The sequence below is a fragment of the Vibrio gazogenes genome, from assembly GCF_023920225.1.
GTDB lineage: Bacteria > Pseudomonadota > Gammaproteobacteria > Enterobacterales > Vibrionaceae > Vibrio > Vibrio gazogenes.
Genome location: NZ_CP092587.1, coordinates 2,191,518 through 2,249,188 on the forward strand (window position 1 = coordinate 2,191,518; position 57,671 = coordinate 2,249,188).

Below are 57,671 nucleotides of genomic sequence, written 5' to 3' on the forward strand. Positions count from 1 at the left end.
TCGGATCCCCCATCGCTTCAAATGGAGTCAAAATCGTATCTTCACCGATTAATGCCAAATTCGGACGTCCCATAATCCGAATATTGATTGAAAATGCGGCAATCATCGTGAGGATCGAAGCCAGTAAGTTTAAGATACCGAATCGAACCGTTAGAAAAGCAGTTACCCAGCCGGTCATCGCACCGGCAATGATGGCTAATCCGGTTGCGACCCACGGATTGATCCCCGCGACAATCGCTGTTGCAGCAACCGCTGCCCCCATCGGGAAACTGCCATCCACACTTAAATCCGGAAAATCAAGCACTCGAAACGTCAAATAAACGCCAAGTGCCACCAATCCATAAATTAGCCCTATCTCCAGAGCTCCAAAAAAGGCAAAAGCAGACATCCCATACTCCCTTTCTGCTTATTGATTTCGGGCTGGTCCACAGCCCGTTTATTGTTGTGACTATTTGATGCTGGTTGCACGATCCAGAACAGATTGAGGAATCTTGAAGCCCAGCTTATCCGCAACGGTTTTATTCACAACTAAGTCAGAACCTTTTGCGACAGTGACATCAATCGATCCCGGAGCTTTGCCATTCAGAATCTCGGCGACATAATTCGCAGTCTGCATACCAATCTGATAGTAATCAAAACCAAGACTCGCGATCGCCCCACGATCAACATAGGAAGTCGCCGCCCCAAAAACGGGCGTTTTCGCCTGATTGGCCGTCACTATCATCCCTTCGATAGCGCTGGCAACCGTATTATCGATTAAGGCATAAATGATGTCAGACTTCTCAACAATACTTTGCGTCGCAGACTGTACATCGGCACTTTTCAATGCGGTTGCTTCGACGAGTTTCAGGCCATTTTCTTTGACACTCTGCTTGAGAAGTTCGATCAAACTAACAGCGTTCGCTTCTCCGGGATTGTAAACAACACCGATAGTTTTGACGTCCGGCATCAATTCTTTAATCAACTCGACATGTTGTTTGACCGGAGATAAATCGGATAGCCCCGTCACGTTTTTCCCCGGATGCTGCATGGTTTTAACCAGCTTTGCCCCAATAGGATCAGTCACCGCAGTAAAAACAATGGGAATAGAACGGGTTGCGGAAACTAAAGCTTGAGCGGTTGGCGTTGCGATACCGACCAGAACATCCGGACGTTCTCCGACGAACTGTCTGGCGATCTGCACCGCTATCGCTGGGTTTCCTTGTGCGGTTTTGTATTCAAAATCCAGATTTTTTCCTTCAATATATCCTTTCGCTTTTAATCCATCCAGAAGCCCCTGACGGGTTGCATCCAAAGCTGGGTGTTCAACGATTTGTGACACGGCGACTTTTGCCGTTTTCGCCATAATATTGGTTGAGGAAATGAGCGCTGCTCCGGCCAGAACAGCGGTTACTGCAAGTTTTCCTGCTTTCATCGTGACTCCTTAAATCTAAGGCATTGAGTTTTAATGTTGTGTTTAATGTATTTGACTTGTTATTACTGCGTTACAAACTGCAATGAACAACATTATTACCAGCAAGTTACAGTAAAGGGAAGCGTGATTTATACCTTCGCTTACTCAGAAGAATAATATAGTGATAGATATATACATAAATCACGATCAGGCAGGGGGCAAATATAAAATAGATTTCATAGCCTTTGACAAAAGGCTATGAAATAGAAGAGGTGTCGATGAGCGAAATTAAAACCAGCGATCGAGAGCTGATTTATCCAATTGGCGAAATGCTTTATTTAATACCTGTGCTAACTCTTTGTATCTGGGTCTTGCCTTCATCGGTTCTAACGCAAAACCCGTCTCGACAATCTTTTGATACAGCTCGCGATACCACTCTGCCAAAGAAGGTGGCAATCGGGTGTTCGCTCGATTACCCAACCACCATATCCCTTGCAAGGGAAGGCTAATCGCAAACAGAGCAACGACAATCGCTTGCGGCACGGCTCCGATATTATGAAAAACCATTTGGGTCAGTACACTAATCGCTGCCACTGCTGGCATGACCTTCACCGCAAAACGAGTTGCTTTGATGATCCGCTGCTCGGGGAATATCGGGGCTAACTCTTTACGCATTGGCCAGATATCCATGTACTTTTGCCCATCTTTCAGATTATGAATCAATCCTGCGTTATGGCTCATTGGCATTTCTCACTCACTGGCAGACAAACTATAAGAATAATTGAAATCTTCAACTAATCCCGTAAAATCTTGTCCAAAATTAATATTTGTTCAATTTTTTTTGTTATAATGATCGAACATCGCTATCCTTTGCGCGCCTTACTCTCATTGTTGCCTTGATTTGTAATTTAAGCAACTTTGAAACTTAGTTAGGCGATAATAAAACGTGTAACCTTTAAGTCAATCACGATAGGTAGACGTAAGTTGATGTTTGTTTGACCAAGATTAGTTTATGACCCACTTTGTCATATTATTCTTGGAGCCGATTTTATCTAAACCGATTATACAGGTAGTTATTCATGTCAAAGCTAGTTTTAGTTTTAAACTGCGGTAGTTCTTCTCTAAAGTTCGCGATCGTTGATGCCGAAAATGGCAATGAGCACCTCACCGGTCTTGCTGAATGTCTCCACCTCCCAGAAGCTCGAATCAAATGGAAATTGGATGGCAAGCATGAAGCACAACTAGGAAATGGCGCTGCCCATGAAGAAGCTTTAGCTTTTATCGTTGAAACCATTCTCGCATCTAAACCAGAACTGGCAGACAATCTGGCAGCAGTCGGTCACCGAATTGTACATGGCGGAGAACACTTCACTCAATCCGTTTTGGTTGATGATTCCGTCCTGAAAGGTATCGAAGAAGCAGCCGCCTTTGCACCTCTGCATAACCATGCTCATGTTATCGGTATTAAAGCAGCACAAAAATCATTTCCAAGTCTGAAAAATGTCGTCGTGTTTGATACGGCGTTCCATCAGACCATGCCGGAAGAATCATTTTTATATGCACTGCCATATAAGCTCTATAAAGAACACGGTATCCGCCGCTATGGGATGCACGGCACATCTCACTTGTTTATCACGCGTGAAGTTGCGAAGCTTCTGGGTAAACCAAGCAACCAACTGAACATCATCAACTGCCACTTAGGCAATGGTGCTTCAGTGTGTGCGATCAAAAACGGTCAATCCGTCGACACGTCGATGGGACTTACCCCGCTGGAAGGTCTCGTGATGGGAACTCGTTGTGGTGATATTGATCCAGCCATTGTTTTTTATTTGCATGATGCGCTCGGCTACTCCGTTCAAGAAATCAACACCATGCTGACGAGAGAATCCGGATTGCTAGGTCTGACTGAAGTCACTTCTGACTGTCGTTACGTTGAAGAAAACTACGGTGTAAAAGAAGATGCAACCCGCGCAATGGATGTATTCTGTCATCGTCTGGCAAGATACGTTGCCGGTTACACCGCAAGTATGGATGGTCGTCTGGACGCCATCGTATTTACCGGCGGTATCGGTGAAAACTCAGCACCTATTCGTGAAATGGTGTTAAATCGTTTAAGCATTTTTGGTATTCAATTGAACCAAGAAGCGAACCTGAAAGCCCGCTTCGGTGGTGAAGGTACTATCACTACTGAAGAGAGTCGAATTCCAGCGATGGTCATCTCCACCAATGAAGAGTTGGTCATCGCTGAAGACACTGCAAGACTCGCAGGTCTGTAATGTCACACTGGCTAACTCGATGAGTTAGCCAGTTTTGTTCTGGGGCTTAACAACGTCTATACGTTAAGCTTTTTTCCTTTCTGCAATCAAATTTTCACTTGTATTGCAATCAATAGCTAAAGGTACTCTACTCATGTCTCGTACTATTATGCTGATCCCTATCAGTGCCGGTGTTGGTTTAACCAGTGTCAGTCTCGGGGTAATCCGCGCGATGGAGCGCAAAGGTGTTAAGGTCTCTTTTTTCAAGCCAATTGCCCAACCTCGTCACGGCGGAGACCAACCGGATCTGACGTCAGCCATTTTAAGTTCAAGCAGCGATATCAAAATCGCTGATCCCATGCAGATGTCAAAGGTTGAGACACTGATTGGTAGCGAACAGATGGATGTTCTCCTTGAGACCATCGTGGAAAGATATAATCAAGTGAACAAGGATTCCGAAGTCACGCTGATTGAAGGTCTTGTTCCAACACGGAAACATCCGTTTGCCAATCAAGTCAACGCTGAAGTTGCCAAAACCCTCGGTGCTGAAATTGTCTTTGTCGCCACACCGGGAACGGACAATCCAACACAATTGAAAGAACGGATTGAAGTTGCTTGTTCAAACTTCGGTGGCACGAAGAATAACAATATTTCTGGTGTTATCATCAACAAGCTCAACGCTCCCGTTGATGAAGACGGTCGTACCCGACCAGATTTGTCAGAAATTTTTGACGATAGTGATCAAGCCAAACAGACCAATCTTGAAGTCATGCAAATCTTCAATTCCAGTCCGATTCGGGTTCTGGGTTGCGTGCCATGGCGTATCGATCTGATTGCAACGCGTGCGATTGATATGGCGAAGCACCTCAATGCAGAAATCATCAACAAAGGTGAAATCAACACGCGCCGGATCAGAAGTATTACTTTCTGTGCCCGCTCGCTACCAAACATGATTGAGCATTTCAAACCGGGTTCGCTATTAGTTACTTCAGCGGATCGCCCTGACGTCATGGTCGCCGCAGCATTGGCAGCAATGAATGGGGTTGATATCGGTGCAGTTCTCCTGACCGGTGGTTACGATATGCCTGAGACAATCATGAACCTATGTCGTCCGGCATTTGAATCGGGGCTACCGATCTTCAAAGCGCAGGGTAACACCTGGCAAACATCACTGAACTTACAGAGTTTCAGCCTCGAAGTGCCAGCAGATGACAAAGAACGGATCGAATTCGTCAATGAGCATGTTGCCAGTCATATCGACGGGCCGTGGATCGATTCCCTGACTGAAGGTACGCAAGGTGTCCGTCGCCTCAGTCCGCCGGCTTTCCGTTATCAGCTAACTGAATTTGCACGTCGTGCGAACAAACGTATTGTTTTGCCTGAAGGTGATGAACCTCGCACCGTCAAAGCAGCATCGATTTGTGCTGAGCGCGGCATTGCAGAGTGTGTCCTGCTGGGTCATCCAGAAGAGATCAAACGCGTCGCCATTCAACAAGGTGTTGAGTTGGGTACAGGTATCACTATCATCAACCCGAGTGATGCCCGTGAACAGTACGTCGAACGTTTAGTTGAACTGCGTAAGAACAAAGGTATGACCGAAGTTGTCGCCAGAGAGCAGTTACAAGATACGGTTGTTCTGGGAACGATGATGCTGGAAAAAGGTGAAGTTGACGGCTTGGTTTCCGGTGCTGTACATACAACGGCAAATACAATTCGCCCACCATTACAGCTGATTAAGACCGCACCGAATGCTTCGCTCGTGTCTTCAATCTTCTTCATGTTGCTTCCGGATCAGGTTCTGGTTTATGGGGACTGTGCTATCAACCCGGATCCTAATTCAGAACAACTGGCTGAAATTGCAATTCAATCTGCTGATTCAGCGACTGCGTTTGGTATTGAGCCGCGTGTTGCAATGATTTCTTACTCGACAGGAACTTCTGGTCAGGGTGCGGATGTTGATAAAGTTCGTGAAGCAACACGCATCGCACAAGAAAAACGTCCTGATTTAATCATTGATGGCCCGCTTCAATACGATGCAGCAATCATGGAAAATGTTGCCGCGTCGAAAGCACCAGACTCACCGGTTGCAGGTAAAGCGACGGTATTTGTCTTCCCTGATCTGAATACCGGTAATACAACCTACAAAGCGGTACAGCGCTCTGCTGATTTGGTCTCTATCGGTCCAATGCTGCAAGGTATGCGTAAACCGGTTAACGATCTGTCTCGTGGTGCTCTGGTAGACGATATTGTCTACACCATCGCTCTGACAGCGATTCAGGCGAGCCAAGAACAGAAATAATCTCTGGTTCGTAAAAAAAGCCCTCACTTCAATTTTGAAGCGAGGGCTTTTTATATTTATATACAATATTCAGACTCATCAGATATCAGCGCTGATATCTGCTCGTCATTAAGTAAGATGCGCTCTGCCATGCGGAGAAAGTAAATCCAACTCTGGTCCGGCGGGAACCACCTGTGTCGGATTAATCCCTGTATGGCTAAAATAATAATGCCGCTTGATATGATAAAAATCTGTCGTGTCTTGAATCCCCGGCATTTGATACAACTCTTTCAGATAACCGGACAAATGTTCGTAATCTGCAATACGCCGTTTATTACATTTGAAATGTCCGACATAAACTGCATCAAAACGAATTAATGTCGTAAATAACCGCCAATCCGCTTCGGTCAACTGATTACCAACCAGATAACGGCTACCGGCAAGGTGAGCATCGATCTTATCCAGTTCCTCAAATAACGATTCATACGCTTCTTCATAAGCATCCTGAGTGGTTGCAAACCCACAGCGGTAAACACCATTATTCACATTCGGATAGATGCGGTCATTCCACTGATCAATCGCTGCTTGTAATGCTTTCGGATAAAAATCCAGCGAATTTCCTGTCAGGTGGTTAAACTCACGGTTAAACATCCGGATGATCTCAGATGACTCATTACTCACAATTGTATTAGTCTTTTTATCCCAAAGGACTGGAACGGTCACCCGACCGGTATAATCCGGTTTTGCTCGCGTATAGATCTGATGTAAGCGGGTATGACCGAAAAGCGGCTCAGGAATTCCGAATGTCCACCCTTCAGACATCATATCCGGACAAACGATCGTAACATCAATATGATCATTTAACGCTTTAAGCTGACGGAAAATCAGGGTGCGATGCGCCCACGGACAAGCAAGAGAAACATACAGGTGGTAACGTCCGGATTCTGGCTGAAACAGCGCATCAGGATCATGCCTGATCCAACTGCGAAACCCTGCATCCTCACGAACAAAACGCCCTTGTTGGCTCTTTGTGTCGTACCAAACATCATGCCATGTACCTTCAATAAGCTTTCCCATAAATCCCCCCCTTATCTCTGTATAGGCGGATTATAAGAAAATACAACCCGATTCAACACTCATCATCTCTGGCTTTCATATTCAAATAATTCGAATGAGCGACCAACGACATCTAAATAAACAGTATTTCAATAAAAAGCATAAAAATAAACCACCGACAATAAACCATATTATTCACACTATTTTAAAACCGCATTAAATAACCACAAAAACAGGATTAAAAATATAAAAATATCATTTTTAAAATGAGATAAAATAATGAAAAATTCACATTAAAAAATTAATGGGATAATAATTTAACGGTTGAAAAATAAATCAATCCCGCTATCAAACAAGACCTTATCACGCAGCTATCCATAAGCGCTAAAAGCAAGAGGATAATGTCTCTCAATACCACCACAAACTGAACATAACATGCTGATAAATATCAATAATATAATTTAACTATCTTCATAATAACACGTGATATGTTTGATTGATTCAGGTAAAATAATAATCGTAAAGTATACAGGAGACATCACAGTGAATACGATATGGTTAACCGGAGATGCTGTCGTTGATTTAATCCCTGACGGTGAATCTCATTATTTAAGATGCCCGGGAGGGGCACCAGCAAATGTCGCTGTTGCTATCGCTCGTTTAGGTGGGAAAAGTGCATTCTTTGGCCGCGTCGGTTTTGACCCGATGGGTAAATTTATGCAACAGGTCTTGACGGAAGAATCGGTCAACACCGATTATTTATTACTTGATAAAGTACAGCGAACTTCCACTGTCGTCGTCGATTTGGATGATCACGGTGAACGTAGTTTCACATTTATGGTAAAGCCAAGCGCTGATCAATTTTTAACTACCGATGATATCCCGCAGTTTCAACAAAATGAATGGTTGCATGTGTGTTCCATTGCGCTGGCAAATGAACCGAGTCGAAGTTCGACACTCGCTGCCATTCAACAGATCAAACAAGCCGGTGGCTCATTCAGTTTTGATCCCAATTTGAGAGAAGAAGTCTGGTCAAACCCTGAAGAAATGATTCCGACCGTTATGCAAGTCGTACATCAAGCTGACGTAGTCAAATTTTCCGCAGAAGAACTCACTTTACTGACAGAAACAGCAACCATTGAAGCGGGTCTGCAAGCATTGGCTGAATTTTCTATCCCATTGATTGTGATCACATTAGGCGCAGAAGGGACACTCATTGTCAGTCAGGGAGAGCAGATCAAAGTCCCCAGTCGTCCAGTAAATGTTGTCGATACCACTGGTGCCGGAGATGCATTTGTTGGGGGGATGCTCTGCCGTTTATCTGAGTTCGAACAGTGGAAAAACCGAGCAACGATCATTGATGCCGTCACATGGGGTAATTGCTGCGGCGGTCTGGCAACCACACACAAAGGCGCTATGACTGCTTTGCCACATCGTCATAAACTACTTGAACTAATTAAGCGTTAATGTACTTGTACTTCAGATAAAAACGGGTGAAGCGGTTACTTCACCCGTCAAAAGAAAGATGCTATGAACGATAAGGCGTGACTGGCGCCTGAAGTTCGTAAACCTGTAAATTCGCTGTGGCATCTTTTACGGACAGTCGTGTGGCAGACTCAGGTGTAAAGACCCGAGTCGTCATCACGGCTTCTCCATGATTGATAAAAATTTCCAGTGACGAGTTATCAGCTAGAATCTGTAACGCAACACTGCCGGAAGATAATTCAACTTCACGGACAGTATCCCCCTCTTCAATTTGAGTATGGGTGCGATCAAGCAATAAACGATGTTTAATCGGATCAAGATAAATCTCAATATAGTATTGCTCGTCTTCAAATAAGCGAAGCCGACTTCCCCACTCAAGTTCTGCAAGCAGCTCAAACGTTTTGGTGTTCAGATCGACAGCATCATTTTCTAAGCAAATATCATGTAATTCGCCTCGTAGCGCTGCCAACTCCCGTAAAGGATGCTGAACAATCTTACCACCGACGAATTCAAGCTCACGCAACGCTGTTAGCTGGTGAATCCAACCAGAACGACAAGTTGGGTGCTTCAGTTCATCCGGTAATCCCATCCAGCCGCACATCACTCGTCGTCCATCTGGCGTTTCCATACTCTGCGGTGCATAAAAATCAAAGCCGTAATCCAACACTTGCAGCTTAGAAATTGAGATTTCATCCTGCGCGTTGAATGACACCTGAGCAATACGATTCTGATGCGGGACGGTATTCAATTCACTTTCAGACTGAATGCCTTGCGGTGCAAAAACGAAGCAATCCTGACCATTCAAATTGAAAATATCCGGGCATTCCCACATATAACCGAAATCACCAAGCTCATGACCATATAGATTATCGAATTGCCAGTGACGGAGATCTGTAGAATGGTAGACAGCTAAACGACCTTGCATCGCTGTCGTTTGTGTTCCGAGAAACATCATCCATTTGCCATTTCGGTAAATTATCTTCGGATCTCGCGTGTGCTCAGTTACGCCCGGTGGTAATTCACGAATCACAGGACCAATTTTATGTAGCGGCTCTCCCGCTCGTGAAATCGCGGCACACTGCATGGTCTGACGAAAGCGCTCTTCACCCAGCCGGACATTCCCCGTGTAAAAGACCATCAATTCCTTATCCAGACTGACGGCATGACCAGAATAAACGCCATGACTATCAAACCAATCTGACGGTGTCAGTGCAACATCACCCCAGTGCCAATTCAGTAAATCATCACTCAGAGTATGAACCCAATATTTATCCGTATGGGCACAGCCAACTGGAGACCACTGGTAGAATAAATGGTACTGCCCGTCATGGAAGATAAATCCATTCGGATCATTCAATAACCCACGAGGGGGAGCGATATGCCAAGACGGACGATAATGACAAGCCACAGGTTGTGCCAAATCGATCAGTTGTGTTCTTTGCTGCGCTTCAATGGCTCTTCCAAGACGGAATAAAGCTTCTTCATTCACTGTTTCATCAGATAAATCGGTGAGATGCCATTCTCCCAATACTTCTTCAAGTACAACACCAGCAGGCAAATCCTGAATAACATCCGGATTTCGGACAGCGAGAGAAACATGATGTTCTGGCAATAGTACCCGGTAGATATTACTGACGCCGCCAGCCAGCTCGATGAGGTCTTCTAAGCACATGTATCGATAATCCTATATTTCTGGGAACGTTCTCAAATTATAGATCTGTTCAAAAAATGCAAGAGAACATGATGAATTGGTCATACCAAATTCATATTATGTGAACATCAGCACAACTCTACATGAATCAACAGGTTTCACGACTAATATTCTCGAAGGTCAGCACCACTTTGCTCATTTCTTTGCCTCGCCCCTCGATTCGGTCAAGCAGCATTCTTGCTGCATTTTCTCCGGCTTTGTCGAAGGCGTAGTTAAACGTTGAAAGTGATGGACTACTGATATACGCCAGCTCATCATTACCAACCCCCAACACTTTGACCTGCTCTCCTGCTGAAACCCCCATCTCCCGCATCGCCTTTATCGCCCCGACAGCAATTCGGTCTGTTGCACAAAATAGTCCATCGGTTGCCGGATATGTCTGTAGAAACTCACGTGCCAGCAGATAACCAGACTCAATCGAGAAGTCACCGTGGGCATGAAAGATGACTTGTTGATGATGCATTTGCAAAGACTTCTCCAGCCCCTGAGATCGAAGCTCATCGACGGCCAAGTCATCCGTTTGTACACCAATAAACCCAATCTGTTGGCATCCTTGCGCGAGTAAACGTTGCCCGGCTTCGTAGCCGACGCGAAAATCATCATGGATAATACTGGGAATGTCATATAAAGAACCATCCTGACCGATGAGTACCACAGGGACGGATGACTGTTGGATAGCCTTAATCAATGGCATATCCAAATGTGTCGCAAAAAATACAATACCTTCCACCCGCTTTTGGTTAAAAATCTGGATATACTCAAGCTCTTTACTATGATTCTGATGGGTATTGGCCAGCAGAACATGTTTTCCCGCAGGTTCAAAAATGGCCGTCAAGCCATCGACACCCTGTGCAGTTGCGTGAGATGAGACCCGAGGTACAATGACGCCGATCAAATTCGTTTTCTGGGATTTTAAATCCTTCGCAACCTGATTTACGACATAACCACACTGAGAAACAGCTTCTAATACTTTGATTTTAGTCGCTTCTTTCACGCCATATTCATTATTAATCACACGCGAAACTGTTGATTTTGAAACACCAGCTAACCTTGCGACATCATGTAAACTCGCCATTCCACTTCCTCATACCTTTGGAATCAATTGCAATCACACCCAGGTGTCTACAAAAAAATTGGAGATAAAATGTCACCTTCAGTCGTGACAACGTGATTTTACCCTTGTTTTCATCATAATTCGTCGTTCTATTAGCGATCTGACTCACATAATACTCCACATGGTTTTGACCATTTGTTAATTATTGACAAAAATTCAAATTGCAAACGTTCCCAAAACATAAAATTATTTGTACACAAGAATGTAATCCAATAACAAAATCGGAGTAAGTTATGGACTATCCAGTCATCGCGAAACAGCTACTAGAGCATCTGGGTGGCAAACAAAACATCCAAGCATTAGCACATTGCGCAACTCGTTTAAGACTAGCACTCAAAGACGAGTCTGTGATTGATGAAGATGCAATTAGTGAAATCGAAGGCGTCAAAGGTCAATTTAAAGTCGCAGGGCAATACCAAATCATTTTTGGTTCCGGGATTGTCAATCAAGTATATGCAGCCATGTCAAAAGCAACCGGAATGGCTGATATGTCAACCAATGATGTTGCACAAGCTGGTGCCCAAAAACAGAATATTGTCCAACGTGCCGTAAAAGGTTTGTCTGACATTTTCGTCCCTATTATTCCTGCGATTGTTGCCGGCGGTTTATTGATGGGGATATTTAATGTCCTGACCGCGAAAGGCCTGTTCATTGATGGCCAGTCATTGATTGACGCCAATCCGGGACTGGCTGACCTTGCCAGCATGATCAATACCTTTGCCAATGCGCCATTTGTTTATTTACCTATTTTACTGGCATTCTCCGCAACCAAGAAATTCGGAGGTAACCCATTCCTCGGTGCTGCACTCGGGATGTTGATGGTTCACCCGGATTTACTCAATGGTTGGGGATTTGGTAGTGCGTCCGTTCACGGTACAATTCCGACATGGAATATTTTAGGCTTCGAGATTCAGAAGGTCGGCTATCAAGGCTCGGTACTCCCGGTTCTTGTTTGTGCATTCATTCTGGCAAAGATTGAAAATAGCCTGCGGAAAGTTATCCCTTCCGTTCTGGATAATCTGCTCACACCACTACTGGCACTATTCGTGACTGGCTTCCTCACTTTCACAGTTGTTGGCCCGTTCACCCGAGATTTAGGTTTCTTATTAGGTGACGGTCTAAACTGGTTATACGAATCAGCAGGTTTCATCGGTGGAGCAATTTTTGGCTTGATCTATGCGCCTTTCGTGATTACCGGTATGCATCACAGTTTCATTGCGATTGAAACGCAACTTTTGGCTGATGTCGCAGTCACAGGCGGTACATTTATCTTCCCAATCGCAGCAATGTCCAATGTTGCTCAAGGGGCGGCATCTCTTGCTGTCGGTATGATGACCCGAGACCAAAAACTGAAAGGAATTGCAATTCCATCAGGGATTACAGCACTACTCGGTATCACAGAACCTGCAATGTTCGGGGTTAACTTAAAAATGCGCTATCCTTTCATTGCAGCTATCACCGGTTCGGCGGTCTCCAGCGCTTTCATTACCTTTTTCCATGTAAAAGCACATGCACTGGGAGCTGCTGGTTTACCGGGAATTATTTCCATCAATCCGGCAAAACTCAGCTATTATATAATTGGTATGGCAATTTCGTTTATCATTGCCTTCGGGTTAACTTATGCCCTGGGTGTGAGAAACAAAGCAAAACAGCAAACGAAAGCTGCGGCTTAAACTCTCACCTCTCCCCCAAGCCCATCAATGATGGGCTTTTTTTTAAACCGCTTCATGACTAAGATGTCTTCTTATTTATCTCAACAGCGGTGAAACTGATATACACATCTCTTCCGGTTGCCAGCTCTTCAACATGATAAGGCCATTGATAATGTTCGATAATACAGCTGGTTAAATGCAATCCCAGACCAAATCCAAGACTTTCATCCGTTTCGCCAATACCACTATAGTTTCTAATTTTGACGGTCTGTCCTAACTGAATAATTTCGACCTGACCATGATAAGTGTGCTGAAAAGCATTTCTGATCAAATTCCCTAACACAATTCTAACCATACCCAAAGGCAATTGATAACTGGCAGGCTCTGTTTCGATGATAATATCAATCTCTTTATCACGTACCAGATAATCTAGCTCACAACGAATCTGATGAACTAATTTTTCCAGATCCACACGTTCCGTTGATAGATTGTCAAATTTGCCCCGATTCAGCCAAAGCAGCGTTTCACATAGCTCCGTCATGGTCATACCCGCCCGGAGAATCCGATCCAATACTTCCTGTTGTTTCTCTTCCGTCCCCTCTTTTTGCAGGAGACGCTTCATCAACTGACTATTACTGCGGACCACTGAGATAGGTGTCCTCAATTCATGGCTGGCATGCGACAAAAACTGTTTTTCTCGATTCAAGGCCGTTTGTGCTGATTGCAAACTTGAATGAATAATTTCAGCCAGATTATTTAACTCGTTATAGTAAAAATCAGGTGCAGCACGATGGAGGTTGCCGGAAGAGAGTTCCCTCGCCCAGTCGATAAGACGCTCAACCGGGATGGCGATCCTGCGTAATAGAACCACCATAATCAGTGCAAAGAGGGTAATTGCAATAATGGCGTAAATCATAATGCGCAAATAATAATTTGTATCTGCATTATTTTTCTGAAGATGAGAGAGAATATCGGTAAACACCCAAGAGATATAGAATGTTCCTTGTGTCGCACTATCGTAACGTAATACATAAGCAGCTGCGGTCGGAATATCAAACCAGTTATCCCGTTCCACATATTTGCCAAAAGTCTGATGAAGCTGCAATTTCGGGATGTGTTCTCTCACCAATTCAGGGGTGTCTTCCCAATGTTGATAAACAGCAAACCCTTGCAGTTGATTCGGATGCATTCCTGAACTTGCAATTTCCCGTGCCATTTGGGTCATTCCGTAACGAATGGTCAATTCAGAACCTTGACTAAAGAAACTTGCAGCTAAGGTAGAAAAAACAAGCACCACCAACGCACCGACTGAAATCACAGCGAATAAAAAATAGATTTTTAGACTACGACGAATTCGCATATCAATCTTCCGCCGATTTGATAGCAAAACCAAAACTGGGAACAGTGTGGATCAGCGGTTTGAAACCCGCTTTATTCACCTGTTTGCGAAGATTGAAGATATGAACTTTCAAACTGTTGCTATCGGGTTGTTCACTGCCCCAAACCGTTTGGATGAGTCTTTCCCGGGAAACGGTCGAGGGTGACTCACGCATCAGAATTTCCAGAATTTTGGTCGCTATCGGAGAAAGCTTCAATAACTCACCAGACCGGCGAGCTTCTTTAACCGCCAAATCTAACTCCAGATCTTCGACAACCAGTTTGGAAACCTGACCGCTCTTTCTTTTCGATAGGACGTTCACCCGCGCAATCAACTCCTCCATCTCAAACGGTTTCACCAGATAGTCATCTGCACCCTTCGAAAACCCTCGTAGTTTATCGTCAAGTGTATCCTTCGCGGTTAACATCAGAATAGGAACTTGAATGCCTTGAGAACGCACCCGTTCACAAACAATCAGCCCCTCTATTTTAGGTAGGTTTAAATCCAGCACTATCACATCATATGTATGGCTGGTGATGAGATTATAGCCAATCTGCCCATCAGCTGCATAATCCGCTTCAATATCTTCAAGCGCCATGTAATCGATGATGGCTGTTGCCAAATCTAAATCATCTTCGACAAGTAATACTTTCAGCATCTGAAATTCTGATCACCCTCTTGCCCGCAATTTTTACCTGACAGCCACATCATCATGGTAGGCATCTTCAGGCGATGTGTGTCAATATCCACACTCAATGTAATAAAATTTTGGTTAAGAGTCGGTTAACTTCATCAAGAAGCTGAACATTATGCCGCTACGCGATTGATACGGCCTGAACGTAATGTACGGACAAAAGGAATGCCCTGCTGATCATGAGTCACTTCAGCATTCACACCATACACATCTCGAATCAGCTCTGGCGTTAATACTGCTTGCGGACATCCTTGTGCAACAACTTTGCCTTGTTTCAGCACTAATAAATGATCGGCATACTGTGCGGCCAGATTCAAATCATGCAGCACCATCAGAGTCACCCAGCGCTGACTTTCCGTTCGTTCAACCAGATGGTCCAATAAGACATGTTGAAAATGAAGATCCAGAGCACTTACAGGTTCATCCAGCACTAGAATTTCAGGGCGACGCATCAATGCCTGTGCAAATAAAATCATCTGACACTGTCCACCACTCAATGTCCGGACATCCCGATTCGCCAAATGTAATAAACCAATCTGCTTTAATGCGGTCAGCGCGTCTTCCAACATTTCATCATCGACTCGCAGACTCAATGCATCCAATTGCCCCAGTAACACAACTTCAACCACCGTCAGACTGACATCAAGGCGAATATCCTGGGGCATATAACCAAACTGCTGACGCCAGGCTGAAATTTTACTGTGCTGAAGAATTTGGTCGCCAAAAACGATCTCACCGGATTGGGGACGAATATCGCCAAACAGTGTTTTCAGTAATGTGCTCTTCCCCGTCCCATTCGGGCCGATAATGACACTCACTTTACCGGGCTGGAGGCTAAAACTCATCTGTTCAGCCAAGGTTAACCCATCAATATTTAAATTTAAGTCAGTCACATGAAGCATTACTAACGCCTTTTACCAATAATGAGCCAGAAGAAAAACGGAACCCCGATAATTGCGGTAACAATCCCAATCGGAAACAGTGCTCCGGGGACAATGACTTTAGAAAGAACAGACGCACTGGACAGTAAAAAAGCACCGATCAGAAAAGATAATGGCAGGAAAAACCGTTGGTCTTCCCCAACCAGCATTCGTGCAATATTCGGTGCGACAATCCCGACAAAACCGATAATGCCAACAAAGCTGGTTGCTGTAGCGGTCATCACCGCGACAATAAACAGCGTTTTCAAACGTAAACTCGCAACATGGACACCGAGACTTTTAGCCCGCTCTTCTCCGAGTCGTAGCGCGGTCAGTTTCCAAGAATCTTTCAATAGCATGAATAAACAGACGATTGTCACAACCGCAGTAATGATCAGATTTGTCCAAGTCGCTTTCGACAGACTACCAAATAGCCAAAATAGGATTTGCTGGCTCAATTCCGGAGAAGAAACAAACTGAACCAGTGATAACAGCGATTGAAACAGGAACAGTAGGGCAATCCCGGCCAGAATCAACTGTCCGGAGGTAATATGACGCATCGTTGCCAACGCAAACAGAAAGCAGGCGGAGAGCATACAGCAGAAAAAAGCACCCAGCGGTACGGCAACGTATGATTCGAGTCCCAGAGAGTCCATATACAGCATCAACGCTGCACCAAACCCTGCGGCAGCGGCCATTCCCAATGTATAAGGACTTGCCATTGAATTATTCAGCAGGGTTTGCATTTCTGCACCACCAATGCCAAGCGAGCCACCGACAATCACGGCCATGAGAGCAATAGGTAATCTGAGGTTGGTCACGATAACTTGTGTTGTCGGATCCACTGAGACAGGGAAACCTAACCACTGCAACAAGGCGTTACCAACCCGTGAAACGTCAAGCATCGACGGCCCTGTGGCGACATCGAGAATAAACGAAACAACAAGTACTGCCAAAATGGTGCCAATGACCGTCCAACGCCTTTTTTCGTTGGCTCTTTGTTTCGCAACTGCTTCAAGCATTAAATCGGCTTGCATGTTTTAACTCCGGTGACAATATGGCCCGAGCAGACCATAACTTCTATCATGAATGAGTAATACGAACAGCAAAGTCTCCTCCATATCATTGTCATACGTTCCCCATTGACCTGACCGGCAGAATCACGAATCACTGATGATACTCAGCTTAATCTAAAAAATCATAAAGAGGCTGCATTATATCTAAACAAATATGAGAGTCATTCTTATTTTCAAAAAAATATTGTATCTGTCAGTTTAAGTCAGTTGATATCGCATCGATTCGATGTTTAGAATGACTTACGCTCAAGTGGCAAAACGAGCATCGCCCTCACAGCACAATCTAAAAGGACACACAACTATGACGCCGTCTCCTTCATCATCGATTCCGGTTGTGCTGACCATTGCAGGTAGTGATAGTAGCGGTGGCGCAGGGATTCAGGCCGATATCAAGACCATCTCCGCAACGGGTTGTTACGCCTGCTCAGTGATAACCGCCTCCACAGCCCAAAACACGCAAGGTGTATTTGATGTATTACCACTTCCCGTCAGTCATGTAATTCAACAGCTTGATGCGGTGTTTTCAGATTTAAATATTGTGGCCGTCAAAATCGGGATGCTTGCTAATGCAGAGATTGTCGCAGCAGTTGCCAATAAACTTCAGGCAGTCCGTCCCCGCCATCTGGTGATTGACCCGGTGCTGTTATCAACCAGTGGTCGGATGTTACTAAGTCAAGATGCCTTACAGCCATTACAAGACATACTGCTGCCAATGGCAGATTTGGTCACACCAAATTTGCCGGAAGCGGCTGTGTTACTGGGTTATCCGACCGGTGATTCAGGGGATGGGATCGCCAGGCTATGTCCCGAGATGATCGCGGATTTGCAACGACTCGGTTTACCGGCCATTTTACTCAAAGGTGGTCATGCCGATGACCCTCATTACAGCCAAGACTGGCTGATCACAGCATCAACGGCAACGGTGTTCAGCGCCCCTCGGATTGATGAATCAAATACGCATGGCACAGGATGTACGCTCTCTTCAGCCATTGCTTCTTATTTAGCTCGTGGCGATTCACTCTCTTCAGCCGTCGAAGCAGCTAAAACCTATATTTCCGGTGCCATTCGTCATGCTAGTCAATTGGATGTAGGCCGGGGGAAAGGACCGTTACACCATTTCTATCAGCAGACGGTTGAGTGACAAACCATCGGTCAATCATCGTTCAGCAATCCGCCCATCAAACTCTCAGACGTATCCGATATCACCCAATATAAACCGTAATCGGCATGTTGGTCTGTTTCTCGATTGACTTCAGCCGAGACAATAACACCGCGCTGATGGCATTTCCTGCGGTGAGCATCAGATTGCCGTTGGGGAGATAAAGATCACGCTTGATCACCATCCCCGGTTTGATTTCACTCAACCCGATACAGAGCTCAACACCGTCTTCAACCCGGCTCGGTTGTTTCAGCATCTCAAGATACACCTCAATCACTTGGGGATCATACAACTCACCCGCCTGTTGTTTCAGGTATCCTTGTGCACTTCGGGTGGTCATTCTCTTCGGGTTATATGGTGAAGCGACATAAAAATCGTAGTCTTTCACCACTTTAATGATTCTGGCACCAATGGGGATTTCCGGCCCTCGCAGGTGATCAGGCCGTCCTAACCCATTATAGAGTTCGTCCTGATGACGAATTATCTCAACCAATGGCTCAAAGCGCTTAATCCGTTCGACAATTGTTGCCCCGACAACCGCATTGGCACTCGGTGAAATCGGCACCTGACTTTCCGGATCGACTTTAGTCATTTCAATTTCAGAGTCCCGCGCGCCGATCAAGCCAATCTGGTGCATGAGGCCACATAAATAGATATGACCGATATCTGTCTCCGATAATTTCAAACGTTGCGCGACAGACTTGGCCTGATTGGCAATTCGCTCCGCGTGATCGGCAGGGAATCCTGTTCTATGCTGAATAATCGCAGTCACCATACCCAAAATATCTCTGAACGTTTTGTTACGACTCTTCAGCAACATTTCCAGCCGAGTATTCGACGTGCTTAATGCCTGGGTTCTTTCCTGAACTTGTAATTCCAGTTGATGATTAAAGTCGGATAATTTTTGGTTGGATGTTTCCAGCGCCTGATTCATCGTTTCAAGCTGCTGATTGCGCTCTTCGAGTTCTTCCGATAATCGTTCTTTTTCTTTGGTTAAGCGGAAAAACTCAGCGGACTTGGCAATAATCAGTTTTAAATTTTCATTGTCCCAAGGTTTACTGATGTAAGTATGAATGCCACCGGCATTCACCGCTCTCACGGTAGACTGTATATCACTATATCCCGTTAGGAGAATACGAATCGCATCCGGTGCAATTTCTTTCGCCTGAGATAAAAACTCCGCACCATCCATCTCGGGCATTCGCATGTCGGAAACAATGATTGAGACTTCGTTTTCTTGCAAATACGTTAATGCTTCCCGACCATCACTAAAACTCACGACATCATAATCAAGACGAAGCACCCGATTAAGTGCTTTCAGAATATCATTTTCATCGTCTAATAAGAGCAGTGTCAGTCGATCCGACGCTGTAGCATGACTTTCCATGATGATCGCTCCTGCTTCTGTTCACTTCCAGTACAATATTGAACTTGTTCTGATAAGGTCGGACTATCAACCCCGAATCACCGCCAAGAGAATTCTCTCTGTAAGTAATTCAATTATATTATACTTTTCAAGGGTTGGTAAAAAATGTACCGGAAGCTGCCATATTAATATTGAACGGGGGCCCCAAATCGGTCTTGGACTTCCTGTAGTAAGATTTGACCACTGGACACTGACGATCAACGTTCATCGAGTGCTCATCAGTATACAGATCACCCTAAGGCATACTGACGACACAAGGTAACCGAATCACGGCCTGAGTCCCCTTGCCTAACTCAGACTCAATCGAAATCAGGCCGGAATGTTCTTCAATAATCTCTTTGGCAACAGAAAGTCCTAATCCGGCACCGCTTCCCACCTGCTTGGTAGTAAAAAACGGTTCAAAAATATGTCGCAAATGTTCCTCGGAAATTCCTTTGCCGTTATCTTGAATCGATAGACAAAGATTTCGCTTTCTCGGAATGAGAACACTGGTCTCATATGTTAGCCGAATACAAATAATACCATCCGTATGCGTAATCGATTGGAAAGCATTCATAATCAAGTGGATAAATGCCTGTTGCAGTTTATTGGATTGCCCTTTGACATACATGGGTCGCTCTGGAGCCTGATAATCAATCCTGGCCCGCATCTTGAGTTCACCAAGAATCAGGCCCAACGATGAACTAATCACATCCCGCAAGTCAACGACCCCAATGTTTGAACTGGATACATGGTTATAAACATTCAAACTCGACACAACATTTTGAATTCGGGTGAGCCCTTCGAGCGTCTCTGAGATAATAGCTGCACTATCATCCAGTATCTCTTCTACAGATATTTTTTGTGTCTCAGACAATGTCGAAACAAACTGTTTAAATTCGCGCATGTAGGCACTGAGCGTACCTAAATTACTCATAATGAATCCCAGAGGATTATTAATTTCGTGCGCGACCCCCGCAGCTAATTTCCCTAAAGAAGCAAGTTTCTCAGTCTGTTCAACATCCTGATTGTGATACATCATCTCAGTCGATGTAATATAAGTGAGCGCAATCTTCACCACTTCAATAATGTAGTGTAATGTCCCTAAACTGTTTTGCTGCCACAGAGCTTCAGACTGGGAAGTCAGTAGCATCATGTAGTGGCGAGATTGGATCTGAACCGTCACAACCAGAGCTTTGCTTATCGTCGGGAAAAAAGGCGCATAGTATTCAGCCCAGAAATTGGAACGTTCGAGCTGCTCAATAAAACAAAACTCGTGTTGGGTGAAAGTCGGAAAATATTGCTCTCGGATCGGGCCAGTCAATAACGGACGAGAACGTATCAAACGCAGAGAATCCAACTCATAGGTCGTAAATAGGTAAATCTCCGTATCGACAAAGGTCTCGCTCATAAAATCCACAAATAGATCGAGACTGTCATCCTGACTTTCTGAGGTCAACATCAGGCGCAAGGTATCCAAAGCAAAGTTAGGTTCTGCACACCATCGATCTTCATCAGAGAGAATCATCGGCTTGACTTGAATATCATTTTCTATTGACGAGTGTCCCACATTAGCTGTCCTTCAGTGTCCAGGCCAAAACCATAAAACGCAACTCAGCTTGTTGCTTGCTCAATGTCATCGGTTGCAGTCACTGCATCGATAGGGAGTTGAATAATAAATTCACTGCCGGCTCCGATCTCACTCTGAACGGCAATCGTTCCCTTATGGGCTTTAATAATTCCATAAGAAACAGATAATCCTAATCCCGTTCCGGATCCAACGGCTTTCGTGGTGAAAAAAGGATCAAAGATGCGATCCTGAATATCAGGAGGAATGCCTGTCCCCGTATCACGAATCCGAATTTCAACATGGTGTTCATTGACTTGATGGACGGAAATATAAATTGTCCCTTCCCCTTCAATCGCTTGACTGGCATTCACTAAGATATTCAACAACACCTGATTGATTTGCATGGGCTGACAATAAACATCCGGAATGTCCGCCTGGTAGTCTTTTTCAATCGTAATATTATACTTAATCTCGTTATGAATGATTTTCAGTGTCGATTCAATACCATTCACAAGGCTGGCATATCCCCACTCCGAACCATCAATATGTGAAAAATCTTTCAGGTTCTTCACAATAGACATCACTCGGGATGAACCTTCCAGTGACTCCTGAATCAAATCTGATGTGTCTTCCAAAATAAAACTAACTTGCTGCTGCTGTAACACCGCTTGGCAATGTTCTGCCAACGCACTATCACCGCCTTCATCAATCATCTCTTTCATCTTCTCAATGACTTGAGCCAAGCGCTGAAAGTAATCATGTAAAGTCTGAATATTTGATGTAATAAAACCAACCGGATTATTGATTTCATGGGCTATCCCCGCAGATAACTGACCAATCGATGCCATTTTTTCAGATTGGATCAACTGTCCTTGCGTCTCTTCCAGTTTCTTAATCAACATTTTTTGTTCTTGATGTTCGATTTTCAATTGTTGAGAGATTTTCCGCAGCTGCGCTTGCTGGCTGGCTTGAATGGTCACATCATAAATACAAAGACAGACATGCTCAATCGAGCCATCATCATTGTGGATAGGAATGACTTCCAGATTTTGAAACATCTGTTCTTCTTCGCCTGATACGGGCCGAGAACTTTTGAAGGGAAGCACGTGTGGTTTTTGTTCCCATGACGAAAAACTCGATGACTCAATCACTAGTGCAGTATCGATCTTTCGCTTCAGATAATCAGCGGACTGAGGAAAAAGCGTCAGAATATTCTGCCCTTGGATCGCACCACCTGCATAAATCACCCGTGACTGAAAATACTCATTCGCTTTAACAATCAAGTAATCATTGCGAACGATACACAATGCAAAATTGAGCTGGTCTAACAAATCTGACAGTAATAACCTACTTTTAGCCATACTGACTCCTATAATAATTCATCTAGGCGCTCAAGCATTCGGCCTAACTCCCTATCCGCAAAACAGATAATTGTTCTCGCTGCAAATGAATCTTTTTCAATCAAAAACGAAATTTCCATAATCAAAGAAAGTTTCCATTCAGAGACGGGTAAAGGCTGTCTCGAAGGCTCAAATAATACTGGTGGTTGAATTTTAGTTTTGACATCGATTTGTTCACACAACCCTTTGAGACTTGCTCCAGACAAAATATTTGAAATATCCAGAATACTTTCCTCAACATTAACTGAATCGAAAGTATCCCCTTTGACTCGGTTCAGATCCGTCACAACCTGTTGGCACCCGCGACGACTGACTAAGGTAATCAGCTCACCATCCATACCACCAAAAAAGGATTGCCGCGTATAATAATAATCTGACTCTGATTGTTTCAGACGATCTAAATCTTCATCAGTCGCTAAACGAATATTCGGCACAGAAATCACGACATGGAGATCCAGTAAAGTCGCTAATTTATTCGCGGCTCTCCCCATCGATATATTCATAAACTCTTGAAGCGCATCTTGGTGATCTGCAGATAAAACCGTATTCATAACAATCCCACCTCATGTAATACATGTTCTAATTGTATTGGGTCTAACGGTTTCTGAATAAATGACGCGGCCCCTAATTGTTTCACTTTTTCCTGAGAATAAGGTTGAATGTCTGCGCTAATGACGATCACGACCGTTTTAGCATCAATTTGATGCAAATGTTCCAAAACCTGAAAACCATCCATTTCAGGCATGGTTAAATCGAGAAACATGACATCCGCCAACCCCTGATTATAATTGCTGACTGCTTCTTTCCCGTTTGATGCTTCATGAATACTCACATCCCACCGCTCAGGTAACGCTCTCATGACTGATTTACGCGACATTTTTGAATCATCTGCTATCGTCACATTGATTGCCATTGGTATCTCTCCCTCACATTCAAAAAATCATCGACGCTGTTGTAATATGATCTGTCATCATATTGTTTTTAACCATTTTATTATGCTGTTTCTAATAATAATGGGATCAATGCCAAAACAGCGTCACTGACAACATTGGGTAATTGCTCAGCGATTTGCTTGAATTGCTCATCTGTCTTGAATTTCTCAATCATGTAAGCTAGGCCGACAATACTGCCATACACGACTGTCTCATTCTGACTGAGAAAATCGATATGGCTCTGAGATAAAATCATGTCACCGACATCAATATCATATCCCCATAAAATCAGCAGATAAGCAGCCGCAACGTGGTGATCATGGTAACCATCCTGCAACCCCAGATAGGTTCTGATATTTTCTAACGTTGCCCCTTCTTCCAGTACGAGCAGCGTTCCGATAGACGTTAATAGACTGGCAACAAACACTTTATCCTGTTCACGTCGGGCAAAACTCATCTCTTTCGCAATCAATCGCGCAATCGAACCGACTCTGAGGGCTCGCTCTGCGACCTGCTGATGCTGTTTCGGTGAAACCCGGTGATGAGGAATTTGCGTTAGTAAAGAAACAGCAATCGTTTCAATTAATGTTGCCCCTAATCGGCTGACCGCTTCAGAAAGTGAATCAGTATGTCTTCTGAATCCGAAATACGATGAATTGGCAATTTGAAATATCCGGGCAACTAAGGAGGGCTCATGACTAATCACCTCAGCCATTAAATGCATGTCACAATTCGGCGAGGCGATCACATTCTGTAATTCCTGAACAGTATGCGGCAATACGGGCAAACCAGACAAAGACCCTAACTTCTGACGACACTCTGCATTGAACGGCATTTTATGTAAGCGTTCGGCACACTGAAACAGGTGTTCAAAATCATCCTGAGTAAATGGTTTAGGTAAAACGAAGTGGGCATAACCGTGTGCTTTTTGAGGTAACTCTTGAGTTGTATCCCCCGTCAACAGTACCCGGATTGACTCAGGCAAATTCATTTTGACTTCATTCAGTAACACATCGCCGCGCTTCTTTGGCATCAATAGATCAGAAATAAATATCGCAGGATGTTCAATGTCAGAGTCAGCCATGATTTCCTCCCACCGCATCGGTTCATCAAGGAGAAGAAACCGCCACTCGGGACGCAAACGACGCACCAGCCGGCCAATGGCTTTTAACATAAACTCATCATCATCAACACATACCACTTCAAGATTTGCCATACCCCACCCTTAACTCGCAGAATCTAAATAATGGTGAATCTCTTGTGTCAGCTCATGACACCATTGTTCAACCACACTGAGCCGAGTCGTCTGCGTACAAATATTATCCGCTTCATTGAGCGAGTCCGTCTCAATCTGCTGAAGAACTTCTGCTAGCTCATCCGCACCGATAAAGCGTGCTGATGATTTCATCCGGTGAGATGTCATTCTGACATGTTGTATATCGCCATCCTGCCAATAGGAACGTAACTGGGACAATGATTCGTCCAGTGAGATAAGGTAACCACTGAGCATCTCACTGATATTCTCTTCACCAACCATGTCCGCAACTCTTGTCGGCTGGAAATACTGTAAGTCCGCCATGATGATTCCCCAAGGTAACTGAGCTAAAATCGACACGTGATATTTACGAACGCTGTTTTCTCAATGCGTTAGGTTTAGTGTAGCTGATTCTCAGCAACGCGAAGGGGCAAAACAGTGCGCCTGTTAACAGAAATCCCGATGTTCAGGCAGAGAGAAATAAAAATCCCCCAAAAGTTACCTTTGAGGGATCAATCGATACCAGCAGCATCACAACATGTTGTCGATAACGCTACTCCGCAGTCCCTGATAATGTCTCTTTGATTGTCACATCAATCGGTGTACTCGGATGCCCCAGGAGCAAACTGAGATCATTTGACGAACTCAATAGATCGCCCGCAGCCGCTCCGGTTTCAGCGTTCCCTAATACCATTGAAAATGGTGCCGGAACACCAGCATTTTCCAACGCTTGAACATAGTCGGATTCAGACAGATTCTGATAAGTTATCGGTTGTCCTGTTGCTTTGGACAAAGAATTCGCAAACTCAGCCAGGGTAAAACTCTGATCACCCGCCAGTTCGTAGACTTTACCGGCCTGCCCCTCGCGTGTCAGGACATGTACGGCAGCTTCGGCATAATCACGACGAGGCGCGGATGAAATACGGCCGTCTCCGGCACATCCAATCATCATGCCCTGTTGCAGAATCGCTGGGATCCCCATGGTATAGTTTTCCGAATACCAGCCATTTCTCAAAATCACTGCGGGGAGTCCGGATTGCTGAATCAAGGCTTCTGTCGCGACATGTTCTTCGGCCAACATCAAAGAAGAACGATCTGCTTTCAAAATACTGGTATAAGCCAGTAAAGTGACGTTCGCGGCTTTCGCGGCTTCAATGACAGTACGATGCTGTTCAATCCGCTGTCCGACCTCACTGGAAGAAATCAACAGCACTTTGTTTACACCGACAAATGCGTCACGCCATGAGTCAGGTTGGGTATAATCTGCATACCGTACTTCCACTCCCAGTTTCGCCAAATCCTGTGCTTTATGAACATCGCGAACTGTCGCGACAATTTGTGATGCAGGCACTTTTTGTCGTAAGGCTTCAATCACGAGACGGCCAAGTTGGCCGGTTGCTCCGGTAATTGCTAACATAATGTCTCCTTTTACTTTGTCATCTCAGAACCATTCACGACCTCATTCACCATGAAACACCACGGATTAACTGGCGCATCACAGACGGATTGCTCACAAGGCCAACTGATCCTATACTAAAACCAAAACTAACTTTTAGTAAGTACGTACAAAAAGGTAAGTATGAAAAAAATATCTCAACTTGAACAACATCAACGCGGCAATGTCTTTATCGCGCAGTGTCCGTCTCGGGAAGTTCTCAATCACATCACCAGTCGGTGGGGGATTTTGGTCTTGATTGCTCTGAATGACGGCGCGTGGCATCGATTTAGTGAACTGAGGAAGAAAATTACGGGGATTAGTGAAAAAATGCTGTCACAAACACTGCAAACTTTAGAACGCGATGGTTTCCTGACTCGGATTGCCCATCCGGTGGTACCGCCTCATGTCGAATATCAGCTCACCCAACGGGGTCACACCGTGACGCAAAAAGCGGCCGTCCTTGTCGAATGGCTAGAAGACAATATTATTGATATCCAAAGTCTTCAATCTCAATATGATCAGACACGGATGGCGCAAGAGTCATCACTTCAAGCAAAAAAATAAGCGTGCTATCACGCACGCTTATCCATGACAAGTCAGCAAGATTCAGTCTCAGTATTTATTGATCAATGGTGTCCAAAACGGATGAAACCTGAGTCGATGTTTGCTGATCAGCAGCTCGCCAACCACCACCGAGCGCTTTATATAAATTGATCCGGCTCAGCAGCAAATTCAAATGTGATGACAGTTCGCTCTCCCGTGCACTAAATAATGATCGTTGTGCATCCAGTAGATCCATATAACTATCATTACCTTTTTCATAGCGCATCTTCGCCAGATTATAATAGGTTTGATTCGCAGCCATATTATTCTGTTGCGCTTGCCACTCTTCCATATAATAGGTTTGCCCTAACAGTGCATCAGAAACTTCTTTAAACGCGGTTTCAATCGCCTGCTGATAAGCAACAACTGAACGCTGCTTCTTAATCTTTGCCACATCAAGAGAAGCTTGATTACTGCCCCAGTCGAAGATAGGTAAAGAGATAGACGGTGAGAATTGCCAATACCCCGAATCCGAGTTAAATAACCCCGACAGAGAATTACTGGCGCTGCCCGCACTTGCAGTTAAACGAATACTCGGGAAAAATGCAGCTCGGGCCGCACCGATATTGGCATTGTCCGCCTTAAGCGCATGTTCAGCAGACAAAATGTCAGGACGCTTAAGTAACAATTCTGATGAGGTACCAACTTGCAACGCTGACAGCATCTGCCCGCTTTCTTCTGGCAAGCGCCCGTCAATGTATTGCATGATCGGCGCACCAACCAATTGTCGCAGCACATTGTATCCTTTCGCAACGGCCAGTTTGTACTGCGCTTGTGTCGCTTGAGCACTATGCAATGCTGTCTTACTTTGCGCGAGGGTCAAAGCATCACTGTATCCGGCATCATAGCGAGTTTGCACCAGTGACAGGGTTTCTTGATATGCATCGACCGTCTCTGTCGTCAACTTCAACAACTCTTGATTGGTGAGGAGATTCATGTAAGCGCTGGCGACTTCACTGATCAAAGCAATCACCGTACTGCGCCGAATCTCATCCTGAGACAGATAACTTTCAAGTGCCTGATCACTCAGGCTTTGTACCCGACCAAACAGATCCAACTCATAACTTGTCACACCGACCGTTGCCTTATACTGGGAAGTATATGACTTCCCATTACCCGTATTCGCATCAGAAAAACGTGTTCTCGAACCACTCCCCGAGGCGTCCAGCCCCGGATAGCGTTCTGCATCTTGAATTCGGTACGTTGCTCGTAAAGAGGCAACATTCAGCAATGTCGTTTTCAAGTTTTTATTGTTTGCCAGAGCCAGCTCAATCAACGACTGTAACCGCTCATCCGGCATAAAGGTCCGCCAGTCAGGCAGCTCGCTTTCTGCCGTCTGACTGACATCAACACCTTGCCACCCCTGCGTTGAAGGGACATCAGGCTGGTGATAATCCGGTGCTAGGCTACAACCACTTAAAACAGCCGCAACCATCAGTGGTAATAACTTAATTTGCACTCGTGTGATCCTCCACAGCCGAAGTCGCAGAGAGGTCGCCTCTAGGCTTGGTGCGGAACAATCGCATCACCAAAACAAAGAATACCGGCACGAAGAAAATCGACAGTACGGTTGCAGAGACCATCCCACCGACAACCCCCCAACCAATTGCATTTCGGCTGGCAGCGCCCGCACCACTACTGAGTGCTAACGGTAAAACCCCCAGAATAAATGCGAAAGATGTCATCAGAATCGGACGTAAACGCATCCGACAAGCTTCAACCGTTGCTTTGAACAGATCCATGCCCTCATCGTACTGAGCTTTGGCAAACTCAACGATCAGAATCGCGTTTTTCGCGGATAAACCAATCGTCGTCAGCAACCCAACCTGAAAATAAATATCATTCGCCAACCCTTTTAAAGAGGTTGCTAATACCGCACCAAAAATCCCCAACGGCACAATCAAAATCACCGAGAACGGAACACTCCAGCTTTCATAGAGGGCCGCCAGACTGAGGAATACGATAAGCAAAGAGATGCCATACAGCAGCATGGCTTGAGACCCCGACTGTCTTTCCTGATACGAAGAACCACTCCATTCCACATCAATGCCTTTTGGCAACTGTCGAACCAATTTCTCAATCTCAAGCATCGCATCACCCGAACTCTTTCCGGGTGCAGCCGAACCCTGGATATTAACCGCAGGTGAAGCATTAAAACGCTCTAACCGCGGTGAACCATAGGTCCAGTGCGTTTTCGCAAAGGAGTCAAACGGCACCATATCTCCTTCTGCGTTACGCACATGCCATAGATTGAAGTCTTCCGGATTCATCCGGAATGGCGCATCCGCCTGAACATATACTTTCTTAATCCGCCCGTTATCGACAAAGTCGTTCACATAAGTTGATCCCCATGCCGTGGATAACGTTGAGTTAATATCGTTAACCGCGACGCCCATTGCCATCGCTTTTTCATAATCGATATCAATCCGGAACTGAGCCGTATCTTCCATCCCGTTAGGTCGAACAGACATCAGATTCGGATCCTTTGCTGCCATCCCCAACAATTGGTTACGCGCCTGAATCAGAGCTTCGTGTCCGAGGTTACCGCGGTCGACCAGATACGCATCAAAGCCACTGGCGGTCCCTAACGAGATAATCGGAGGCAGGTTAAATGCAAATATTTGTGCTTCTTTAATCTGTCCAAAAGCACCCCATGCACGCCCGATAATGGCTTCGACGGACTGAGAAGGCTTGGTGCGCAGACTCCAGTCCTTCAGTTTGACGAATCCCAGCCCCATATTCTGGCCACGTCCGGCAAAACTAAACCCAGCAACAGTAAAGACCGACTCAACATCATTTTTTTCATCTTGCAGAAAATGATGGCGGATTTTTTCCATCACATTGAGTGTCCGCTCCTGCGTTGCACCGGCAGGGAGTTTGACCATCACCAAGAAGGCGCCCTGATCTTCATCAGGTAGGAAGGAAGTCGGCAACTTATGCCATAAAACACCCAGCCCGCCAACGATTAATGCATAGATCACCAGGTATCTGAGCTTCTGGTGGATCCCTTTTTCTACCGTGCCTTTATAGCGCACGGTTCCCTGATTAAACAATCGGTTAAACAGCGCAATCGGGCCACGTTTCGCCTGATGACTCCCCTCCGACAGTGGTTTCAGAATCGTCGCACACAGTGCCGGGGTAAGAATCATCGCCACTAAAACAGACAACGCCATGGAAGATACGATTGTCAGAGAGAACTGCCGATAAATGGCCCCGGCAGCACCACCAAAGAAGGCCATCGGAATAAATACCGCACTCAGAACCAAGGCAATTCCGACCAGTGCACCGGTAATCTGTCCCATCGACTTACGGGTTGCTTCTAGGGGAGACAAACCGTCCTCTGCCATCACCCGTTCGACGTTTTCAACCACAACAATCGCGTCATCCACCAGCAGACCAATCGCCAGCACCAAACCAAACATCGTCAGGGTGTTAATTGAAAACCCAAAGGCAGCCATAATGCCCATCGTCCCCAATAACACGACTGGCACCGCAATGGTCGGAATCAGGGTCGCGCGGAAGTTCTGCAAGAAGAGGTACATGACCAAGAAGACCAGTACAACGGCTTCAATCAGGGTATGAACCACCTCTTCAATCGAGATTTTAACGAATGGGGTTGTATCAAATGGATAAACAATTTTCAGAGAGCTGGGGAAGAATGGTTTCAATTCCTCCATCTTGGCACGCACAGCATCCGCGGTATCCAAAGCATTGGCACCAGTGGCAAGCCGAACCGCGATCCCCGTTGATGGCGAACCATTGAACCGAGCAACAGCGCCATAACTTTCACCACCGATTTCAATACGCGCAACATCTTGCAAACGAATTTGAGAACCATCGGTATCAACTTTAAGCAGAATATTTTTAAAGTCGCTGACACTACTCAGACGTCCCTGAGCCGTGATGGTTGCTGTCAGCTGTTGCCCTTTGACTGCGGGCGTTCCACCCAGCTCACCGACAGATACCTGCGTATTCTGGGTCTTAATGGCACCGAGCACATCACTGGAAGTCAGACTGAACTTGTTCAGTTTATGCGGATCCAGCCAGATTCTCATCGCATGCTGCGCCCCAAAGACTTGAGTTTCACCCACACCCTGAACACGGCTAATCGGATCTTTAACATTTGAGGCGATGTAATCCGCGATACTGGTATTGTTCATGCTGCCATCAGATGAAATAAAACCGATCACCATCAAGAAACTACTGGTTGATTTCGCAACCGTAATCCCTCGGGTCACAACCGACTCAGGCAACGACGACTCAACGGCAGACAATTTATTCTGTACCTGAACCTGAGCGATATCCGGGTTCGTCCCCGTCGCAAATGTCAGATTAATAGAAAACGAACCGGACGAATCACTGTTAGAAGACATATACAACAGATTATCGATACCATTCATGTTTTGTTCGATAACCTGCGTCACACTGTTTTCCACGGTTTTAGCAGACGCACCGACATAAACACCAGAGATACTCACCGCCGGTGGTGCAATCTGTGGATACTGTTCAATCGGTAAAGTTTTGATGGACAGTACACCAGCAAGCATGATCACAATCGCAATCACCCATGCAAAAATTGGTCTGTCGATAAAAAAGCGAACCATATTTTATTGCCCCTGCTCTACCATGTTTGCCGTCACCATTGCTCCCGGACGAATTTTTTGTAATCCGCTCACAATAACTTTTTCTCCGGCTTTCAAACCGGAATCAATCAGCCACTGAGACCCGACAATCCGGTTAGTGGTGATATCACGGTCTTCGACTTTGTTTTCTGCATTAATCACCATGACATGGGCCTGACCCTTGTCATCACGCGTGACTGCAGCCTGTGGAACTAAAATCGCTTTTTCACGATATTCTGTCGGTAGCTCAGCTCTCACGAACAGCCCGGGCAGAAGACGTTGATCAGGGTTAGGAAGTAAAGCACGCAGGTTCACCGTACCGGTGTTCTCATTCACAGTCACATCAGCAAACTGTAAGGTCGCTTCCTGCTCAATTTTCGTCCCGTCATCCAAACTCAGTTTGATACCACTCAGCTTCTTGTCACTGCTGGCCGTTTGTTTTCTCAGTTTCAAAAGTTCATTACTGGATTGAGAAAGATCGACGTACAAGGGATCTAATTGCTGAATCGTCGCCAAATAGTTGGTCTGATTAGCTGTAACCAACGCCCCTTCGGTCACATTTGATTTACCTATCCGTCCGGAAATCGGTGCTTTAATATGGGTATAATTTAAATTGATCTGGGCAGATTTCACAGAGGCCTCGGCAGCCATCACTGCGGCAAGCGCTTCACGGTAAGTCGCGCGTGAATCTTCATAATCTTGCTCACTGATCGCACGGCTTTTCACCAGTGTCCGATAACGTTCAGCCTGTAACTTTGATTTTTCTAATGTGGCTTGGGCGGAAGCTAAACTAGCCTTGGCACTATCCAAAGTCGCATCATATGTTGCAGGGTCAATTTGGTATAACACTTCACCTTTTTTGACGATGCTACCTTCAACAAACAAGCGTTTAATAATAATACCAGCGACCTGAGGTCTTACTTCTGCCACCCGATAAGCACTTGTTCGTCCGGGAAGCCGAGCGGTCAACTCGATAGGCTGATATTGGAGCGCGACAGCATCAACCGCGACAGCCTGTGGCTTTTGTTGGCTGGTTGCTTCAGCCTTAGTGCCATCCGGTTGGCACCCGACTAGCGTAAACACCAACCCGAAGGCGACCAATGACTGGCGATAAAGAGGGAAGGTTTTCGTCATGAATTACTCTCCTAAAACTATGCTACTAGCGCTGAAGTCACATTACTTCAGCGCCTCATTCTTTATTCTGGACATGATTGAGTCATCATTGTGTTTACAGTGACACCGCGAAGAATCTCTACAAACCGACCAATCAAGCAGCATCAAATCGTCATGCATATGTATTTGTTATGGCGCCACTTTATCAGTCACAAATCATACTGTCACAAAATGACAGAGAACTAACTATATTCTAGATATTTAACGGGTTAAAGTGTGGTTAATGATGGCCGTATTTTAAGCAATTGAAGTCATTAATATAATATATTTATCAATGAAGACTCAGAATGGAAATTATAGGGTATTCAATAGATTGAATACAATCATCACGGATACTTATCTGTTATCGGTCGATGCGATAATGTAAAAACCCAATCAAAATGATTGGGTTTTCAGGCCATGAACAACTGATTGGCATCAAGAATGTGCTTTCGCCGTTTGGATATAAATATCTCTGAGCTGCAACGCGACTGCTCCCGGCTGACCATCCCCGATGGGCTGATCATCGATTGCAACCACCGGCCAGACAAACGTGGTTGCCGAACTGATAAATGCTTCTTTGGCCTGCATCGCTTCTTCGATGGTAAATAAGCGTTCTTCAACCGTAAGCCCGGTATCTTGAACCAGCTTCATCAAAGCCGCCCGGGTAATTCCATGCAGGATATCATGACTCAGTGGTCGTGTAACCAATGTTCCTTCTTGCGTCACGATATACGCATTACTGGATCCCCCTTCCGTCACATATCCGTCTTCAATCAGCCACACATCATCAGCGCCTGCTGCGTGTGCTGCATGTTTTGCCAAACACGCAGGCAACAGACTGGTCGTTTTAATATCTCGGCGTTTCCAGCGGATATCTTCAAATGAAATCACTTTAATGCCATGCTTCACTTTCGGGCTATCCACTAATTGCTTGGCTTGAGTAAACAAAACTAACGTCGGCTCAATCGCATCTTGGTAAGAAAAATCACGATCCCCTTCATTACCTCGGGTTAATTGCAGATAGATGCCCCCTTCAACCAAATCATTCTTTTCGATCAGCGTCTGCTGAATGGACGTCAGTTGTTCCGCAGTGGCTGGCATTTTAATGCCCAGCTCACGACATGAGCGTTCCAGACGAGCAATATGTCCTGCATTATCAATCAGTTTGCCGTCCAATACAGATGTAACTTCATAAACCGCATCGGCAAATAGAAATCCCCGGTCAAAAATTGACACTTTCGCTTCCGATTCAGGAACATACGTCCCATTGACATAAACAATCCGTTCCATAAGTAATTTTTCCTCTATCCCCACAGTTCTGTCCCAAAAGGCAACATTTGATTTTTTTCAAACTCAAAACCATGTTCAATATCCTGCTTCAGTAATAACGGCCCATCCAGATCAACAACTTCAGCGCCCTGAGCAACAACAAATGCAGGTGCCATGCTAAGTGAAGAAGACAACATACACCCCACCATAATCTGTAATCCGGCGTCCTGAGCCGCTTGTTTCAATGCCAGTGCCTCGGTCAGCCCACCAGCCTTATCCGTCTTAATATTGACCATATCGTAACGGCCAATAACACGGCTCAGGCTCTGTCGGTCATGACAAGATTCATCAGCACAAATCGGTATCGGCCGGGCCAGTCCGTCTAAAACGCTATCTTCATCGGCATGAAACGGCTGTTCGATCATCGCAACATTCAACTGCTCTAACTCAGGAATCAATGCTTGATAGGTTTCAACATCCCAGGCTTCGTTGGCATCAAGAATAATGGTTGCCTGCGGTGAGCCACGACGAACAGCACGAACGCGATCCAAATCTTCCGGGCCACCCAACTTCAACTTGAGCAGCGGCCGAAAAGCATTCGCGACCGCAGCCTCTTCCATCTTGTGAGGCTTATCCAGCGATAAGGTATAAGCGGTTGTCAACGCACAAGGCTCGACCTGAAGCCGTGACCAAATCGTGGTTTGCCCGAGCTTACATTCCAGATCCCACATGGCGCAATCGACTGCATTTCGAGCCGCCCCCGCAGGTAATAAGGGTTGGAGTTGTTGACGGTTAATCCCACATTTGATTTCAGGAAAAACGCCTTCAATCTGTGCAATAACGCTGTCAATAGACTCCCCATAACGGTTATAGGGAACACACTCTCCCCGCCCGATGAAACCATTTTTTTCAATTTCAACCACAATCGTTTCAGCGGAAGTCTTACTTCCGCGAGAAATCGTGAAACTGCCTCGAATCGGCCAGCTTTTCCGATAGAGACGAATATTCATAGGCACGCTACCAGCTGTTCAACAATTCGTCCGACACCCTGCCGGAAAGGGTCAACCACCGGTAATCCAAGCTGTTCTTCAAGCGAAGCCATATACGACAATGCCGCTTGCTCATCCAGTCCAGACGTATTGATCGATACCCCGACAAACTGAGCATTCGGATTCGTTAAACGTGCTGTCGCCAGGTTGGTAGCCATACAAACATCAATATCCGGTAAGGCATAGTCCGGTAACCCTCGCATATGCTGCCGCGTGGGCTCATGACACAACACCAGCGCATCCGCCTGAGAACCATGAATCAATCCTGTGGTGACACCGGCAAACGATGCATGGAATAAAGAGCCCTGCCCTTCGATGACATCCCAGTGTTCAGGACTGTTGGCAGGAGATATTGTCTCAATCGCACCAGAGATAAAGTCCGCTACGACACAGTCAGCACTGACCCCCTCGCCCGAAATGAGAATCCCTGTCTGACCGGTTGCCCGGAAATCGGCATTCATCCCTTGGTCGCGCATTTCTTTTTCAATCGCAAGGGATGTATACATTTTTCCGACAGAGCAATCGGTGCCTACAGTTAGCAGACGCTTACCCGTGCGCTTTTTACCATTCGCAACCGGATAGGCCTGAGTCGGATAGCGTACATCAAACAGAGCACAACCTTGTTTCTCCGCGCACGCCACCAAAGCGGGTATATCGGTCAACTTATTATGCAATCCCGACGCAATATCCATCCCGGCTTCTAACGCTTCAACCAGTACATTGATCCATTCATCAGAAATAATGCCGCCTCGGTTTGCAACACCAATCACCAGCGTTTTTGCTCCAGCGGCCACGGCGTCCGAAATGCTCATATCAGGCAAATCACAATCTGCATTGCAGCTCTCTAACCGAAACTGTCCGACACAATACTCTGGACGCCATGTTTTAATGCCTTGGGCAACTTTGGCAGCTAATGCATCAGCTGCATCACCTAAAAACAATAAATACGGTTTCTTCAGTTCCATCTCGCAATCACTCCATCCAAGTCTGCATAACTATAAAATGTTCATTATGGGTCAATCATTATTTACAGAGCAAAATACATGACAACATGGAGGAAAGGAACTGAGCAATAGCATTGTTTTTGTGCGTCAATTTTGAATATAAATTCATATTAACACTAAAAATATGAATAATAATTCAATCAATGCCAGAAGAGCATATTATAGAAACAGCCACACCTATAGATTTTTTCAGAGTCTTATTCTAAACCCACAGACTGAATCAGAAAAATGCACGGTCTATACCTTTTTTTCAAATTTATATAATTTTACAGAAGCAGCCATTATTTAGTGATTCAAACTACACAATCAAACCAGACAAAACCTTACAGATATGTGACTTTAATCACTAAAGCAATGATAAGTCATGTATATCTCTTCAGACTCCAGTGTTAATTTTGCCCTAAAATAGTGCAATTTGCACATATTTAGTGCTATATATTGACATTTCTCCGATCAAAACCATTCCTTGAATCAGAATCGCATGATGTTCACTTATGTACCTAACCTGTCACTCATTACATCCCTCCCTTTTATGCCTTAAAATTTAAAACTATAAAAAACGATATTTACAGCATAAAATGAAAGGTCGTATCATAACAAATGTCGTTAACAACATTTCTCAGACGCATTCTGCACAGATATGGTTTTCTCACCCCAGTACGCAATCAGCAAGACTCCCATCATCTTAGTGCTCTGGCCTGTATATTGCTTCTTCTGCTTTGCTGCTTGGATATGATGGTCGTCAATGGAAATTGCACAAACCTCATCCGCTGATGACATGTTCGCAGAGTGACGCGGTAGGATACGTATGATGAATACGTGAATGATTAATATATGCATTACTCAAGCAGGCGATATACACTGTTGTAACAAAAAATTAAAGATGATCTCTATATTTGCCCAAATCAGGAACAATTATGATTACTGCTGAAGCGGTTATTGATTTAAATGCATTAAGGAATAACTTCACCTTATTAAAATCCCACTGTGAAAGTGACACCAAACTGATTGCAGTGTTAAAAGGTGATGCTTACGGACACAACGCTGTCCAAGTCGCACGCGCATTACCACATGCCGATATGTTTGCCGTCTCTCGGATTGAAGAAGCGATTGAATTACGTTCAGCAGATATTCTTCAACCCATCTTATTATTGGAAGGTTGTTTCTGCTCGGAAGATCTCCAACTGGCTGCACAACTCAATTTTCACACCACGATCCACTGTATTGAGCAACTACAAGATTTCGAACGAACGCCACTGACGCACCATATTTCGGTTTGGTTAAAGTTAGATACAGGGATGCACCGCCTCGGTGTTCAGGCCGATGAAATCAACACTTACATCACTCGCTTGGAAAAAAGCGGTAAAGTCGCTGGTGATGTTGGCTTCATCAGCCATTTCAGCTGTGCTGACGACCTGAATTCGCATTCAACACGGGCTCAGCTTGAACATTTTCAGACTCATACGCAACCGTACCCAGGGATGAAAACACTGGCTAACTCAGCCGGCATTCTGTATTGGCCCGATACTCACTTTGACGCGGTCCGTGCTGGGATTGCCTTATATGGCATTGCTCCGAGTATTCATGAAATCGGTCAACAACGTCATTTAGATCCGGTGATGACATTACAGTCCAAGTTAATTGCCGTTCGTCGGCATCAGGCAAACCAACCAGTCGGCTATGGTGAAAACTGGACATCTGATCGAGACACCTATATGGGTGTGGTTGCAATGGGCTATGGTGACGGCTATCCGAGATCGGCCCCGAACGGCACGCCCGTCTATATTAATGGCCGTATTGTGCCGATTTCCGGTCGGATATCCATGGATATGATCACCGTCGATCTGGGACCGAACGCAACCGATCAGGTTGGAGATCCCGTTGAACTTTGGGGGAAACATGTACCGGTCGAGCAAGTTGCCAAATTAGTCGGAACAATCCCATATGAGCTGGTGATTCAACTGACCCGACGCGTTGTCAGAACCTTTATCAATGAATAAAAAATCACGACATTGCCAGTTACATCGACTGAACGACAGCCGATGACTGCAATGTCTGATGAATCTTCGCTGCAAACTCAAGTGCATGGGCACCATCACCATGAATACAGATGGTATCGGCTTGAATCTCGACCCACTGCCCGTCGGTAGCCCGAACTTTACCTTGGCAGACCATATCAAGCACCTGATTTAAAGCTGCATCGTCATGATCAATCAAAGCATCGGGTCGGTCGCGTGGGGTTAACGTCCCGTCAGGCTGGTAAGTGCGATCTGCGAAAACTTCATGCGCCACACGCAGCCCTTCGCTTTCCGCGGCGCGGATCAGTGCACTACCGGATAATCCATACAATACCAACGTTGGGTCAATATCTTTCACCGCCCGGGCAATTGCGCCTGCCAGTAACGCATCCTGAGCCGCCATATTGTATAACGCCCCATGCGGTTTCACATGATGTAAATGCCCGCCGGCAGCACGAACAAAACCATGTAACGCGCCAATCTGATAAACCACCATGTCATAGGCTTCCTGAGGCGTAATTGCCATGATCCGACGACCAAAGCCGACGAGATCCGGTAATCCCGGATGTGCCCCAATGGATAAACGTTTCTCTAGTGCATATCTGACCGTCTCGCGCATGACACTCGGATCACCGGCATGAAAGCCACAAGCAATATTGACCGAACTGACAAAATCCATCAGTGCGACATCATTGCCGAGTGAATACACGCCAAAACTTTCTCCCATATCACAATTCAGATCAACGCTGTTCATATTGTCCTCACGGCTTAACTCGGTTTGATAACTGGACGCTTGGTCTTCCCGTTCAGCGGGCAGTCAGTGCCAATGTCACACGTTGTAAATAACGTGCCTGAATGTCGGCAGCCATCCGTGCCTCAGCCAAAGAGACCGGCTGAAAATACACCGACTCACCCGGGCGCAGTTGACCTAAACGCCACAAATCACTGTCAATCACGACAGCCATTCTCGGGTATCCCCCACTGGTCTGCCCTTCTGCTGCCAGAATAATCGGTTGCCCATCCGGAGGCAATTGAATCACCCCGGGGAAAACCGCATGAGATAGAAGTTTGATCTCAGATTGCGCCTCAATCGGTGCACCTTCAAGCCGGAATCCCATTCGATTACTCTGGGGACTCACTTGCCACGCAGTGGTGAAAAACCGTGCTTGAGCATGGGGAGAATAATGACCGAATTCAGGGCCGGTACAGACACGAATGATGGCATCGGGTATCGGCAATAAAAGACCAACACGTTCACTGACCACCGCATCATTAATGCCGTGCCGTTCTCCGACAAACAGCCGATCACCTTTCTGCAACGACCGGCCATCCATCCCACCGAAACCAGCCTGTAAATCGGTTGCAGCCGATCCCATCACCAGCGGCACATTAATCCCGCCTTGAATCGCCAGATAAGTACACAATCCCCGCTTAGATATCTTGAGCCGTAAACGCTGTCCGGCATGGGCACAGTAACGCCATCCCGGATAAACAGGCTCATCATCTAACCGGGCAAAACAATCGGCACCAGTCAGCGCAAAACAGACATCGCTTTGAAAGAGAAACACGCTGGCCCCGAACATGATTTCCAACCCTGCGGTATCGTCGGGGTTACCGACCAGTCGATTGGCAATCGTCAACGCCAGACCATCGAGCGCACCCGCGCGGGATACACCTTGATGACGAAATTTCTCACGTCCCAAATCCTGCACACTCACCAGCGGTCCGGTTTGTAGCACTTCAATCATCATCGACCTCCGCCACCGTGAACGTGACCCGATCCCCCGGTAACCAGAAGGAAGGTTGTGTGCGCTGTGGATCAAACAAAACCACGTCCGTACGTCCAATCACTTGCCAGCCTCCGGGAGAGGCATTGGGATAAACACCAGTTTGAGCACCACCAATTGCGACGGAACCAACTGGAATTTTTGTCCGGGGGGAATGATGTCGGGGTGTATGCAGTGCTTCAGGTAACCCGCCAAGGTAAGCAAACCCCGGCTGAAAACCTAAAAAATAAACGCGATATTCAGCCTCAGTATAAAGACGAATCACCGCTTCAATACTCAATCCGGCATGATCCGCAACATGTGCCAAATCAGGACCGGCTTCTCCACCGAATGTCACGGCTATTTCCAGTTGCCGTCCATCGATCGATACCATATCGTCACTCGCCCAATAGTGATCGAACAACGCACAAATATGGTCATATTCATCTGACCCGTTGGCGATTATATTTGGCTGAATACGAACCGTCAGATTATTCATACCGGGGACAACATCGACCATTTCAGGTCTGGTTCTAAGCTGTTCCGCCATGGCCCAGATTTTCTGTTGCTGAGGTAATGTCACCGGTTCCGGTGCCTGAAGCACGTAGCTGTGCTCTCCTAACTGATATATGTCAGGCATCTGCCCGGGTCCTTTCACTCGAAGTTCCCTCCATGTTAGTGATATCGAACAGGACAGAATCGACACGATGACAATCAAAATCAGAAAAATACATTGATTGGCTTTGGTGTGTTGATCTTAAATGATGTTTCTGACCGAATGACGATGAATAAAGGCTTTAACCTCTTCAATCGGCATCGCTCTGGCGTAATACCATCCTTGCCCGATCACCTCGATATCTCGTTTACGCAAATACTCAACTTGTTCGAGAGTTTCAATCCCCTCCAACACAATCGTGACATCCTCAAATCCTTCCAGCAGATCTAACATCATGTTCACAGTTCGTCCAGCAATCGTGTCAGTCCCCAACGCACTGGTAAACATACGGTCAATCTTGATCTCATCCGTATAGATATCACTCAACCACGACAAATTCGAGTATCCCGTCCCGAAATCGTCAAGTGATACACGGAAATGATGCATCCGGAGCGTGTCACACACGGAAACAACATCCTGACAACCAAATGATGAGCGTTCGGTAATTTCAAACATAATCTGATTGACATTGACTGAATACTTTTTCACAAGCTCACTCACGCGCTCAATGAAAGCCTTGTTCAGGTACTCATCTACGGCCAAGTTGATGCTCAAAGTGTATTCCGGATATTGTTGTAAAACTCGCGCCATATCTTGAATCGACTGCTCGATAACAAATAGTGTCAACTGTCGAATCTGCTTCGTCTGTTCCGCCAGAGGAATAAAGACCTCAGGGCTGATCGTTCCCAACAGGGAATCATGCCAGCGACATAACACTTCAAACCCTTGAACCCGTTCATCTCTCAGCACAAATTTAGGTTGATATACCAACGAGAGTTGCCGATGCGTAATCGCCTTACGCAAGCGACTTTTCAACTGTTTTCCCTGGGAGGCGGGTATTCCCCAGACTTTATAACTGAGCAAGATAAAGAGGATAACAACCACAAAAGCAATCAGGATCGGACCATTCAAAACATGATAGAAAAAAGGATGATTATCTCTGACCAACACACAGATCGATGGTTTATGATGACACTGTTTCTCAATCAGCAAGCTAGACAAACGCCCGTCCGGTTTAATTCCCGATAACGTCGTATCGCCCAACCGTTCAAAAACATGCTTCAGGTTCGAGCTGCGGATTTCAACCGTGTAATTGGTCGAAATATCAAACCCTTCAAAGGCTCGCGGGGCGGTCATCGCAATCACATTATCACGAAAAGTCAGATCAATCAGAACATGATGCGGTAATGATTCAAACGGGTAATTTTTGACAAAAGAATAACCATTTGACATATATTGTGCGTTAGGTAATTGGAGCGGATGCGCTAGTTTTTTGAGCACCAGGCACTGAATCATTCCCCCCTCAATCCGACCAATATCGGCAATAAAATGGTTGACATGCAGAATATCCTGCATCAAATTTTCGTCTTCCTGACTACATGGAACCGTATCACTGTCAGCCAACAACTGTATCGCTTCGCCCAATTGCGTTGCGATTTGGCTGGCATGACTGAGGGTTAGATAAGCAATACTTTTCATTTCTTCACGATGAAATGTCGTCATCATCATCTGTGCAAAAATGCCAAGAAAGAGGATCGTGAGAAAAACCAATTGCATCGGTTGCTTCAAAGCCAAGACATATGATCTGAATTTACTTGCCTTGCGCAGCTTGTCGGATGAATGCTCTGTCATATAAAATCCTAGTTTACGACTTCCGTCCTTAGGTAGTACCAACCGAGTAGCCCTCCCGACTCTATACAATCATCATACTGATTATTTTCGTACTTAATGACAGTTTAGTTCACGAAATTCAATACAACCTATATCGGATCATCATGAGATGACTGGGAATTATTGTAAGATTCTATACTAAAAATGTTCATTATTTGAATCATATGCACAAATTCACTGAGTAATCTCTCAGTTTCTTCGCTTTAGCGTGCTCTCTTTCAATCAGGGTATACTCGCATCATACATGATAATTGCCCCCCTCTCCCGAGCACCGAATTGGGTGTTCATCACTGATGAAACGATCCACACTGGTTTCAGAGACCATCATTCACAAACATCAATTGACATATGTCAATATTCTCATTTATAGTGACTATCAGCGACAACAAATTACATGAACATCCTGTATTTGTTGCCAGCATGACATAAACACAATGACATATATCAATCACTTTGTAGCGCAAGGAGCATTCATGAATATTACCAATGTTGCATTTGTCGGCTTAGGCGTGATGGGATACCCAATGGCTGGTTATCTTGCCAAGGCAGGCTATCAGACTCACGTCTATAACCGCACGTCCACCAAAGCAGAAGCTTGGGAACAACACTATTCCGGTAAATCTTACCCAACCCCGAAACTTGCTGCTGAAGGCTGCGAAGTTATTTTTCTCTGTGTCGGCAACGATCAGGATGTCCGTAGCGTGATGTATGGCGATGATGGGATTATTGCTGGTGCGAAACCGGGCGCGATTATCGTTGATCACACCACCACCTCGGCAGAGCTAGCGCTGGAGTTGGCTCAGGCGTGTCGGGAAAAAGGTATCTCATTTATTGATGCCCCTGTATCCGGAGGACAAGCCGGAGCCGAAAATGGCACGCTCACGATCATGTGTGGTGGTGAAGCCGACATCTTTAGCCAGATCCAACCCGTCATTGCCAACTATGCCAAACAAGCCGAGTTACTCGGGACGCACGGACAGGGCCAGCGCTGTAAAATGGTCAATCAAATTTGTATTGCAGGCGTGCTACAAGGGTTAAGTGAAGCATTACAGCTAGCACAAGCAGCGGATTTGGATATTGAACAAGTGGTCAATGTGATTAAACACGGTGCTGCCGGCTCTTGGCAGATGGAAAACCGAGCTGTGACAATGTCACAGAATAAGTTTGATTTCGGTTTTGCTATCGACTGGATGAGAAAGGATTTAGGTTTCTGCCTGAATGAAGCTGCTCGCCACCAGATTGAGCTCCCGATGACGCAAGAGGTAGATGCCATGTATGCGAAACTTCAGGATCAAGGTCTGGGGCGGATGGATACTTCCGTGTTAATCAAAGCCTACGATAAAACATCAATATAAACTTCAACCATCGACGTGATTGATGAACCGTACAACGCTCAGCCGAGCGTTGTATTATCATCCATAAATGACTGTTTCAAGACATACAACCACAGCGCCTTGATTGATGCATTAATATCAACGATTTAAATCTTGTACCAATGTTTGATTATAAACAGCCGTTTTAAACTGAATGCCCGCCTGTAAATTTTAATCATATAGAAATAAAATACTGCCATTACGTCTATTTATTTAGAATTAAAATGCTATCTCATTTCTAAAACAAATTTTATCAATGCCATTACTAAATATCATAATAATCATAAAAAAGAAAAATCATGAAATATTTCAAGAATAAATTCAAACAATGACTAATTTCAAAAAAAATTAATAACACAACCACCTCATCCAATGAGTACCAACAACGTAAAATTAATAAAAATCGTTATAAAACAAGTGAATAAATAACAAACAATAATCGAAATCAAACAATACCACGAATAATTTTCATGATTCAATTGATGATCTTGATCCTTAATATAACGTATGATGTCTTATTTATTACCTGATAAACATCACCAATTATTTATTTAATTCTCAAATAAAAATCTACAACACAATAATTTATGATGATAGGTATATAAATTATAATCTTATTTTTTTCGATAAAAATAACAGTTCAATAATTAATCCAACAAATAACACATTCAAATTTTGACAGACCGTTATTCAGTCACTAATGGTTAATATGTTTGATGAGCTTATTTGACTTCATTTTATTTTCAGTTTTTTACTGACGAATTTCTAGTTCTGCCAATTTGTCACGAATGGCAAGCAAATAAATCATCGCAAAATTTTATCTCAACTGAAGGACTCAGGGTCGAGTCAGGGGGTGGATGAGCATTCATTTATGGATAGCAACAGAGCATATTCAGCAATAAAAATAAATACTTAAAAAATAAATAGTTAAAATAATTTAAAGGAGTAACAAATGAGAAAACAGCGAGTTTTCAAGAACATCAGTTGTAAGAAACAAACCCTAAGTCTTGGTATCAGCTTGGCTTTAGCCGCTTTATCCGGTTCTGCATACGCAGAATGTACCTATGAAGTTCAGAGTGATTGGGGCTCAGGTTTCGTGGTAAACGTGACAGTAAAGAATGATACATCCAGCGCTGTATCAGCGTGGAATGTCGGCTGGGAGTACACTCAAGGAGCAAAAATAACCAATAGTTGGAACACTGTGCTGTCTGGTGATAACCCATATACAGCAAAAAATACAGCCTCAAACGGTAGCTTACAGCCCGGATCCAGCACCTCATTCGGCTTTCAAGGCACCGGCACAGCTGAAGTTCCGACGCTAACCGGTTCACTGTGTGGTGATGGTGGCGACCCCGATGACCCCGGTGACCCTAGCGACCCTAGCGACCCTGGCGATCCCGGTGAAGGCAACCAAGTTGTCTTCCGGGTCAACGAAAATGGTCATATCACCAAAGATGATGTCGTCAAACCGGTTCGTTGTGGCTCATGGTTCGGTCTGGAAGGCCGTCATGAACAGCCAGACGACTCCGTCAACCCTAGTGGCGCACCGATGGAACTTTACATGGGTAACACATTCTGGGCGAACAACAGTCAAGGGACGGGTCGGACAATTCAACAAACCATGGATGAAATCAAAGCGAAAGGGATCAACCTGATTCGTCTGCCGATTGCACCACAAACTCTGGATCCGGACGACCCTCAAGGTCAACCTCGTGTCTTTAAAAACCATCAATCTGTACGTGCGACCAGTGCGCGTCAGGCACTTGAAGACTTTATCAAACTTGCTGATAAAAATGGCCTCGATATCCTGCTCGACATTCACTCATGCTCGAATTATCTCGGCTGGCGTGCCGGACGTTTGGATGCAACCCCCCCTTACGCAGATGCCAATCGTGATAACTACATCTACAAACGTGAAGACTACTCCTGTGGTACTGATGTCGGCCCTGGTGTCACAGTTCAGGAATACAACGAGCAGAAATGGCTGGAAGACCTCCGTCAACTGGCACGTTTCGCAGACGAGCTGAAAGTAAACAACATTCTCGGTATCGATATCTTCAACGAACCATGGGATTACAATTGGACAGATTGGAAAACATTGGCTGAACACGCATACGAGGCCATCAACGAAGAAAACAAAAATGTGTTGATCTGGGTTGAAGGGATCAGTGGCGGCACATCAGACGGCACACCAAGCCCTCATGGTGATGAAGCAACCAATCCAAACTGGGGTGAAAACTTCTTCTCAATGGCGACAAGCCCACTGAACATTCCAAAAGATCGTTTAGTACTGTCACCACATACTTACGGGCCTTCCGTTTCCGTACAGAAACAGTTCATGGATCCTGCCCAGCCAGAATGTGCTGGTTTGTCTGAAGAAGAAGCAGCCAAAGCCAAATGTAACATTGTGATTAACCCTGAACTACTCAGAGAAGGTTGGGAAGAACACTTCGGTTACCTTAAAGATGAAGGCTATGCCATTGTGATCGGTGAATTCGGTGGTCACTATGACTGGCCGGAATCTGGCGCAGTTCGTATCCAAGACATGTGGGGTTACCTCCCTCGTTCTGATTACGATAAAAAATGGCAAAATGCACTGGTTGACTACATGTCAGACAAAAACATCGAAGGCTGCTACTGGAGTATCAACCCAGAATCAGACGACACCGGTGGTTTATATTCACACGCCTATGATGCACGGACCAACACATCTGGCTGGGGTGAATGGACTGGCTTCGAAACTGAGAAATGGGACATGTTACAACGGTTGTGGGATTCAAACACCGTTAAGTAACAGTTGATAGTTGACCTCTCATGATCGTGAAAGGAGTTTCGATGAGAACACTCTACATTATATTTCTTGCGGGCGTCACGCTCGCAGGAACTGTACAGGCAAGCGTCAAGAATGGTGTTTATACAATTCAGTCAAAAGTCAGTGGTAAGTTAGTCGAAGTCGCAAATGCTGACAAAAGTAATGGCGCCAACATTAGTCAATGGCCGGATAACGGCCATAACACACAACGTTGGCTCATTACGCAACGCGATGATGGCTATTACTCCATCATTAATCTTAACAGTGCGAAAGCAATGGAAGTCTATAACGCTGGTAAGACGAATGGTGACAATGTCTCACAATGGCAGTATTGGGGTGGTGATACCCAAAAGTGGGATATTCGGGATCTGAATAATAACTACTATGTGCTGGTGAATAAAAACAGCGGTAAAGCGCTGGATTTATGGGACTGGGACACATCTGACGGTGCCAATCTTGATCAGTGGGAGGTCAATAATCTCGATGTTCAGCAATTTCGCTTAAGTTTAATCAAAGCCTCTGGTGGTAAGCCGGTGGATACCTCATCCACCAATGGCAGAACCAATCATTGGCCACTCAGCGGTAACTTAGGCACACACGATCCAACGATTGCCTATGAAAACGGAACTTGGTGGGAATATCAGACTGGTAAAGGTATCTATGGCAAAGTCAGTTATAACGGCTTGGACTGGAATCCGCTGCCATCTGTTTTCCCCAATGGCTTACGTTGGTGGTACACCTATGTTCCCGGCTTGAAAAACGATGACGTATGGGCGCCGGATGTGAAGCATTATAACGGTCGAGTATGGCTTTACTATGCTGTTTCAACATTTGGTTCCCGCGTGTCAGCGATTGGCTTGGCTTCGGCTTCAAGTTTAGCCTCCGGAGACTGGCAAGATCACGGTATGGTGATTCATACCACTGCTGCCAATAACTACAATGCCATTGATCCTGACTTAGTGATTGATAAAGCTGGTGATCCGTGGCTGACTTTTGGTTCTTTTGGCTCAGGTATCAAGCTCGTCCGTCTCAACCCCATCACCATGAAACCGATTGGTGATGTGTTGAGTCTGGCAAGTCGTTCCGGTGGGATTGAAGCCCCCAGCATTGTGTATCGTCGCGGTTACTATTATCTGTTTGTATCCACGGGTCTCTGTTGTCGTGGCGTCGACAGTACCTACCAGATCCGTTATGGCCGGGCGACCGACATTACTGGTCCGTATCTGGATAAAAGTGGAAAAAACATGATGAACGGTGGTGGGACTTTACTCGATAAAGGCAGCAACAGATGGATTGGCCCCGGTGGTCAGGACATTGTCAACACCGATGTCATCGTCCGTCATAGCTATGATGCGACTGATGGCGGTAATAGTAAGTTGTTGATTAGCACACTCAACTGGGATAGTAACGGCTGGCCAAGATATTAAGTTAAGCCAACATATCACTCAATACGGGCCACTTTTATGAGTGGCCCGTTCTTTTTCAACGCCCTCCCCCTGCATCACCCGCTCCAGTCTCGAAACAACAAACCGACAAAAATATCTTATCTTGTTCATGATATGAATAATTGCAAAATAAAAATAGATCGCATTTTGCAATTATTATATGAGTGTAACTGTATTGAATGCTGGTTGCTATTTATTAAAATTGATAAAAATCAACTAGTTAAAAATAATATAAAAGTTGGCACACATAGTGCAATAGTTACAGTGACCCTTATTAAGCCGAGGGTCACCTAGCCAACTGACGTTGTTAGTGAACCAAATTGTTCATATCGATAGCCAATCACACCTTTGTGATTGGCTTTTTTTATTGATGAGACCCAAGATGCTCTTTGCTAAGAAATGTATCTGAGGTGATCGGGTTTGAGAGCGATATTCACGCTGGTGATCAACCCGTCTTATCGCCCATACGCCTGACAGATACACGCCCCCGTTTCCAGCGTCGCTGTTGAAGCCGACTTGGACAGTAACTCACGATAAAAACAGCATGGTCAAAACTTCACCACTCCGATATGCTTGTCTCATTCTTTTCAAACTACGTTTGCTGAGCACAAGGATTGTCTATGCCAATTGAATTTCTTCTCACTTCACTGATTGTTGTTCTGCTCCCCGGTACTGGGGTGTTGTATACCATATCGATCGGTCTGACCCGCGGCGCCAGAGCGAGTCTCTATGCGGCACTGGGCTGTACCGCGGGTATTATTCCGCATTTGGTGGCCAGCGTCTTCGGGCTCGCGGCCATTTTACATACCAGTGCAGTCCTTTTTCAGTTGTTAAAATATGTCGGTGTCATCTATCTGGCTTATCTGGCTTGGGGGATGTGGAAAGACGCCGGCGCACTGACCCTTCAGGATGAAAATGCACATCAAACGGGTTACCTTGCTATTGCGTCCAAAGCCGTGTTGATTAACTTACTCAATCCGAAACTGTCGATCTTTTTTCTCGCCTTCTTACCCCAGTTTGTGCCGGCACAACAAACCACGCCGGTACTGCACATGTTGCTTCTGAGTCTGGTGTTTATGCTGATGACTTTTATCGTATTCGTCATCTACGGGCTGCTCGCCACCAAAATTCGCCATGCCATCATTCAGTCTCCCAAAATCGTCCGGCGAATCCAGAAAAGCTTTGCCGGACTGTTTGTGTTGATGGGGATAAAACTGGCAGCGATGGAGCGTTAATCGTTCAGCGAGGAAGGTGACTTATCATAAAACGTTACGTTTTCTCTCTTTCTGAGCCAAAGGCTAAGAAGTTTGGGGGGAGGGAGAAATGGTGGTTCTGTGGTTTGGGACGCAATGACTTTCTTCGGTTTCATTAGCATCCTCGAACGCGCCCCAGATACTTTTGATAGATGTCAAAAGTAACCAAAAGCATCTTTTTGGGTTCGGTGTGCGTTATCAGGGTCGGATTGATTCGCATCCTGCTCAAGCAATCCTGAAAAATCGTCCATGATTTTTCACCCTGAGTTCAGAGATCAAATTGACTGTTTAAGCATGTTTCACCGCACGCAAATCAACCACTCAACCAAGAAAACCATTCACGGAAGAATGGTTAGGCTTTTCCGGGTAGGACGTCCGTAAAAGCTGGTTCTGGACAACGTGCGACTCCGTCAAACAAAAAAGATCTTCTGGTTACTCTTGCATCTCGGCAAGAGTAACTGGCGCACAGAGCTCAGAAGCCTCTGAAACCGAAAAACGAGATTGTGCGTCAAAATTTGGAGCCGGAGGCTGGGATATAAAAATTGAGGGAAGTAATTTGGTGCGCAATGAGTTTATTGATTTCTGCGGCATCTGGTGCACGCGCCCCAGATACTTTTGGCGTTCCAAAAGTACCCAAAAGAACGGTTTAGTTCGTGGACGCTGCCCGGGTCGGATTGATTCGCATCCTGCTCAAGCAATCCTGAAAAATCATCCATGATTTTTCACCCTGAGTTCAATGACCAAATTGACTGTTTAAAAATGGTTCACCGCACGCAAATCAACCACCCAACCAAGAAAACCATTCAAGGAAGAATGGTTAAGCTTTTCCGGGCAGGACACCCGTAAAAGCTGGTTCTGGACAACGTGCAACACCGTCAAACAAAAAGATTTTCTGGTTCGTCTTTCATCTCTGAAAGATGAACTGGCGCACAGAGCTCAGAAGCCTCTGAAACCGAAAAAACGTAACTGTGCGTCAAAATTTGGAGCCGGAGGCTGGGATATAAAAATTGAGGGAAGTAATTTGGTGCGCAATGAGTTTATTGATTTCTGCGGCATCTGGTGCACGCGCCCCAGATACTTTTGGCGTTCCAAAAGTACCCAAAAGAACGCTTTAGTTCGTAGACGCTGGCCGGGACGCTTTTATTCGCTCCTGCTCAGCTCTTTTGTTAGGGAATTGCTAAAAATTCATCCATGAATTTTACCCTGAGAGCATCGATCAACTATTATCCCCATTAATCGACCTGTTTCGGGTAATGTGAGATCCAGGCTTATTTCGAACTGTCATTAGGTAGAGCCCAATAGAAGCGGCAATTGAAATTGCAATGATACTAGACCAAGTAAAACTGTAGCCATAGCTGTCAATAAGATAACCGACCACGATAAAACTTGGCATAACTAAAACGCTTCGTAGTGTAACTAGAACCCCCTGAATACGCCCTCGGTGACTAGAGGGTGAGTTATTAGCTAAATATATGCTTTCTTTCGTCAATAAGAGAACCTCACCTGCTGATAGAAATAGCCAAGCTATAAAGTGTATGGGAATACTAGGAAAGAACATGACTAGTGCGTAGCCAAAAGCAAACATAAACCCGGCATATGCCAAACTAATTGTTTCAGCTTTACCTGACGTAAATTTCATTAAAATTGGCGTAATAAGCACAACAATTACACACGCATAAGTCATCAGTTGACCAAATACAATTGGACCTTTTTCACCAAATATATGACTTAAATATAATGGACTTGCCATTGTCATTTGGTTTAATGAATACCACAACAACCCACAAAGGAATGTAAAGAATAAGAGTCTAGGTCTTGACCTCAATACTGCCCAGACAGAACCAGAAACGGGCATTTCTAACTCATTACCAGTTGTGCGGTCAATTTCTGGCTGCACCTTAATAAACATAGCCACAATCACAACACCAAGTAATGCAGCAAAACCATTACCAAAGAATATCCATTCTGTGTAGCTCCAAAACAAATACCCAGCCATAATTGGACCTAGAGCTGAGCCAAAATTATAGGCAAGATAGCTCAACGACATGACTGCGTCGCGATTATTCTTATTAGATAAGTCTGCGACTAAAGCGTTACTTGCCGGTAATGCCAAACCAATAAAGAAATATGCACCAAATAAAAACGCTGGTACTAAAAAGGTATTATCAGGAAAGAAGCCACACGAAATAAGCAATAAAGCACCGGAAAATTCTCCAAATACCATGACTCGCTTATGCCCTAAAACATCGGATAATTTACCACCAATAAAGCTACCTAATAGATAAGTTCCAGTAACCCCCATAGCTAAAGAGCCCGCGACTGTTGCTGAGTAACCTAACTTATCTGTTAATAGTAAAACGAGAAATGGAATAATAAAATTACCCATACCTAAGATCATTCTAGCTACAGCTAGATAATAAATATTCGCTGGCAAACCCCGATAAATCGAAATTGCGGATGAAAACTGCTGGAACATGAAACTCCTAAAATATTGTATATGATACGTATATTCATAACGCCCAATTAAGGCGTGAAGCACGCGACCACAACACTCAATTTGACCACTATAATCACTGAACTCAACCCAAACCAAAAATGCCAAGCGTGCTGAATCACTCTTAAATTGTTAGTTGCACAATGCGCACTGAATTTTTTGTTTATTTTCAGTGATATATTCTATGTCACTTAGGTAGGCTTGAAGATGACCTTGCTCTATGTTTTCAGCAAAGGATTCATTATCATTTTCAGCCTCACTTCGCATGAACGAGACTAAAGCCTCTAATCTCTGAACCATTGCGTCGGCTAATTGATTTCTTTCGGACTCACTTGCACCGTAACTATCACAGAACAACTTAGCTCTAACCATCTGTTCTGAGATTGAGCCTAGCTTGTCATTATTGTCTGTTTTGAAAGGAGACCAACAATAAACTGAATAAGCTAGATCCCATATTCTTGGGGCTGGGTGTGCAGTATCAAAGTCAAATACACCAACAACGGTGCTCTCTGACAGAGCAACATTGTATGGAGTAAAGTCACCATGGCAGATAACCTCAAAAGGTTCTCTTGGCTCTAGCATCCACTCGTTGGCATTAACATCAATTTGCTCTAAAAGTGGCACTGTTGAGTCATGTATTTTACGTAATAATTTACCCGCAGAAATGAGGGCATCAGCAGTGGCGATTGCACCGACTAGCGGATAATTATAAGTATTACCGACGACAAAACTTAAGATTTCCTGATCTTGATTTACACCAAGGAATCTTGGACATTCAGCCACATTCTCTTGCTCAAGGTGCTTCAAAATAAGGTGAATTGTAGGACTCCACGGTTGAAGAGGTCGATAGACAACTTCACCATCTCGATATATTGCGGATTCTCTTCCGCCTGATAATTCTTCCACGAAACCTCCCTGTGCAACTAACGTCCCAATAAGCCGCCAAAAGAAGCACAGCGTATTGAGGTCGGATTAATTGGTTTGTTAGCCGTTTTTCATTAACGCCAATTTAGAACCGAATCCAATAAATACAATACCTGTAATTGAATTTAGCCACTTCTTAAACTGAGCGTTGTTTGCAGATTTTTTTATGCGAGACAACATAAATACCATTGCAGAAAACCACATAAAGTTAACTATAGAGTGTGCAGTGACCAACGCATATGCATTCATCACACCCTCGTTTGTGGATATGAATTGTGGAAAAGCCGACAAATAAAACATTGATACCTTGGGGTTGAGTACGTTTGTTAAGAACCCTTCTGAAAATGCAGTACACATCGAAATAGGCTTAATATCTCTCTGAGCTAAATTTGGTAATTTTTTATTGCTAACTTTGAAGGCGCTAATAAGTGATTTGATGCCGATCCAGATTAAATAAATTGCACCTAGAATTTTTAAAATAAAGAATGCTTGAGCAGATTGAACGAGAAGCACAGAAATGCCAAATATAGATAATGTTCCATGTACGTAAAATGCAGCAACGAATCCAAAAATATTTGCGAAACCCGCTTTCTGTCCAGACAAAGGAACTGTTTTTGCGATGAGAAAACCATTTGGGCCAGGTGAAATAACCAGCAAGGTCGCTACCGCTATAAAAGTTATGACGTTATGTATATCCATTTAATTCTCCTTTGACATAGATAATGGCTTAACTGACGGCTAACGCCCAATTAAGGGTGAACAACGCCTCCCCCAAAGCCTAAAGCATTGTGCCATAAACACTAAATTTGAAGTAGAAACAAAAATGCCAAGCGTTGTGAATCCCTCTTAAATTGCTTGTATGGATAATAAGTACTTCAATCGGGTAAGGTGAGACCCAGACTTTAGCTGCAACTAAAGTAATGGATAAACCCTTTTCTTCGTTTTTCTTCCCAGTGCTTTAACCATTTCTTTTATGATTCAGTCATGCTCGCCCCTCAATTTAAGACAGTTACGTCAAGCTTATAGACAAATAATCTAAGAACTACAATTCTGGGGTATTGTGCGAGTCGTATCCAAATCTAGAGGAAACACATAACACTGCCTTAAGCGGTGAGTAACAATTGGCTAATATGTGAAGCGGAGCCAACTGTTACGAATCCGACTTTAAGGCCTTGTTAGCACTTGTTATTTACTGGCAGCTAAGCGAATTGCCAAACCTAAAAATATAAAGCCTAATAGCCCATCTATGTGACGGCCTAATTTAAACTTTTTACTAACTAATTTACCAAATTGGCTAAATGTTACTGAAAATGCACAGTTTACTAAAAAAACAAAACTACTAAGCAAAACGCCAAGTATTAAAATTTGGACTGAAAGTGAGCCTATTCCTATTGTAAATTGAGGTAAAAACAGACTAAAAAACAATAAAGCCTTTGGGTTAAGCAGGTTATTTAAGAACCCCTTATTTATCAAGCTCAAGTTGGTTGAATTTTCATCACTAGATTTAGTGTTAGAGGTTTGTTGATTATTACGATACCAACTACTTAACATTTTTATACCCAAGTAACTCAAATATAAAGCACCCAAAATTTTTATCGTATATGCAAATATAGGCATTGATTGCATCAACTGCCCTAAACCTAAAGCCACGAGCAACGTTTGCATAATACCGGCGAAAAAGATCCCAATAGCCACCATGAACCCAGCTTGAAAACCCTTCGTCGAAGAATAAGTAGAAATAAGAACTAAATCTGGACCAGGTGATATGGCCAGAAAGAAAATTGCAGTGAAAAATATAGGTAAAATTGAAAAATCTATCATCCAGATATCTCGATATTCATTGAGAGTGCTAACAGCTTATTATACAGAAACACTCTATAGGGATACTTGTGTATAACTTACTGGCACTCAATAAAGCTTCTGTCCTAATTGCATGAAAATACAGACAAAATTCCAGTAAAAGATATCATTATATCAAAAATCACAGCATTGTGCTGTCTAATCAGCGCACGAATGATTCACCAGTGCTACCACCATTCGGAACATCTCGTATAAGTGCCATTTGTTCTCAAATAAGCATTTAAATACCCTACATGGCATTGAATAGGTTGCAGAAAATCGCCAGAAAAAATTGACACGAACATAACATTTTTGATGCAGGTAGGTTTTGTACAAAATTACAGCGTTTTAACAATCTGGAAAAGTGATGCTGCTGCGATGTGATGTGCGATGACTTTCCTGAGTTCAGAGACTCATTGGCTTTCAAAAGGGTTACTCTTGCATCTCGGCAAGAGTAACTGGCGCACAGAACACCGATGCCTCTGAAATCACTGACGCTGATTGTGCGTCAAAATTTGGAACCGGAGGCTAGACCAATGAAACTTATGATACAGGTGTTTGGGACGCAATCACATTCATTGATTTCATTAGCATTTTCGAATGCGCCCCAGTTCCTTTTGATGGATGCAAAAGGAACCAAAAGCATCTTTTTTGGTTCAGTGCGCGTTATCAGGGTCGGATTGATTCGCATCTTGCTCAAGCAATCCTGAAAAATCGTCCATGATTTTTCACCCTGAGATCACCGATCAAGTTAGCTTTAAAAATGTTCCTCTCAACTCAAATCAACCACTCAACCAAGAAAATCATTCATGGAAGAATGATTAGGCTTTTCCGGGCAGGACACCCGTAAAAATCGGTTCTGGACAACGTGCGACGCTGTCAAACAAAAAAGATCTTCTGGTTACTCTTGCATCTCGGCAAGAGTAACTGGCGCACAAAACACCAATGTCTCTGAAACCCCAAAAACGTAACTGTGCGTCAAAATTTGGAGCCGGAGGCTGGGATATAAAAATTGAGGAAAGTAATTTGGTGCGCAATGAGTTTATTGATTTCTGCGGCATCTGGTGCACGCGCCCCAGATACTTTTGGCGTTCCAAAAGTACCCAAAAGAACGGTTTAGTTCGTGGACGCTGCCCGGGTCGGATTGATTCGCATCCTGCTCAAGCAATCCTGAAAAATCGTCCTGATTTTTCACCCTGAGTTCAGTGACCAAATTGACTTTTTAAGCATGTTTCACCGCAAGCAAATCAACCACTCAACCACTCAACCAAGAAAATCATTCATGGAAGAATGATTAAGCTTTTCCGGGTAGGACGCCCGTAAAAGCTGGTTCTGAACAACGTGCGACTCCGTCAAACAAAAAAGATCTTCTGGTTACTCTTGCATCTCGGCAAGAGTAACTGGCGCACAAAACACCAATGCCTCTGAAACCAAAAAAACGTAACTGTGCGTCAAAATTTGGAGCCGGAGGCTGGGATATAAAAATTGAGGAAAGTAATTTGGTGCGCAATAAGTTTATTGATTTCTGCGGCATCTGATGCACGCGCCCCAGATACTTTTGGCGTTCCAAAAGTACCCAAAAGAACGGTTTAGTTCGTGGACGCTGCCCGGGTCGGATTGATTCGCATCCTGCTCAAGCAATCCTGAAAATTCATCCTTGAATTTTCCCCCTGAGATCATCGATCACTTTGGCTTCGCCTTAGAAAGATTTCACCCAACTCAAATTAACCACCTAATCTAGAAAACTATTCACAAATGAATGGTTAAGCAGAATCTATCCGCGCTAAACAAACCCGTTCAACCAGCGCTTTTAACTGCAACACTCGCCCTTCGAGGTAAGCCAACTCTTCTTCGGTGATTTCATAATGCTCTGAATAACGGGCTTCGATATAGGCGCGTTGCAGACGGCGGAAACAGCGACGATGGAATTTATTGTCGAGTGGGAAAATCGTCTTAAACTCTGGCTCGATTTGCGCGCACAGTTTACTCAGCTTTTCGATATTGTGGGATTTGGGTAAGTAGTTGGTGCATGTGAGTAATACACAAGCGAGGAATCTTTCCGTGGCTTGATGTAAATCGAAAGCCGCAAGATTAATCATATCGTCTTCTGATTGATGGTAATGGTATGTTTTTACATAATCACGACCCGCTTTTAACCACTGTTCATAATGCTTACGGGCAATTCCCCGTTTTTCGGTCTCGGTTAAATCCCCCGGCTCAATCAACGGCTTCGGTGTCGCGGCAAACAGTTCAATCCCTTCTTCACGGATATCCTTAAAGAAATAATGCCCCTGCTGCAATCGTTCATTCACTTCCTGTAAGTCATGAACAATCAGACCCAACGGTGCGGATTTTACTTTGCGATCAATCTGCTCTTCCGCCCGCTGCCAGACCACATAATCTTCCACCAAGGCGGCTTTGTTGACGATCACCAGAATATCGTAATCGCTGATGTAGCCATTAGCCGGATCGCTGACCCAATTGCCTTTAGCGTGGCTGCCGAACAGAATGATTTTCAGGATGCGAAACTCGCTTTTACTCCCCGTTTTGCCTTGAAGATAGTCGTCCAGCGTATCACGCAGAATGGTCGAGATCGTGGCAAGCTCTTGCTGTTTAAATTCAGGTAGGTGATCGAGAGATGTTTTCATAAAACGCGCTTCGCTTTGGTGGACAACATAGCTATAGCATAAAAGAAGCGTTCAGCAAAAAACACTGTTTATCATAGTATTAGCATTGTTGACGGATAAAATGCGACGCGGTTCTTTTTTATTTCTGTCCCCGATGATTGTCTCAGGTTTCGACTTCGAGGCATCACACACAATGATGCTTATGTGCCAGAACGCATGGTGTATTCGGGATGTCCCGTATGTTCATCAATCTGTTCACTCACCACATGAAAGCCTTGCGATACATAGAACTGATAACTGGCCTGATTTTCTTTGTACACGGACAGACTTAACTGGGCTCTCTGCGTTTTAGCTGATTTAACAGTTGCTTACCGATCCCCTTCCCCTGAAGTTCAGGCACAACAAATAGAGCAGCGAGGTTATTTTCGTATAATGCGTAAAACCCGACCACTTGAGACTCGGTTTCGAAAACACAGACCTCTGAGGCCGGAATATAAATATTACGCATGTTCTCGACTTGAGATTCCCAGAACTCTGCTGAAACAAAATCGTGGGCTTTTACTGATGCTTTCAGCCAGATATCCAGCACTGAATCTAAATCTTCTTCGTGGTATTTTCTTATCATTTTTCGATTATAGGGCGTTGGGTTTATTGGGGAATATAATGCCTGTAAGGAGGAAGCAACGCTACCACCTAGCCTAAACCATTACACCGTAAAAACGAAACTCAACGATGGAAATACAAAGCGTTGGTGATGATTGCATATAGCTTCTCTGTATTCTTTAGTTCAGAACTCATAGTCCAGCATTTTAACGCCACGCTCTACGGAACTTTGTGAGCGCCAGCGAGCAAATTTTCCGT

44 protein-coding genes and 1 pseudogene (1 of these 45 only partly in view) are annotated in these 57,671 nt (G+C 44.7%); 11 read left to right on the forward strand and 34 right to left on the reverse strand.

The features are described 5' to 3' along the window. From MKS89_RS09710 to yfbV, 3 genes are all read right to left on the reverse strand, one after another. Positions 1-388, reverse strand: partial view of an ABC transporter permease gene (locus tag MKS89_RS09710; RefSeq protein WP_072958738.1) — the 5' end (the start) only. Its footprint begins 509 nt before the window's first position; 388 of the gene's 897 nt are visible here — the first part of the coding sequence; its start codon is at positions 386-388; its stop codon lies beyond the left edge, outside the window. 60 nt (positions 389-448) lie between these two features. Beyond that, positions 449-1,414 (reverse strand): ABC transporter substrate-binding protein, encoded by a 966-nt coding sequence (locus tag MKS89_RS09715; RefSeq protein WP_072958741.1) that lies wholly within the window; start codon positions 1,412-1,414, stop codon positions 449-451. A 267-nt stretch (positions 1,415-1,681) separates the two neighbouring features. Then, complete coding sequence (yfbV, locus tag MKS89_RS09720) at positions 1,682-2,134, reverse strand: terminus macrodomain insulation protein YfbV (protein ID WP_072958873.1); 453 nt, start codon at positions 2,132-2,134, stop codon at positions 1,682-1,684. Between the two features lie 338 nt (positions 2,135-2,472). Between yfbV and MKS89_RS09725 the strand changes: the two genes are divergently transcribed. Further along, on the forward strand, positions 2,473-3,669 hold the full coding sequence (locus tag MKS89_RS09725; RefSeq protein ID WP_072958744.1) for an acetate kinase: 1,197 nt from the start codon (positions 2,473-2,475) through the stop codon (positions 3,667-3,669). Between the two features lie 133 nt (positions 3,670-3,802). Continuing rightward, on the forward strand, positions 3,803-5,947 hold the full coding sequence (pta, locus tag MKS89_RS09730) for a phosphate acetyltransferase (RefSeq protein ID WP_072958747.1): 2,145 nt from the start codon (positions 3,803-3,805) through the stop codon (positions 5,945-5,947). 108 nt (positions 5,948-6,055) lie between these two features. Here the strand turns inward: pta and MKS89_RS09735 are convergent, their stop codons facing one another. Continuing rightward, complete coding sequence (locus MKS89_RS09735; RefSeq protein WP_072958750.1) at positions 6,056-7,003, reverse strand: glutathione S-transferase family protein; 948 nt, start codon at positions 7,001-7,003, stop codon at positions 6,056-6,058. Between the two features lie 522 nt (positions 7,004-7,525). Between MKS89_RS09735 and cscK the strand changes: the two genes are divergently transcribed. Beyond that, positions 7,526-8,449, forward strand: coding sequence for a fructokinase (gene cscK / locus MKS89_RS09740; RefSeq protein WP_072958753.1), 924 nt, complete (start codon positions 7,526-7,528; stop codon positions 8,447-8,449). Positions 8,450-8,510: 61 nt separating this feature from the next. Here cscK and MKS89_RS09745 read toward each other — a convergent pair whose 3' ends face one another. Then, positions 8,511-10,139 (reverse strand): glycoside hydrolase family 32 protein, encoded by a 1,629-nt coding sequence (locus MKS89_RS09745; protein WP_072958756.1) that lies wholly within the window; start codon positions 10,137-10,139, stop codon positions 8,511-8,513. Positions 10,140-10,266: 127 nt separating this feature from the next. Next, the gene (locus tag MKS89_RS09750) at positions 10,267-11,253 is read right to left on the reverse strand and encodes a LacI family DNA-binding transcriptional regulator (protein WP_072958759.1); all 987 of its coding nucleotides are present in this window, start codon (positions 11,251-11,253) and stop codon (positions 10,267-10,269) included. 272 nt (positions 11,254-11,525) lie between these two features. Between MKS89_RS09750 and MKS89_RS09755 the strand changes: the two genes are divergently transcribed. Continuing rightward, the gene (locus MKS89_RS09755; protein WP_072958762.1) at positions 11,526-12,965 is read left to right on the forward strand and encodes a sucrose-specific PTS transporter subunit IIBC; all 1,440 of its coding nucleotides are present in this window, start codon (positions 11,526-11,528) and stop codon (positions 12,963-12,965) included. 58 nt (positions 12,966-13,023) lie between these two features. Here the strand turns inward: MKS89_RS09755 and MKS89_RS09760 are convergent, their stop codons facing one another. The 4 genes from MKS89_RS09760 to MKS89_RS09775 form a co-directional block, all read right to left on the reverse strand. Next, on the reverse strand, positions 13,024-14,304 hold the full coding sequence (locus MKS89_RS09760) for a sensor histidine kinase (RefSeq protein ID WP_072958764.1): 1,281 nt from the start codon (positions 14,302-14,304) through the stop codon (positions 13,024-13,026). A 1-nt stretch (position 14,305) separates the two neighbouring features. Next, positions 14,306-14,980 carry a response regulator transcription factor gene (locus MKS89_RS09765; protein ID WP_072958767.1) on the reverse strand — a complete coding sequence of 225 codons (675 nt, stop codon included), beginning with the start codon at positions 14,978-14,980 and terminating at the stop codon, positions 14,306-14,308. A 149-nt stretch (positions 14,981-15,129) separates the two neighbouring features. Further along, complete coding sequence (locus tag MKS89_RS09770) at positions 15,130-15,918, reverse strand: ABC transporter ATP-binding protein (RefSeq protein WP_072958770.1); 789 nt, start codon at positions 15,916-15,918, stop codon at positions 15,130-15,132. Positions 15,919-15,920: 2 nt separating this feature from the next. Further along, a complete protein-coding gene (locus MKS89_RS09775) occupies positions 15,921-16,973 on the reverse strand; it encodes a FecCD family ABC transporter permease (RefSeq protein ID WP_072958772.1) in 1,053 nt (350 codons plus the stop codon). A 274-nt stretch (positions 16,974-17,247) separates the two neighbouring features. On the opposite strand from MKS89_RS09775, the gene thiD reads away from it, so the two are divergent. Further along, positions 17,248-18,153 carry a bifunctional hydroxymethylpyrimidine kinase/phosphomethylpyrimidine kinase gene (gene thiD / locus MKS89_RS09780; RefSeq protein WP_083571262.1) on the forward strand — a complete coding sequence of 302 codons (906 nt, stop codon included), beginning with the start codon at positions 17,248-17,250 and terminating at the stop codon, positions 18,151-18,153. A gap of 61 nt (positions 18,154-18,214) precedes the next feature. On the opposite strand, the gene MKS89_RS09785 is transcribed toward thiD, so the two are convergent. The 8 genes from MKS89_RS09785 to MKS89_RS09820 all read right to left on the reverse strand — a co-directional run bounded on the left by MKS89_RS09785 (position 18,215) and on the right by MKS89_RS09820 (position 26,150). Further along, complete coding sequence (locus tag MKS89_RS09785) at positions 18,215-19,558, reverse strand: response regulator (protein ID WP_072958776.1); 1,344 nt, start codon at positions 19,556-19,558, stop codon at positions 18,215-18,217. A 274-nt stretch (positions 19,559-19,832) separates the two neighbouring features. Next, entirely contained in the window at positions 19,833-21,146 is a 1,314-nt protein-coding gene (locus MKS89_RS09790; protein ID WP_072958779.1) for a sensor histidine kinase, read from the reverse strand. Positions 21,147-21,190: 44 nt separating this feature from the next. After that, complete coding sequence (locus MKS89_RS09795; protein WP_072958782.1) at positions 21,191-22,507, reverse strand: ATP-binding protein; 1,317 nt, start codon at positions 22,505-22,507, stop codon at positions 21,191-21,193. A gap of 8 nt (positions 22,508-22,515) precedes the next feature. Then, positions 22,516-23,097, reverse strand: coding sequence for a chemotaxis protein CheC (locus MKS89_RS09800; RefSeq protein ID WP_072958785.1), 582 nt, complete (start codon positions 23,095-23,097; stop codon positions 22,516-22,518). Beyond that, positions 23,094-23,459 (reverse strand): response regulator, encoded by a 366-nt coding sequence (locus MKS89_RS09805; protein WP_072958788.1) that lies wholly within the window; start codon positions 23,457-23,459, stop codon positions 23,094-23,096. Before MKS89_RS09805 ends, MKS89_RS09800 begins: the two co-directional genes overlap by 4 nt. A gap of 80 nt (positions 23,460-23,539) precedes the next feature. Next, positions 23,540-24,694, reverse strand: a complete 1,155-nt coding sequence (locus MKS89_RS09810; protein WP_072958791.1) for an HDOD domain-containing protein — start codon at positions 24,692-24,694, stop codon at positions 23,540-23,542. Positions 24,695-24,703: 9 nt separating this feature from the next. After that, positions 24,704-25,057 (reverse strand): Hpt domain-containing protein, encoded by a 354-nt coding sequence (locus tag MKS89_RS09815; RefSeq protein WP_072958795.1) that lies wholly within the window; start codon positions 25,055-25,057, stop codon positions 24,704-24,706. 229 nt (positions 25,058-25,286) lie between these two features. Continuing rightward, a complete protein-coding gene (locus tag MKS89_RS09820) occupies positions 25,287-26,150 on the reverse strand; it encodes an SDR family oxidoreductase (protein WP_072958798.1) in 864 nt (287 codons plus the stop codon). A 162-nt stretch (positions 26,151-26,312) separates the two neighbouring features. Here MKS89_RS09820 and MKS89_RS09825 point away from each other — a divergent pair, with 162 nt between their 5' ends. Next, the gene (locus tag MKS89_RS09825) at positions 26,313-26,735 is read left to right on the forward strand and encodes a winged helix-turn-helix transcriptional regulator (protein WP_072958800.1); all 423 of its coding nucleotides are present in this window, start codon (positions 26,313-26,315) and stop codon (positions 26,733-26,735) included. Positions 26,736-26,790: 55 nt separating this feature from the next. On the opposite strand, the gene MKS89_RS09830 is transcribed toward MKS89_RS09825, so the two are convergent. From MKS89_RS09830 to dgcN, 6 genes are all read right to left on the reverse strand, one after another. Next, positions 26,791-28,233, reverse strand: a complete 1,443-nt coding sequence (locus MKS89_RS09830) for an efflux transporter outer membrane subunit (protein ID WP_106406957.1) — start codon at positions 28,231-28,233, stop codon at positions 26,791-26,793. Next, entirely contained in the window at positions 28,223-31,378 is a 3,156-nt protein-coding gene (locus MKS89_RS09835) for an efflux RND transporter permease subunit (RefSeq protein ID WP_072958803.1), read from the reverse strand. Before MKS89_RS09835 ends, MKS89_RS09830 begins: the two co-directional genes overlap by 11 nt. A gap of 3 nt (positions 31,379-31,381) precedes the next feature. After that, positions 31,382-32,530 (reverse strand): efflux RND transporter periplasmic adaptor subunit, encoded by a 1,149-nt coding sequence (locus tag MKS89_RS09840; RefSeq protein WP_072958805.1) that lies wholly within the window; start codon positions 32,528-32,530, stop codon positions 31,382-31,384. A gap of 456 nt (positions 32,531-32,986) precedes the next feature. Beyond that, on the reverse strand, positions 32,987-33,841 hold the full coding sequence (locus MKS89_RS09845; protein ID WP_072958808.1) for a D-amino-acid transaminase: 855 nt from the start codon (positions 33,839-33,841) through the stop codon (positions 32,987-32,989). A 14-nt stretch (positions 33,842-33,855) separates the two neighbouring features. Continuing rightward, on the reverse strand, positions 33,856-34,830 hold the full coding sequence (gene dgcA, locus MKS89_RS09850; RefSeq protein WP_072958811.1) for an N-acetyl-D-Glu racemase DgcA: 975 nt from the start codon (positions 34,828-34,830) through the stop codon (positions 33,856-33,858). Next, the gene (gene dgcN, locus MKS89_RS09855) at positions 34,827-35,834 is read right to left on the reverse strand and encodes an N-acetyltransferase DgcN (protein ID WP_072958814.1); all 1,008 of its coding nucleotides are present in this window, start codon (positions 35,832-35,834) and stop codon (positions 34,827-34,829) included. Before dgcN ends, dgcA begins: the two co-directional genes overlap by 4 nt. Before the next feature lie 956 nt (positions 35,835-36,790). Between dgcN and alr the strand changes: the two genes are divergently transcribed. Then, complete coding sequence (alr, locus tag MKS89_RS09860; RefSeq protein ID WP_072958819.1) at positions 36,791-37,873, forward strand: alanine racemase; 1,083 nt, start codon at positions 36,791-36,793, stop codon at positions 37,871-37,873. Between the two features lie 19 nt (positions 37,874-37,892). Here alr and MKS89_RS09865 read toward each other — a convergent pair whose 3' ends face one another. The 4 genes from MKS89_RS09865 to MKS89_RS09880 form a co-directional block, all read right to left on the reverse strand. Further along, entirely contained in the window at positions 37,893-38,645 is a 753-nt protein-coding gene (locus MKS89_RS09865) for a LamB/YcsF family protein (protein WP_072958822.1), read from the reverse strand. 52 nt (positions 38,646-38,697) lie between these two features. Then, the gene (locus MKS89_RS09870) at positions 38,698-39,642 is read right to left on the reverse strand and encodes a 5-oxoprolinase subunit C family protein (RefSeq protein WP_205409157.1); all 945 of its coding nucleotides are present in this window, start codon (positions 39,640-39,642) and stop codon (positions 38,698-38,700) included. Continuing rightward, positions 39,632-40,297, reverse strand: coding sequence for a 5-oxoprolinase subunit PxpB (gene pxpB, locus MKS89_RS09875; protein WP_072958879.1), 666 nt, complete (start codon positions 40,295-40,297; stop codon positions 39,632-39,634). The genes MKS89_RS09870 and pxpB overlap by 11 nt, the downstream gene beginning before the upstream one ends. Before the next feature lie 117 nt (positions 40,298-40,414). Next, complete coding sequence (locus MKS89_RS09880; protein ID WP_072958826.1) at positions 40,415-42,004, reverse strand: EAL domain-containing protein; 1,590 nt, start codon at positions 42,002-42,004, stop codon at positions 40,415-40,417. A 512-nt stretch (positions 42,005-42,516) separates the two neighbouring features. Between MKS89_RS09880 and MKS89_RS09885 the strand changes: the two genes are divergently transcribed. The 4 genes from MKS89_RS09885 (at position 42,517) to MKS89_RS09905 (ending at position 48,908) form a co-directional block, all read left to right on the forward strand. Beyond that, a complete protein-coding gene (locus tag MKS89_RS09885) occupies positions 42,517-43,398 on the forward strand; it encodes an NAD(P)-dependent oxidoreductase (RefSeq protein ID WP_072958828.1) in 882 nt (293 codons plus the stop codon). A gap of 970 nt (positions 43,399-44,368) precedes the next feature. Then, positions 44,369-46,210 carry a cellulase family glycosylhydrolase gene (locus tag MKS89_RS09890; protein WP_072958830.1) on the forward strand — a complete coding sequence of 614 codons (1,842 nt, stop codon included), beginning with the start codon at positions 44,369-44,371 and terminating at the stop codon, positions 46,208-46,210. Between the two features lie 41 nt (positions 46,211-46,251). After that, positions 46,252-47,655, forward strand: coding sequence for an RICIN domain-containing protein (locus tag MKS89_RS20905; RefSeq protein WP_072958832.1), 1,404 nt, complete (start codon positions 46,252-46,254; stop codon positions 47,653-47,655). A gap of 638 nt (positions 47,656-48,293) precedes the next feature. After that, entirely contained in the window at positions 48,294-48,908 is a 615-nt protein-coding gene (locus tag MKS89_RS09905) for a LysE family translocator (protein ID WP_072958834.1), read from the forward strand. A 1,234-nt stretch (positions 48,909-50,142) separates the two neighbouring features. Here the strand turns inward: MKS89_RS09905 and MKS89_RS09910 are convergent. From MKS89_RS09910 to MKS89_RS09940, 6 genes and pseudogenes are all read right to left on the reverse strand, one after another. Next, entirely contained in the window at positions 50,143-51,312 is a 1,170-nt protein-coding gene (locus MKS89_RS09910) for an MFS transporter (protein ID WP_373636452.1), read from the reverse strand. Positions 51,313-51,552: 240 nt separating this feature from the next. Beyond that, complete coding sequence (locus MKS89_RS09920) at positions 51,553-52,326, reverse strand: aminoglycoside phosphotransferase family protein (RefSeq protein WP_072963788.1); 774 nt, start codon at positions 52,324-52,326, stop codon at positions 51,553-51,555. Positions 52,327-52,404: 78 nt separating this feature from the next. Continuing rightward, positions 52,405-53,043 (reverse strand): LysE family translocator, encoded by a 639-nt coding sequence (locus tag MKS89_RS09925; RefSeq protein ID WP_072963785.1) that lies wholly within the window; start codon positions 53,041-53,043, stop codon positions 52,405-52,407. A 486-nt stretch (positions 53,044-53,529) separates the two neighbouring features. Then, entirely contained in the window at positions 53,530-54,165 is a 636-nt protein-coding gene (locus tag MKS89_RS09930) for a LysE family translocator (RefSeq protein ID WP_072963782.1), read from the reverse strand. Positions 54,166-55,946: 1,781 nt separating this feature from the next. Then, positions 55,947-56,831, reverse strand: a complete 885-nt coding sequence (locus MKS89_RS09935) for a HEPN domain-containing protein (protein WP_072963703.1) — start codon at positions 56,829-56,831, stop codon at positions 55,947-55,949. Between the two features lie 179 nt (positions 56,832-57,010). Further along, positions 57,011-57,435, reverse strand: a pseudogene (locus MKS89_RS09940) (N-acetyltransferase). Positions 57,436-57,671 lie beyond the last annotated feature (236 nt).

What these genes read in the sequence shown, in the direction of transcription:
- MKS89_RS09715 (WP_072958741.1), bottom strand. Translation starts at nt 1,414, where the DNA reads ATGAAAGCAGGAAAACTTGCAGTAACCGCTGTTCTGGCCGGAGCAGCG.
- yfbV (WP_072958873.1), bottom strand. Translation starts at nt 2,134, where the DNA reads ATGAGCCATAACGCAGGATTGATTCATAATCTGAAAGATGGGCAAAAG.
- MKS89_RS09725 (WP_072958744.1), top strand. Translation starts at nt 2,473, where the DNA reads ATGTCAAAGCTAGTTTTAGTTTTAAACTGCGGTAGTTCTTCTCTAAAG.
- pta (WP_072958747.1), top strand. Translation starts at nt 3,803, where the DNA reads ATGTCTCGTACTATTATGCTGATCCCTATCAGTGCCGGTGTTGGTTTA.
- MKS89_RS09735 (WP_072958750.1), bottom strand. Translation starts at nt 7,003, where the DNA reads ATGGGAAAGCTTATTGAAGGTACATGGCATGATGTTTGGTACGACACA.
- MKS89_RS09745 (WP_072958756.1), bottom strand. Translation starts at nt 10,139, where the DNA reads ATGTGCTTAGAAGACCTCATCGAGCTGGCTGGCGGCGTCAGTAATATC.
- MKS89_RS09750 (WP_072958759.1), bottom strand. Translation starts at nt 11,253, where the DNA reads ATGGCGAGTTTACATGATGTCGCAAGGTTAGCTGGTGTTTCAAAATCA.
- MKS89_RS09755 (WP_072958762.1), top strand. Translation starts at nt 11,526, where the DNA reads ATGGACTATCCAGTCATCGCGAAACAGCTACTAGAGCATCTGGGTGGC.
- MKS89_RS09760 (WP_072958764.1), bottom strand. Translation starts at nt 14,304, where the DNA reads ATGCGAATTCGTCGTAGTCTAAAAATCTATTTTTTATTCGCTGTGATT.
- MKS89_RS09765 (WP_072958767.1), bottom strand. Translation starts at nt 14,980, where the DNA reads ATGCTGAAAGTATTACTTGTCGAAGATGATTTAGATTTGGCAACAGCC.
- MKS89_RS09770 (WP_072958770.1), bottom strand. Translation starts at nt 15,918, where the DNA reads ATGCTTCATGTGACTGACTTAAATTTAAATATTGATGGGTTAACCTTG.
- MKS89_RS09775 (WP_072958772.1), bottom strand. Translation starts at nt 16,973, where the DNA reads ATGCAAGCCGATTTAATGCTTGAAGCAGTTGCGAAACAAAGAGCCAAC.
- thiD (WP_083571262.1), top strand. Translation starts at nt 17,248, where the DNA reads ATGACTTACGCTCAAGTGGCAAAACGAGCATCGCCCTCACAGCACAAT.
- MKS89_RS09785 (WP_072958776.1), bottom strand. Translation starts at nt 19,558, where the DNA reads ATGGAAAGTCATGCTACAGCGTCGGATCGACTGACACTGCTCTTATTA.
- MKS89_RS09795 (WP_072958782.1), bottom strand. Translation starts at nt 22,507, where the DNA reads ATGGCTAAAAGTAGGTTATTACTGTCAGATTTGTTAGACCAGCTCAAT.
- MKS89_RS09800 (WP_072958785.1), bottom strand. Translation starts at nt 23,097, where the DNA reads ATGAATACGGTTTTATCTGCAGATCACCAAGATGCGCTTCAAGAGTTT.
- MKS89_RS09805 (WP_072958788.1), bottom strand. Translation starts at nt 23,459, where the DNA reads ATGGCAATCAATGTGACGATAGCAGATGATTCAAAAATGTCGCGTAAA.
- MKS89_RS09810 (WP_072958791.1), bottom strand. Translation starts at nt 24,694, where the DNA reads ATGGCAAATCTTGAAGTGGTATGTGTTGATGATGATGAGTTTATGTTA.
- MKS89_RS09815 (WP_072958795.1), bottom strand. Translation starts at nt 25,057, where the DNA reads ATGGCGGACTTACAGTATTTCCAGCCGACAAGAGTTGCGGACATGGTT.
- MKS89_RS09820 (WP_072958798.1), bottom strand. Translation starts at nt 26,150, where the DNA reads ATGTTAGCAATTACCGGAGCAACCGGCCAACTTGGCCGTCTCGTGATT.
- MKS89_RS09825 (WP_072958800.1), top strand. Translation starts at nt 26,313, where the DNA reads ATGAAAAAAATATCTCAACTTGAACAACATCAACGCGGCAATGTCTTT.
- MKS89_RS09835 (WP_072958803.1), bottom strand. Translation starts at nt 31,378, where the DNA reads ATGGTTCGCTTTTTTATCGACAGACCAATTTTTGCATGGGTGATTGCG.
- MKS89_RS09840 (WP_072958805.1), bottom strand. Translation starts at nt 32,530, where the DNA reads ATGACGAAAACCTTCCCTCTTTATCGCCAGTCATTGGTCGCCTTCGGG.
- MKS89_RS09845 (WP_072958808.1), bottom strand. Translation starts at nt 33,841, where the DNA reads ATGGAACGGATTGTTTATGTCAATGGGACGTATGTTCCTGAATCGGAA.
- dgcA (WP_072958811.1), bottom strand. Translation starts at nt 34,830, where the DNA reads ATGAATATTCGTCTCTATCGGAAAAGCTGGCCGATTCGAGGCAGTTTC.
- dgcN (WP_072958814.1), bottom strand. Translation starts at nt 35,834, where the DNA reads ATGGAACTGAAGAAACCGTATTTATTGTTTTTAGGTGATGCAGCTGAT.
- alr (WP_072958819.1), top strand. Translation starts at nt 36,791, where the DNA reads ATGATTACTGCTGAAGCGGTTATTGATTTAAATGCATTAAGGAATAAC.
- MKS89_RS09865 (WP_072958822.1), bottom strand. Translation starts at nt 38,645, where the DNA reads ATGAACAGCGTTGATCTGAATTGTGATATGGGAGAAAGTTTTGGCGTG.
- MKS89_RS09870 (WP_205409157.1), bottom strand. Translation starts at nt 39,642, where the DNA reads ATGATGATTGAAGTGCTACAAACCGGACCGCTGGTGAGTGTGCAGGAT.
- pxpB (WP_072958879.1), bottom strand. Translation starts at nt 40,297, where the DNA reads ATGCCTGACATATATCAGTTAGGAGAGCACAGCTACGTGCTTCAGGCA.
- MKS89_RS09880 (WP_072958826.1), bottom strand. Translation starts at nt 42,004, where the DNA reads ATGACAGAGCATTCATCCGACAAGCTGCGCAAGGCAAGTAAATTCAGA.
- MKS89_RS09885 (WP_072958828.1), top strand. Translation starts at nt 42,517, where the DNA reads ATGAATATTACCAATGTTGCATTTGTCGGCTTAGGCGTGATGGGATAC.
- MKS89_RS09890 (WP_072958830.1), top strand. Translation starts at nt 44,369, where the DNA reads ATGAGAAAACAGCGAGTTTTCAAGAACATCAGTTGTAAGAAACAAACC.
- MKS89_RS20905 (WP_072958832.1), top strand. Translation starts at nt 46,252, where the DNA reads ATGAGAACACTCTACATTATATTTCTTGCGGGCGTCACGCTCGCAGGA.
- MKS89_RS09905 (WP_072958834.1), top strand. Translation starts at nt 48,294, where the DNA reads ATGCCAATTGAATTTCTTCTCACTTCACTGATTGTTGTTCTGCTCCCC.
- MKS89_RS09910 (WP_373636452.1), bottom strand. Translation starts at nt 51,312, where the DNA reads ATGGGTAATTTTATTATTCCATTTCTCGTTTTACTATTAACAGATAAG.
- MKS89_RS09925 (WP_072963785.1), bottom strand. Translation starts at nt 53,043, where the DNA reads ATGGATATACATAACGTCATAACTTTTATAGCGGTAGCGACCTTGCTG.
- MKS89_RS09930 (WP_072963782.1), bottom strand. Translation starts at nt 54,165, where the DNA reads ATGATAGATTTTTCAATTTTACCTATATTTTTCACTGCAATTTTCTTT.
- MKS89_RS09935 (WP_072963703.1), bottom strand. Translation starts at nt 56,831, where the DNA reads ATGAAAACATCTCTCGATCACCTACCTGAATTTAAACAGCAAGAGCTT.